43 protein-coding genes, 1 tRNA gene and 1 pseudogene (1 of these 45 running past the window's edge) are annotated in these 57,671 nt (G+C 39.2%); 19 read left to right on the forward strand and 26 right to left on the reverse strand.

Going from position 1 to position 57,671, the window contains the following annotated elements:
• The 5 genes and pseudogenes from QVC79_RS10720 to QVC79_RS10740 all read left to right on the forward strand — a co-directional run.
• Positions 1 to 760, forward strand: a pseudogene (locus tag QVC79_RS10720) (MobV family relaxase); the annotation flags it as partial.
• A 137-nt stretch (positions 761 to 897) separates the two neighbouring features.
• Positions 898 to 1,170, forward strand: coding sequence for a helix-turn-helix domain-containing protein (locus tag QVC79_RS10725; protein ID WP_333562711.1), 273 nt, complete (start codon positions 898 to 900; stop codon positions 1,168 to 1,170).
• Positions 1,171 to 1,172: 2 nt separating this feature from the next.
• Positions 1,173 to 2,039: an adenine-specific DNA-methyltransferase gene (gene yhdJ, locus QVC79_RS10730; RefSeq protein WP_270594686.1), complete on the forward strand. Its 867-nt coding sequence runs from the start codon at positions 1,173 to 1,175 to the stop codon at positions 2,037 to 2,039.
• 4 nt (positions 2,040 to 2,043) lie between these two features.
• The gene (locus tag QVC79_RS10735; RefSeq protein WP_270594684.1) at positions 2,044 to 3,153 is read left to right on the forward strand and encodes a restriction endonuclease; all 1,110 of its coding nucleotides are present in this window, start codon (positions 2,044 to 2,046) and stop codon (positions 3,151 to 3,153) included.
• A gap of 8 nt (positions 3,154 to 3,161) precedes the next feature.
• Positions 3,162 to 5,009: an ATP-binding protein gene (locus tag QVC79_RS10740; protein WP_270594682.1), complete on the forward strand. Its 1,848-nt coding sequence runs from the start codon at positions 3,162 to 3,164 to the stop codon at positions 5,007 to 5,009.
• 245 nt (positions 5,010 to 5,254) lie between these two features.
• Here QVC79_RS10740 and QVC79_RS10745 read toward each other — a convergent pair whose 3' ends face one another.
• Genes QVC79_RS10745 through QVC79_RS10755 form a run of 3 tightly spaced genes read right to left on the reverse strand, consistent with a single transcriptional unit; the run spans position 5,255 to position 9,200 of the window.
• Positions 5,255 to 6,832, reverse strand: coding sequence for an MFS transporter (locus QVC79_RS10745; RefSeq protein ID WP_270594681.1), 1,578 nt, complete (start codon positions 6,830 to 6,832; stop codon positions 5,255 to 5,257).
• A 5-nt stretch (positions 6,833 to 6,837) separates the two neighbouring features.
• Positions 6,838 to 7,872, reverse strand: a complete 1,035-nt coding sequence (locus QVC79_RS10750) for an HlyD family secretion protein (protein WP_270594679.1) — start codon at positions 7,870 to 7,872, stop codon at positions 6,838 to 6,840.
• Between the two features lie 23 nt (positions 7,873 to 7,895).
• Entirely contained in the window at positions 7,896 to 9,200 is a 1,305-nt protein-coding gene (locus QVC79_RS10755; protein WP_270594678.1) for a TolC family protein, read from the reverse strand.
• A 169-nt stretch (positions 9,201 to 9,369) separates the two neighbouring features.
• Here QVC79_RS10755 and QVC79_RS10760 point away from each other — a divergent pair, with 169 nt between their 5' ends.
• Together QVC79_RS10760 and QVC79_RS10765 are read left to right on the forward strand one after the other, a co-directional pair.
• Positions 9,370 to 10,038: a YczE/YyaS/YitT family protein gene (locus QVC79_RS10760; RefSeq protein WP_270594677.1), complete on the forward strand. Its 669-nt coding sequence runs from the start codon at positions 9,370 to 9,372 to the stop codon at positions 10,036 to 10,038.
• Positions 10,039 to 10,047: 9 nt separating this feature from the next.
• Positions 10,048 to 10,959 carry a helix-turn-helix domain-containing protein gene (locus tag QVC79_RS10765; protein ID WP_270594676.1) on the forward strand — a complete coding sequence of 304 codons (912 nt, stop codon included), beginning with the start codon at positions 10,048 to 10,050 and terminating at the stop codon, positions 10,957 to 10,959.
• Positions 10,960 to 11,027: 68 nt separating this feature from the next.
• Here the strand turns inward: QVC79_RS10765 and QVC79_RS10770 are convergent, their stop codons facing one another.
• The 8 genes from QVC79_RS10770 to polA all read right to left on the reverse strand — a co-directional run bounded on the left by QVC79_RS10770 (position 11,028) and on the right by polA (position 19,812).
• Positions 11,028 to 12,065, reverse strand: coding sequence for a PL29 family lyase N-terminal domain-containing protein (locus QVC79_RS10770; protein WP_270594675.1), 1,038 nt, complete (start codon positions 12,063 to 12,065; stop codon positions 11,028 to 11,030).
• A gap of 911 nt (positions 12,066 to 12,976) precedes the next feature.
• Positions 12,977 to 13,047, reverse strand: a tRNA-Gln gene (locus QVC79_RS10775).
• A gap of 69 nt (positions 13,048 to 13,116) precedes the next feature.
• Positions 13,117 to 14,766 carry a S41 family peptidase gene (locus QVC79_RS10780; RefSeq protein WP_270544937.1) on the reverse strand — a complete coding sequence of 550 codons (1,650 nt, stop codon included), beginning with the start codon at positions 14,764 to 14,766 and terminating at the stop codon, positions 13,117 to 13,119.
• A gap of 58 nt (positions 14,767 to 14,824) precedes the next feature.
• A complete protein-coding gene (gene yidD / locus QVC79_RS10785) occupies positions 14,825 to 15,046 on the reverse strand; it encodes a membrane protein insertion efficiency factor YidD (protein ID WP_124316743.1) in 222 nt (73 codons plus the stop codon).
• Positions 15,006 to 15,476, reverse strand: a complete 471-nt coding sequence (gene rnpA / locus QVC79_RS10790; protein ID WP_270594673.1) for a ribonuclease P protein component — start codon at positions 15,474 to 15,476, stop codon at positions 15,006 to 15,008. Before rnpA ends, yidD begins: the two co-directional genes overlap by 41 nt.
• A gap of 4 nt (positions 15,477 to 15,480) precedes the next feature.
• Positions 15,481 to 16,245, reverse strand: a complete 765-nt coding sequence (locus tag QVC79_RS10795; RefSeq protein WP_027202147.1) for a uroporphyrinogen-III synthase — start codon at positions 16,243 to 16,245, stop codon at positions 15,481 to 15,483.
• 36 nt (positions 16,246 to 16,281) lie between these two features.
• Positions 16,282 to 17,082 (reverse strand): DUF4271 domain-containing protein, encoded by an 801-nt coding sequence (locus tag QVC79_RS10800; protein WP_167513916.1) that lies wholly within the window; start codon positions 17,080 to 17,082, stop codon positions 16,282 to 16,284.
• Between the two features lie 27 nt (positions 17,083 to 17,109).
• Complete coding sequence (gene polA / locus QVC79_RS10805; RefSeq protein WP_333562710.1) at positions 17,110 to 19,812, reverse strand: DNA polymerase I; 2,703 nt, start codon at positions 19,810 to 19,812, stop codon at positions 17,110 to 17,112.
• Positions 19,813 to 20,463: 651 nt separating this feature from the next.
• On the opposite strand from polA, the gene QVC79_RS10810 reads away from it, so the two are divergent.
• The gene (locus QVC79_RS10810; protein ID WP_270594670.1) at positions 20,464 to 21,555 is read left to right on the forward strand and encodes a bifunctional 3-deoxy-7-phosphoheptulonate synthase/chorismate mutase type II; all 1,092 of its coding nucleotides are present in this window, start codon (positions 20,464 to 20,466) and stop codon (positions 21,553 to 21,555) included.
• Here the strand turns inward: QVC79_RS10810 and uvrC are convergent, their stop codons facing one another.
• The 14 genes from uvrC to QVC79_RS10880 all read right to left on the reverse strand — a co-directional run bounded on the left by uvrC (position 21,556) and on the right by QVC79_RS10880 (position 36,610).
• Positions 21,556 to 23,370 (reverse strand): excinuclease ABC subunit UvrC, encoded by a 1,815-nt coding sequence (gene uvrC, locus QVC79_RS10815; protein ID WP_270594668.1) that lies wholly within the window; start codon positions 23,368 to 23,370, stop codon positions 21,556 to 21,558.
• Between the two features lie 3 nt (positions 23,371 to 23,373).
• A complete protein-coding gene (gene ade, locus QVC79_RS10820; RefSeq protein ID WP_270594666.1) occupies positions 23,374 to 24,990 on the reverse strand; it encodes an adenine deaminase in 1,617 nt (538 codons plus the stop codon).
• A gap of 113 nt (positions 24,991 to 25,103) precedes the next feature.
• A complete protein-coding gene (mnmG, locus tag QVC79_RS10825; RefSeq protein ID WP_270594665.1) occupies positions 25,104 to 26,987 on the reverse strand; it encodes a tRNA uridine-5-carboxymethylaminomethyl(34) synthesis enzyme MnmG in 1,884 nt (627 codons plus the stop codon).
• Between the two features lie 2 nt (positions 26,988 to 26,989).
• Entirely contained in the window at positions 26,990 to 27,418 is a 429-nt protein-coding gene (gene ybeY / locus QVC79_RS10830) for an rRNA maturation RNase YbeY (RefSeq protein WP_124318316.1), read from the reverse strand.
• A gap of 7 nt (positions 27,419 to 27,425) precedes the next feature.
• Positions 27,426 to 27,824: an ATP-binding protein gene (locus QVC79_RS10835; protein ID WP_270594662.1), complete on the reverse strand. Its 399-nt coding sequence runs from the start codon at positions 27,822 to 27,824 to the stop codon at positions 27,426 to 27,428.
• A 191-nt stretch (positions 27,825 to 28,015) separates the two neighbouring features.
• Positions 28,016 to 29,206 (reverse strand): murein hydrolase activator EnvC family protein, encoded by a 1,191-nt coding sequence (locus QVC79_RS10840; RefSeq protein WP_270594661.1) that lies wholly within the window; start codon positions 29,204 to 29,206, stop codon positions 28,016 to 28,018.
• Between the two features lies 1 nt (position 29,207).
• Positions 29,208 to 30,062, reverse strand: a complete 855-nt coding sequence (gene lolB1 / locus QVC79_RS10845; RefSeq protein ID WP_124317994.1) for a lipoprotein insertase outer membrane protein LolB1 — start codon at positions 30,060 to 30,062, stop codon at positions 29,208 to 29,210.
• The gene (locus QVC79_RS10850) at positions 30,052 to 31,788 is read right to left on the reverse strand and encodes a tetratricopeptide repeat protein (RefSeq protein WP_270594660.1); all 1,737 of its coding nucleotides are present in this window, start codon (positions 31,786 to 31,788) and stop codon (positions 30,052 to 30,054) included. Before QVC79_RS10850 ends, lolB1 begins: the two co-directional genes overlap by 11 nt.
• Before the next feature lie 10 nt (positions 31,789 to 31,798).
• Positions 31,799 to 32,233 (reverse strand): dUTP diphosphatase, encoded by a 435-nt coding sequence (gene dut / locus QVC79_RS10855; protein WP_087419267.1) that lies wholly within the window; start codon positions 32,231 to 32,233, stop codon positions 31,799 to 31,801.
• 63 nt (positions 32,234 to 32,296) lie between these two features.
• Positions 32,297 to 33,778 carry a lipopolysaccharide biosynthesis protein gene (locus QVC79_RS10860; protein ID WP_087419268.1) on the reverse strand — a complete coding sequence of 494 codons (1,482 nt, stop codon included), beginning with the start codon at positions 33,776 to 33,778 and terminating at the stop codon, positions 32,297 to 32,299.
• A 566-nt stretch (positions 33,779 to 34,344) separates the two neighbouring features.
• Positions 34,345 to 34,842 carry a D-glycero-beta-D-manno-heptose 1-phosphate adenylyltransferase gene (rfaE2, locus tag QVC79_RS10865; RefSeq protein WP_270594659.1) on the reverse strand — a complete coding sequence of 166 codons (498 nt, stop codon included), beginning with the start codon at positions 34,840 to 34,842 and terminating at the stop codon, positions 34,345 to 34,347.
• A 1-nt stretch (position 34,843) separates the two neighbouring features.
• Positions 34,844 to 35,194, reverse strand: a complete 351-nt coding sequence (panD, locus tag QVC79_RS10870; RefSeq protein WP_117721181.1) for an aspartate 1-decarboxylase — start codon at positions 35,192 to 35,194, stop codon at positions 34,844 to 34,846.
• Between the two features lie 12 nt (positions 35,195 to 35,206).
• Positions 35,207 to 36,046 carry a pantoate--beta-alanine ligase gene (gene panC / locus QVC79_RS10875; RefSeq protein WP_270594656.1) on the reverse strand — a complete coding sequence of 280 codons (840 nt, stop codon included), beginning with the start codon at positions 36,044 to 36,046 and terminating at the stop codon, positions 35,207 to 35,209.
• A gap of 84 nt (positions 36,047 to 36,130) precedes the next feature.
• Entirely contained in the window at positions 36,131 to 36,610 is a 480-nt protein-coding gene (locus tag QVC79_RS10880) for an arginine repressor (protein ID WP_124318395.1), read from the reverse strand.
• 364 nt (positions 36,611 to 36,974) lie between these two features.
• On the opposite strand from QVC79_RS10880, the gene carA reads away from it, so the two are divergent.
• From carA to QVC79_RS10895, 3 genes are all read left to right on the forward strand, one after another.
• Complete coding sequence (gene carA, locus QVC79_RS10885) at positions 36,975 to 38,057, forward strand: glutamine-hydrolyzing carbamoyl-phosphate synthase small subunit (protein ID WP_270594655.1); 1,083 nt, start codon at positions 36,975 to 36,977, stop codon at positions 38,055 to 38,057.
• A gap of 29 nt (positions 38,058 to 38,086) precedes the next feature.
• Complete coding sequence (gene carB / locus QVC79_RS10890; protein WP_270594752.1) at positions 38,087 to 41,302, forward strand: carbamoyl-phosphate synthase (glutamine-hydrolyzing) large subunit; 3,216 nt, start codon at positions 38,087 to 38,089, stop codon at positions 41,300 to 41,302.
• 214 nt (positions 41,303 to 41,516) lie between these two features.
• Positions 41,517 to 41,924 (forward strand): hypothetical protein, encoded by a 408-nt coding sequence (locus QVC79_RS10895; RefSeq protein ID WP_124316036.1) that lies wholly within the window; start codon positions 41,517 to 41,519, stop codon positions 41,922 to 41,924.
• On the opposite strand, the gene QVC79_RS10900 is transcribed toward QVC79_RS10895, so the two are convergent.
• The gene (locus QVC79_RS10900; RefSeq protein ID WP_270594652.1) at positions 41,887 to 42,426 is read right to left on the reverse strand and encodes an RNA polymerase sigma factor; all 540 of its coding nucleotides are present in this window, start codon (positions 42,424 to 42,426) and stop codon (positions 41,887 to 41,889) included. The two genes, QVC79_RS10895 and QVC79_RS10900, sit on opposite strands and share 38 nt — an antisense overlap.
• 417 nt (positions 42,427 to 42,843) lie before the next feature.
• Here QVC79_RS10900 and QVC79_RS10905 point away from each other — a divergent pair, with 417 nt between their 5' ends.
• The 8 genes from QVC79_RS10905 to QVC79_RS10940 form a co-directional block, all read left to right on the forward strand.
• Positions 42,844 to 44,007, forward strand: a complete 1,164-nt coding sequence (locus QVC79_RS10905; protein WP_270594650.1) for a FecR family protein — start codon at positions 42,844 to 42,846, stop codon at positions 44,005 to 44,007.
• Positions 44,008 to 44,127: 120 nt separating this feature from the next.
• Positions 44,128 to 47,547, forward strand: a complete 3,420-nt coding sequence (locus tag QVC79_RS10910) for a TonB-dependent receptor (protein ID WP_270594648.1) — start codon at positions 44,128 to 44,130, stop codon at positions 47,545 to 47,547.
• A gap of 15 nt (positions 47,548 to 47,562) precedes the next feature.
• A complete protein-coding gene (locus QVC79_RS10915) occupies positions 47,563 to 49,548 on the forward strand; it encodes a RagB/SusD family nutrient uptake outer membrane protein (RefSeq protein ID WP_270594646.1) in 1,986 nt (661 codons plus the stop codon).
• A 21-nt stretch (positions 49,549 to 49,569) separates the two neighbouring features.
• A complete protein-coding gene (locus tag QVC79_RS10920) occupies positions 49,570 to 50,898 on the forward strand; it encodes a DUF4959 domain-containing protein (RefSeq protein WP_270594645.1) in 1,329 nt (442 codons plus the stop codon).
• A 2-nt stretch (positions 50,899 to 50,900) separates the two neighbouring features.
• The gene (locus QVC79_RS10925) at positions 50,901 to 52,406 is read left to right on the forward strand and encodes a DUF4998 domain-containing protein (protein WP_270594644.1); all 1,506 of its coding nucleotides are present in this window, start codon (positions 50,901 to 50,903) and stop codon (positions 52,404 to 52,406) included.
• A 56-nt stretch (positions 52,407 to 52,462) separates the two neighbouring features.
• Complete coding sequence (locus QVC79_RS10930) at positions 52,463 to 53,551, forward strand: TlpA disulfide reductase family protein (protein WP_270594642.1); 1,089 nt, start codon at positions 52,463 to 52,465, stop codon at positions 53,549 to 53,551.
• A 321-nt stretch (positions 53,552 to 53,872) separates the two neighbouring features.
• A complete protein-coding gene (locus tag QVC79_RS10935) occupies positions 53,873 to 55,012 on the forward strand; it encodes an ATP-binding protein (RefSeq protein WP_270594641.1) in 1,140 nt (379 codons plus the stop codon).
• A 410-nt stretch (positions 55,013 to 55,422) separates the two neighbouring features.
• Positions 55,423 to 57,671, forward strand: partial view of a transglycosylase domain-containing protein gene (locus QVC79_RS10940; protein ID WP_087419279.1) — the 5' portion only. 85 nt of this gene lie beyond the right edge of the window; only the first 2,249 of its 2,334 coding nucleotides appear in the window; its start codon is at positions 55,423 to 55,425; its stop codon lies beyond the right edge, outside the window.

Below are 57,671 nucleotides of genomic sequence, written 5' to 3' on the forward strand. Positions count from 1 at the left end.
GGCTCGCCACAAGTCCACGCAGCAGTATTATCGGGATATACAGAAACTCTCCGACAATCTGAAAGCGGAGGTGGTGGATTTGCAGCAGCAAAAAGAAACGGCGCAGGAGGAACTCAAACGGGCGAAAAAAGAAATACAGACCGAGAAGCTGAAAGGGGCGGCAACCGCCGCAGCCGCCAACATCGCCGAAAGCGTCGGTTCTCTTTTCGGCAGCAACAAGGTCAAGACATTGGAAAGGGAGAACACCGCCCTGCATAGAGAGATAGCCGACCACGAGGAAACCATCGAAGCCCTGCAAGACAGAATACAAACCATGCAGGCAGACCACAGCCGACAGATGGCAGAAGTAGAATGGAAGCACCGCAGGGAGATAGCGGACAAGGAAACGAAGCACAAGGAGGAAATATCTTTCTTGAAAACGGTAATCGCAAGGGCGGCGGCATGGTTTCCCTATTTCCGTGAAATGCTCCGTATCGAAAACCTCTGCCGCCTTATTGGGTTCGATGAAAGACAGACCGCAACGCTCGTCAAGGGAAAGCCGTTGGAGTATGCGGGGGAACTCTACTCGGAGGAACACGGACGGAAATTCACGACCGAAAAGGCTGGGTTTCAAGTAGTGAAAGACCCCACGGACGGGACGAGATTAGTTCTTGCCATCGACCGAAAGCCCATTGCCGAGTGGTTCAAGGAACAGTTCGAGAAGTTAAAGCAGAACATACGCCGACCTATACAACCGCAAAGGAAAGGCAAGGGAATTTAAGTGGAAATAGATAAATAATTAGCTGTACCACAATCGCTAAATTTAAGTCAACCAAATTATTGGCTTGCAATAGTGCTTAAACAAAATAAAAGTAGTAAATTTGCCAAATAATGTCAAGACAATAAAGAGTAAAACTGATGTTTTCAGAGCGCATAAAAGAACTTCGTATTCAAAACCAAATGCTGCAACGTCAATTGGCTGCGGCACTGGATATTGACACTGCAACATATTGCAAAATAGAGAAAGGTGAGAGGGAAGCAAGACGGGAGCAAGTTGAAGCAATTGCCCAAATATTGCAGATTGATAAAAATGAGCTTGTAACATTATGGCTTGCAGATAAAGTTTGCAGGCTTATTAAAAATGAGAATAATGCTACTCAGATATTGAAAGTGGCACAAAAAACTTTATAAGTATGAATAATATTGAAGTTATAGGGAATACCGAACATAAGATAATTCATTCAGATGCAATAATAGCTTTGAATGAAGAAATTGCGGATGAATCGATTGATTTAATATTCGCAGACCCTCCTTATAACATAGGAAAGGATTTCGCAGGTTGTAAAGATAAGTGGGAAACGGATGAAGCTTATTTAGAATGGTGTTATGAATGGCTGAATTTATGTGTTAAAAAGTTGAAGCCATCAGGGGCTTTTTATGTTATGACATCGACACAATTCATGCCGTATTTTGATATTTTTCTACGTAAGAAACTAACAATTCTATCTCGTCTTGTATGGGCTTATGATAGTTCGGGGGTACAAGCTAAACGCTACTTTGGCTCTATGTATGAACCGATTCTTTTTTGTGTAAAGGATAAAAACAACTATACCTTTAATGCTGAAGATATAAAGGTAGAGGCAAAGACTGGCGCAAAACGCAAATTGATAGACTATAGGAAAAATCCGCCACAGCCTTACAATACAGAAAAAGTTCCGGGCAATGTTTGGGATTTCGCACGAGTTAGGTATAGGATGGATGAATATGAAAATCATCCGACCCAAAAACCTATAGCCTTACTTGAAAGAATAATAAAAGCAAGTTCCAAAGTGGGAGATGTTGTATTAGACCCATTTTCTGGTACATTTACAACTTCTTATGTGGCAAAAACTTTAGGGAGGCAGTCGATTGGGATTGAGTTGCAAGAAGAGTATATTAAAATCGGACTTAGACGATTAGAATTAGCAACAGAATACAAAGGATTACCATTAGAAGCATTACAAAAAGTGTATAAACCAACAATATCTACAGATATTCAGCAACCATCATTGTTTTTTTAAACTTATGGAACACAGCTTTACACCTATCATTAAAGATATTTTATTCCGAATATACGGAGAAAATGGAACGGAGATTTACACAAAAAATCTTTTGATTCAATATATCAATGAAAAAACTAAATCTGCAAGTAAAGGTTCTAAATCCCGTTCCAGTTTTGCCAATCTTTATGCTATATATGTTATAATTGAAGATTATATAGCACATAATTTCGATACAAATTCCATGTATAAAAATTATGAAGGAGCGCAATTTTCTCGTTTATTTCAGAGACAACGAGAACTTCCTTTTGGAAGTAAATTGCAAAATCACGCATTGAATAATCGAATGAATGCGGAATTCCAAAAGTTCTTTCCCACATCAGAAATAACTCCTATTTTGCGAAACTTGGAAACTAACCGTTATTGGATAAATGAAAATTTATTAATAGTTGATGTCAATGGGAACCAATATAATATTGCTAAAGCTATTATCGCAATTATAGATGAATATGTGAAAGTTAAGCAAGATTCGTTTCAACGTTTCATCGCACAATGCGAAGAATTACAGGCTATCGAAGATAGCAATAGTGTAAATGTTCATGAGTTTATAATAGGGTTGCTTGCTCCAAATGTTGATGCAAGATTATTTGAGATAGTTAGTTATGCTATTCTCAAATATTACTATAAAGAGCAAACTATTATATGGGGGTATTCTTGGGAAAATTTGAACGAAGAAGCCTTAAAACTTTATAAGACAGGAAGAACAAATGCCAATGATGGAGGTATTGATTTTGTAATGAAACCTTTGGGGAGATTTTTCCAAGTAACAGAAACGTTGGATTTCAAAAAGTATTTTCTTGACATTGAGAAAATAGAAAAATATCCTATTACATTCGTGGTTAAATCGCTTGATGATGTGGGTATTTTGAAAGATAAATTGTATAAAGATGCTTCCAAAACTTATGTTGTAGAAGATATTGTTTGTAAGTATATGGAATGCATAGAGGAAATTATAAATATCCCAACACTGCTACATCATTTTCAAAGAGTAGAAGATGCAGGGCTGATTTCGAATGTACTCAAAGAGATAATACTTCAAAGTAGAGTTGAGTTTAACTATGAGGATGAATTATAAAAAATAATATGGAAGTTAATATCAAACAAGCATTGAAGATGTTTTTTTCTAAATCGTCATTTGAGATGATTTATTTTGAAGCGTTTGCAAATGCTTTAGATGCAAATGCTACCGAATTCAATATCAATATATCATTGAGTAATTATGGAGAATTGCATAATTTAATAGTTATACTTTCAGATAATGGTGTTGGATTCAATGATGTAAGATTTGGAAAATTTTCCAAATTATTTGATGTTGAAGAACAAAGCCACAAAGGTTTAGGACGCTTGGTCTATTTATGCTATTTTGATAAAGTTGAAGTTAAAAGCGTTTTCGATAATTCAAAACAACGAGTTTTTGAATTTAATGAAGCATTTGATAAAGATTGTACTATAACTGAAATCGAGCCAACACTCAATGGCTCAATTTTTAGAATGAGTGGCTTCACAGGAGAAAGACTTGGCAAAAATGATTATATAAATCCACATTATATAAAGAAAGCTTTATTAGAAAACTTTTATATGAAGTTCTATAAAGCTAAACTTGCTGGCAAACAAATAAGTGTTTATATCAAAACTACCATTGGAGGCTCTTGTGTTGAAGATACAATCAATACAGTTGAATTACCGAATTTTCAAATAAAGCCATTAGGTGCTCAAACAGACCTTTTTAACAAAATTGAATTATATTATAATGTTAGAGAAGTTGCTCCAAAAGATAGTAATGTCATTACTGCATTAGCAATAGACGAACGTAGCCATAAGATAGATATTATTGCAGGAGAAAATTTGCCAACAGGTTATGAAATGATATTTTTGCTTATGTCTGAATCTTTTCAAGGGAGTGTAGATGGAGCTCGTATAAACTTATCTATACCTGATTCAGACTTAAGTATTATTAAATTCATCTTTCGTAATGCTATTGCAGAGGTTGTAAAAGAACAGTTTCCTCAGATTGAAAGAAATAATAAAAGTAAGGAGAAATACCTAAATGATACATATCCTCATTTAAGTGGATATTTTGAAAATAATGACATTGGATATTCTTCGCAGTCTGATGTATTAAAGAAAGCGCAAGATAAATTTTTTAGAGACCAAAAAGAAATCTTGGGTGCAAAAGAGTTAAATGACGAGCAGTTTGAGAAATCACTTGATTTATCTGCACGAGCTTTAGCGGAATATATTCTGTTTAGACAAAATGTCATAAAAAGAATGCAAACATTAAATGCCAAAAATAAAGAAGCGGATATTCATAACCTTATTGCACCAAAATTTTCCGAGTTCAAGGATGAAAATATCATCACTGATTTGTACAACAATAATGTATGGATTTTTGATGATAAGTTTATGAGCTATTATATGGTATTAAGTGAAGCTGAAATGTCCAAAGTAATTAATGTAATTACGCAAGGTGAGGTTAAAGATAATGATGATGACAGACCTGATATAACATTATTTTTCTCGGAAAATCCTAACAATGAAAATGCCAAAGTTGATGTTGTTGTAGTTGAGCTTAAACGATTGGGTATTAGTGCAGAACAAAATTCGATAGTAGAATTTCAGTTAGATACAAGAACTCAACGTTTAGCCGAATATTATGGTAATCGAGTTCAAAGAATGTGGTTCTATGGAATTGTTGATTTTGACGATAGGTATAGGAAACATCTGATAAATAATGGGTTTAAACCACTATTCTCTAATGGTGAAATGTATTTCCGTTCGAAATCTGTATATTTAGATTTGGATATGAAGCAAAGTGTTATACAAAATGCGTATATTCTTGATTATAAAGCAATGGTAGAAGATGCGGATTCAAGAAATTCCACGTTCTTAAAAATCTTACGGGAACGATTTAAAACAAATCATACAAAATAGACTTGAATTCAAGTCTATTTTGTATCTTTGCATTTAGAAAGAGTTATTTGACAGCATAGCAACGCAAAACGCTGAAATTCGCACAGTTGCTAAATCGTTACCTCTATTTCTCAAATAATTCGCTAAAAGTTTATTTCTCAACCGGTTAAGTCAAATCGATAAAAATCTAAAATAAAAATAGCAAACCCGCAAATCGTCATTATAAATTGCAATCAACCTGACCACATTCCCTAAATCGCAGCCAACTAATAACTGACATCCCGTTTCATAACTCGCTTAATCTGCCTCATTCCGGGTAAACGTCCTACCGTGTTCCGGTTCAGATACCTGTAACTCAAAAGCATCAGCAAAAAGAAAATCCCGATAATACACGTCCAGCCATATACTTCCTTCACGCTGACCAGCATCACCTGCCTCATCGTCTCGCCATAGAGCTGTCCCGTCGGGATATGAGCGGCAACAGGATTCACTGCATCCAGATCGGCAGTCAACAACTGATAGTTCCCCGGCAGAACGTGTTGCATCGCCCGCCCATAAATCGCACTTCCTAATGCCGAACCGAACCCCGTCCGCACGAACCCCAGCAAAGACAACACTTGAAAGAAATGCTGGAACGGCACGAAGCCCGAGATGTAAACCGTCAACGATATATAAATCATCACGTACCCCGCCCCTCTTAACAACGTCGGCAAGTAAAGCCATTCAATATTCATCCGAGGATCGATCAGAAAATACATGAAACACTGGTACATCACGATCAGCGCAAACCCGGTAAACACGGCCCTTTTGTAGCCCCCATGCAAGCGGGCGTGCCAGTAATAAACTGCCAAAGCTCCCAAAACGATTCCCAACAAGTTCCACCAGTTCAGAGATACCGAGTTCAACACGTCATATTTCAAAATACTCCCGGTAAATATATTTTGCAGAATCGTCGGCGTCGTCTGCAAACAACACAGCACCAAAAAGGCAAGCAATATCGCCCCCATATTCCGATACCCCAATGCTTCCCGCGTGATATAAGGATGCCGCAACGTGTGCATCCGGTTAATATTCAACAACAACGCCACGACCGCCACCACAATCCCCGAACGGATATAAGGAGAATACAACCAATCATAAAACTTACCGTACTCAAAAACGAAAGCCAACGCCAAAAGAAAGATCGCCCACAAAATACCGCCCAACCAATCTATCCCGTACAACGGCAACGCCTTCATAAACCGGAAATGGCGGGTAAACAGAACCGCGCACAACCAAACGACAAGCAACAACCCGACAATCAACCCATGTATATATCGCCAGTCAGCCCAATAGCCTAAATAAACCGTCGCCAACCCCGACAACTGGATACTTCCCAACACGATAAGATACACGACCGGAAAGAACACCGCGAAATTACGAGTCGGCGTGATACTGAGCTGCACGTTCGACAAACACTCAAACGTCCCCCACATACGCAACATCCCGGCAATAAAGCAAACCCCGACCAGCACCGGGAGACTCCCCGTACTCATCGTGATCAAGTTACAAACAATCAATGCCGGGCAGACCATCAAGAAAATCGACCGGGACGTGAAACGAAACTTCAAGCGAAAAAGAATAGGAAAAACAACCGTTGTCCCCACGAACGAGGCATAACCGGCCATCATAATATCCTCCTGCATCAACGCCAGCGACCCAACCATCTGCGAAACGGATGCCAAATAAATCCCCCCGCAGAATTGAAAGGTCACGGCAAAAAACAAACAAAGAAACACACGCACCCGATCCGGGACAAAATCCCGGAACATCATGATGCGTGTCGGTATATTCGGTGCTGACATCTTCTCTAGTAATTAACCTTACATTCCACGTTCATCCCGGCACGCAAGCGGTTCATATCCTCCGGTCTATTCGTTCCCGTGAATTCAATACGAACCGGGATACGTTGTTCCACCTTCACGAAATTTCCCGCAGAATTATCCTGCGGGATCAGTGCAAAAGAAGCTCCCGTGGCCTCCGAAATGGACGCCACACGTCCCTCAAACCTTACTCCCGGAATAGCATCCACCTCGATCTCCACCATCTGTCCTTCCTCCATGCGAGTCGTCTGCGTCTCCTTGTAATTCGCGATCACCCATTTCTCGGTCACATCCACGAGATTAACCATCGTCTGCCCCGGTTGCACGAGTTCCCCCTCGTGTATATTCTTGCGCCCGGTCACCCCATCGGTCGTGGCCAGAATCACCGTGTACGAAAGATTCAGTCGAGCCAAATTCAATGCAGCCTCGGCAAGCTTGATATTCGCCTCGTTCTGTTCCAAACGCTGCGTTTGTTCCTGTTTCACCAGTGAAACCGCCTGTCTCTGACGAAGGATTTGCTCGTAACGGGCCTTTGTCGCCTCGAACTCCGTCTTCACCTGATCAAACTGTTGCACGGTAACTGCCTCCTGTTTCAACAACTCCTTGTAACGCTCGTAGTCTTTCTCCGCATTCGCCAATCTCACCCGTACTTCCTCGATCCCGGCATCCGTCACCAAAACATTACTCTGCGCCGCGTGAACCGTCGTGTGCATCGCCTCCATCCCGACCAACGCGTTCCGGTAATCCGCCTCCGCCTGTGCCAGCCGCAGGCAATACTCGGCATCCTCAATCACCACCAGCGTATCACCTTTACGCACACGCTCGTACTCTTCGAAATATATCTTCTTGATAAATCCCTGTACACGGGTATTTATCGGGGTAATATGTTGTTTCACCTGAGCATTATTCGTGTATTCCACCCGTCCCAAATGAATAAAACGACTGGCTACCCAACAAATTCCGACAACAATAACAAGGCTTAAAACCACGTTAGGAATCAATTTCTTTCTATTTGTACTCATAACTGAAATATCAATTAAAATAATTATAAACTACCGATTGTTCTCTTCAACAAATAATACTGATACAGAATACCGATCCGGGCATTCGTCAACTCCAACTCGCTACTTAACTGGATATTACTGGCATCCAACATATCCGTCACCAAGGACAACCCGTTCAGGTAACGGTAATGCACCACATCATAATTTTCGTGAGCCAATTGCACGCTCTTCTCCCGTGTACGTAACCGGAAATAAGCCTCGTCCAGTTCAACCCACGCGGCATGAATCCCGTTAGAGACCTGTTCATCCGCCAGTAACCGATCCTCTTCCGCCTTCCGGGTAGCAATCCGGGCTTGTTTCAACTTCTTATTATTCTTAAAAAGAGCATCAAACTTGTACGAGATACCGATCCCGACGTACCAGTAACTAAAATTCTTGTCAATCGGTGGTACCTCAATCAATATCGGTCCGTCAAAATTATTCGCGGCCACGAGCCCGATATTCGGCCTACGTCCGGCACGAACCAAATCCTGTTGTTTCTTACTCATCTCTACCCCCAAATCAGCCAGTTTCAAGCGTGGAGACTCATTTTTCATCCCCTGCCAAGACAACTCATCCCGTCTCTCGATATTCCTTGCCAACACGGTCGTATCGGGCAAAATAACCGTCTCCGGGGCCAAGCCGATCGTCGTGGTCAACTGACGGTTCAAAATCTTAATCCGGTTCCGGGTACTCGTCAATCCCAGCTCCAGATTCTGCAATTGAAGTTCATAACGGGTAATATCACTTTTCAAGGCTGTCCCCTGTTGAAAGGCAGCTTGAATCTCTTTCACCAACAAGCGGGTTTGCTCGATATTTTTCTCATAAACCTCTTGTTGGTTATACAACTGGTAAAGTTCCAAGTAATACCCCACCAACAGAAACCGCACCTCCTGACGGTTATCCTGTAATTCCAGTTCTGCCACCTGTTGTTGCAACTCGCTCAACTGAATACTACGGTTGATAGCTCCCCCGGCATACACCACCTGTGTAGCTTTAATCGCAAAATTATTCCCGTAATGCGGCATTGAGGCCTTCTGCCCGTCAGAAAAATCCCGATCCGTTATCCAGCCGTTCCCGATATAACTGAACGATAAATTTGCCTCGATAGAAGGCAGTTTATCACTTTTAGCCGTTTTCGTCCCCTGTTTTGCTTCATCAACAGCTAAACGATACGAGCGAATACTCCGACTATTCGTGTCGGCCAAACGAAACATTTCATCCACACTCAAAACCCTTTGTTGCGCACAAACCGGTAACAGACCGGCCATACACAATAGTCCTGTCACAATTTTCTTCCTATTCATCTTGCTTTCTCTTTCTTTAAGACGCTGCAAAATTCCTAAAAAAGCCACAACAATCGGATGTTCGAAAACCGAGAGAATTTGTTTTATTTGAAACTACCTACCCGCAATTATTCCTATTTCCATCGAAAAACAGTATCTTCGTGCGTTTTTTACAAAGGGAGAATTAACTATGAAGGAACTTTTAAAAAAGTATTTGATATTCGTTATCGGATTGTATTTTCTAGCCGCGGGAATCGTATTAATCATCCGTTCTGCACTAGGCACCACTCCTATTTCCAGCGTAAACTACGTGTTGAGCCTGAACAGCTCTCTATCCTTGGGTACCTGCACATTCATCATCAATATGCTATTGATCATCGGGCAATTCTGGCTAATCCGGAATAATAAAAGTAAACGGGACATCATCGAGATTCTACTCCAGTTACCTTTTTCTTTCATATTCTCGGCATTTATCGATCTGAATATGCTTTTGACAAGTGGTGTACACCCCTCGAATTACGGGATGTCCATCGCCTTGCTACTCGTTGGCTGCCTCGTGCAATCCATCGGTGTTGTCCTCGAAATAAAACCCCATGTTGCCATGATGAGTGCCGAGGGATTCGTAAAATATGCCTCCCGCAGTTGTAACAAAGAATTCGGAAAATTCAAAGTGTACTTCGACGTTACCCTAGTCACATCTGCCGTAATCCTTTCCCTCATCTTGAGCCAACGTGTAGAAGGTGTGCGGGAAGGTTCCATCATTGCGGCCTGCATAACGGGTTATCTGGTAAGCTTTCTAAACCAAAAAATCATGACACAAAAAACATTACACAAACTTCGCTCCATCATCATAAGATAACCCTTCAGCATGGAGTCTTACAATATTGTCAACATCCAAGAAATCGAGACCTTCAAAAAAGGTGAATCCTACAAGGGGGAGATCACCGTGTTCACCTCTGACATCGGCCCTAAATTTCTCCTGTTCGGAAATAAATCCGTTTACCTGAATGCCTTTTCCTATATGCTGGTGCTATCGGGAAGAGCCACGCTTTTGGTCGATAGCGTGGAATACCCAATTGACGCTCATTCATTGTGCATCCTGTCCCCACTGCACCTCACAAATTTTCGTCAAGTAAGCCGTGATTTTCAATGCCTGTGCCTCTGTTCCCGTAAGAATTTCATCGATCGCCTACCCATTCTCAACATCCAACACCGAATTACCCACGGGATGAACATGTACCACTACCCGATCGTGCAAATTTCCGAGGAAGAGAAACACCTACTAGCTTCCACCATGGAAGACCTCCGGACTCAACTTTTCCGGACGGAACATTCCTATCAGTTGGAAATGATCCAGAACGCCCTAACCCGCTATTATTTGGAAATAGACAATATACTGGATAATAAGAAGGTAAATGAAGCTATCGAAAGTGTTCCGCAAACCCGATACGCCAATATATTACGGAAGTTCATCTCGTTACTCATGCTCCATTACAAAACGGAACATTCCGTTCCTTTTTATGCCCGGCAAATGAGTATCACGCCCCAATACTTGACTTCTATCATCAAAGCACAAACCGGTCGCACCGTGAATAATTTCATTTGCGAAATGTTGTACAGCGAGGCTCGTAACCTTCTCGCCTTATCCGAATTTTCCATCCAACAAATCGCCACCGAGTTACATTTCTCAGATCAAGCCTCTTTCAGTAAGTTTTTCAAAAGATGGGCCGGCATTTCACCCCTAGAATTCAGAAACGTGATGGTGAAATCCAAAAAGTAACCCCTTACAGTATTAAAACGATAAGGGGTTTATTCTTTCTCTCCAAAAGAATCAAATACTACATTCCATTATTTTTTGACTTCATATTTTACTCCTTCAGGCACAGACCAATCACTATAATTCGTAACATCAAATCCTTCCCACACCCCTATTGTAGCCATCGTGTTACAACATCTAAAATCATACAAATTTGTCAATCCGCTAATATCAATAATTGTAAGCATTGTACTCGAAATATCTAAAATTTCCACTTTAGGACAATTCGTGAAATTTACTCCTTTCAATGGAGACTTCTCGGTATAAAAAGAACCTATGCGAACAGCTCGCAGATTGGGAAGATTTTCTAAATTCAATTCTGTTATATCATTATTACTATTACCTTCTATTTCAATAAGATTTTTTAAATTACGAAGTGTAACATTTCCCTCACAATAAGATAAGTCAAGGTATTTTATATTTGAACATTGGGAAATATCGATACTCTTTATTTTTTCTACATATTCCGGCTTTAGACCGTAAATCTGTTTTGCTTTAATTGTTACCGTATAGTTTCCCGCTTTTTTATATTTATGCCTGTAATTTCCTGTCATCCAACCATCACCCCAGTTAATTTCTAAATTTTCAGGAAATGAGAATAATGGACCATAACCAAAGTAATCGCTATCGGATATTGTAAATGAAAATTCAAATTGTCTATTTATTTCTGTAACTTCAATATCTAACGTGATCACATCATATTTCTCATTCTTAGGTAACGTGATTGTATTTCCATTGCTGAATATAAACTCCATAGCATCTTCCGTTTCTTTGATCTCCGTAATAGCCGGGGCATCTGTCCCATCCTCTCCTTTTTTCCCTTGTGTAACAGTAATTTTACTCCCATCGCTCATCTTCAAAGTATAGCCATCATCTGTTTTTTCGTACGAATCGATAAACAATTGATTTTGCAAGGCATTTGTCAAGTCCTGAAGTGTTTTAATAGATGCTTTTGTTTCTTCCAATTCTCTTTTTAAGGCATCGATGTCATCTGAATAGTCCTTATCATCACATCCAACCAAGTTTAGCATTAAAAATGACAATGCTAGAATAACAATTCTAAATCTCATAACAATTTATACAATCCTCCAATCCCCAAAAGGTCATTATACAAAGAAAGCATGGGAATTGAGATTATCCGCTCTAAAAAGTTCTGGTAAATTCAAGGTACATACAAAATATTCATGCTTAACCTAACATCTCATAAAGAATATATAGCAAGTAGAACACCTGTCACACATCCCCACGAAGTTTACAGACTTTCTAAAATCAGTATAAGCCGATGCTTCCTACACACACAAGCTGAAATGATTACTCACTTCAACTATGCAAAGTTAGATATATTCTTCAACAAAAACAATCCAATATTGGTTATTATAAAACAAATATTAATTATACATCCGAAATCTATTATCATCCGCATGAATCGTAACTATATGAAAATTAACAGCTAAATGATAAGGAATTCAGTCCTAATTACATTGTCATCAATTGAAGAATACTTGATTACTACCATCATAAACCTTATAGATACCTTATAGTAACCTTATATGAACCTTATATAAAATAAGGTTCATAAAATATTTATAAAATATAATGAAAATATTATATTCGATAGTAATCCGTTAGTCATTATCTATTAATTATGGATTCAGAATAAACCTTAGCACAAACAAATATAATCCTCACTTATTCCTTCCAAACATACATAAGCAAAATGAGGCACACTCGTTCATAATCATAATATTTACTCGTAAAACACTAACAATAAACACATTAACATGATACCTGAATTTATTGGCAAAACGGGGAAATGATACCTAAAATGATACTAGAACTACATCAAATTATCCCTTAATCCTAATATCACAAATCATTCAGACAAAATAGAAAAGAGATGTAACAGCACTGATAATCAACAATTTTCATTCAAAAAACAAACCCTCACAGTTTTCCAACTATAAGGGTTTTCTTCATGTTGTTGCCCCACTAGGATTCGAACCCAGACAGACAGAACCAGAATCTGTAGTGCTACCATTACACAATAGGGCAATTGTTTTATTGCGGTGCAAAGATAGTAGTTTTTTGGGATTTCAAAAAACTACTATCTATTTTTTCATGCTACTTCAATATTTTTTGATACTCTTCGTTGTTCGACAAAACCTCCAGCGCCTTAGCTATATCCTTGTCATTACGGATATGATACTCTATCACACCCTCTTGCATGTAATAACGTTCCATCAACTGGTCGGACAATATATCGGAAATCTCTTTCTTGAAAACATCCAAATCCCGATCAATAGAGTGTCCGAGACTATTCTTCAATTGCTCTACCTGACTGGACACCTGATCATAGTATTTCTCGTCTTGAGTTGCCTTTACCAATCTTTCCAGAACAAGCTGGGAGGCTGTCTCGTATTCAAATTCACGCTTTTTCAAGTATTCCTTGAACTCGTTGAACAATTCATCCGACAAAACAAATTCAGAAGGAGCTGCAATCGTGGGATGAGTTGCCGCATATTCATTAACAAAATCAAAGATCATATCCTGCAACACCAGTTCTTGGGTTACTTTAGCGTATTTCTCCGGTTCAATCTTCACGTCCGGCGTGATACCACCACCGTCATACACCGTTCTCCCAGCTTTCGTTTTAAAGGGTTTCATTAAAGAATCGGGAATCGTACCCACGCTACCATCCGGATTACGGTGGGAATAATCTACCGCTTGAATACAGCGTCCGCTAGGAATATAATATTTCGCCGTGGTTACCTTTAATTTCGTGTTATAGACCAGATCACGGGTAGTCTGCACCAATCCCTTGCCGAATGAACGTTCACCAATTACAACCGCCCGATCGTAATCCTGCAATGAACCGGAAAGAATCTCCGAGGCTGAGGCAGATGCCCGATCGATCAGCACGGCCAGTTTCATATCCGGCAACAAGGGATTTCTCGTCGTGCGATATTCCTTATCCCATTGTTTCATCTTTCCTTTCGTGCTTACAATCAAGGAACCTTTAGGCAGGAAGAAATTGGCAATCTCCACTGCCTGATCCAGCAATCCACCCCCGTTACCGCGAAGATCGAGAACAAGGGACTGCGCTCCCCGGTTTTTCAAATCCATGATCGCGCTTCTCACGTCGTCGGCAGCCTTATCCGTGAAACCGGTAAAATAGATGTACCCAATCTCGTTATTCAGCATCCCGTAGTAAGGAACACTGGGAACCTGTACGACTTCCCGAAGAACCCGCTTCTCCAAAGGCTTTTCTTCCCCGACACGTTGCAATTTAAGCACCACCTCTTTACCGGGTTGTCCTTTCAGACGGGAACTCACGTACTCGACATTCTTTCCCTTCATATTTTCCCCGTCAACAGCCAGAATCAAATCACCCGGAAGTAACCCGGCCTTGTAAGAAGGAGACCCCTTGTAGGGTTCGCGGATCACCACGTAATCATCCTTCATACCGATCACGGAACCGATCCCGGCGTATTCGCCCGTCGTCATCATCTTGAACTCGTCCAACTTAGTTTCCGGGTAATAAACCGTGTAGGGGTCCAGTTTCTTCAACATGGCGTCAATCCCGTCCTGCACCATTTTCTCCGGCTGCACGTCATCCACGTAAAAAAGATTCACGTCCCGGAAAAGCGTGGCAAAAATATCCAATCCCTTACTAATCTGGAATCTTTTATCGTCTTCCTTCAAGCCAAGCATCCCGAAAGCCAGTAACAAGACTCCCGAAATGAAGATAATTACACGTGTATTTTTTCTCATAATCTTATTTTAATAACAATCTAGCGAAAATAGTATATATCCAACAAAATAACAAATTTCACGGCACCGGATCGTAGCCCGAACCTCCCCATGGATGGCAAGAACATATCCGTTTTATCGCAAGGAATAATCCTTTTACCGGACCGTGTTTCCGTAACGCCTCCACCGCATATTGTGAACAGGTCGGGGTATAGCGGCAACTCGGGGGTGTCCAAGGGGAAATGCATAACTGATAAAATTTAATGGGTATCAGCAATATCCCCACCACTATCTTTTTCAATATAGCTCCTAATTTTTTTAATAGCACCGGTTATCGCTTTTTCGATTTTACCATATTCAAAAATTTCGTCATGCAAATATATGAACAATATATCCATCGTTTTATCCTCCGGGATATAAGAGTACAATATATTTTTATTCAGACGATAGGTCTCCCGAATCAAACGTTTTACCCGGTTACGTTTCACGGCTCGCTTGAAACGCCTTTTAGAAACGCTCACGGCTATCCGAGCCGGAAAATCTTTCTCTTCCCTCGGGTATAACCGGATGACCACTCGTAACGGATAAGACACGAAACTATAGCCCGAGGACAGAAGTTCCTCGAATCCCCCCTTCCGGCATAGCCGTTCTTCCTTGCAAAACGTGTATTTTATCGTTTCATCCATATACGAGTGCAAACATACAAAAAATGGACATCGTTTGATGTCCATTTTCCTATTTTGATTTATTTTCTTTGTTGTAAGCCTTAATGAACTGTTCCAGCGCCATGGTCATCGAAGGGGCTTTTTCCGTGGGAGCTTTTATATCAAGCCTCAACCCGGCCTCCTCAACCGCCTCGGCTGTCGCCTCCCCGAAGGCCGCAATAATTGTCGAACCCTGCTCAAAATTCGGGTAGTTGTGGAACAATGACTTGATACCGGCCGGAGTGTAGAATGCCAATATATCATACTCTTTCAAATCCGGAATCTCAGAGGCTACATCACTGGACACGGTTTTATAGAATACGGATTTCGTGTACTTCAGGTGTAGTTCATCCATCAAAGCGGGGATATTTTCTTTATGCACGTCGGAAACCGGAACTAGGAAGTTTTCGGTCTTGTGCTTTAACAGAATTTTCGTCATATCCTCGACTTTCTTGTCCCCGTAGAAAATTTTTCTCTTACGGTACACGATATATTTCTGAAGATAGAAAGCAATAGCCTCTGATATACAGAAATACTTCATCGTGTCGGGAACGGTTACCCTCATTTCGGTACAGATCCGGAAGAAATGGTCGATAGCCGTACGACTGGTGAAAACGATCCCGGTAAAATCAAGAATATTTATCCTTTCTTGACGAAATTCTTTTGCCGTGACACCTTCTACCTTTATAAATGATTTGAATTCTAATTTCAATCCAAATTCTTCTGCCAAATCAAAATACGGAGATTTCTCGGTTGTCGGCTTTGGCTGCGAAACTAGTATCTTCTTTATTTTCAACTTCTTCTGTTTTAAAATTACACTAACTTCTCTAACTTATTCCAATAGCTTGTACAAGACAAGAATCGGCAATATTTCAAGCCCACAAAGGTACAAAATCATATACAAAATTGAAACTCTATATCCATATAATATTTTAATCAATCTTATAAATCTGAAAACCAGAATAATGATACCAATTCCTGAAATGACATATAATAACATATTTATTGCCGAAGTTTGCACGTAAAACAAGGCCAGCACGAACGGGGATATGGATAATCCCAACACGATTGCGCTTGTGCGCAAATTCAAGATGATTTCCGATGCACAATGCCTTCTATTAAATGCCCACCCGAAAAGCCGCACAAGTCCCAAGACTAAAAAATAGTAACCGAAGATGATCAGAAAATAGATTAAGGCATTAAAGAATACAAAGGGAGGATCGATCAAAAAAGCCATCAACATGGACAAGATCGAGAAGGAAAGGCAAACCGACAAGAAAACGAAGAAATAGTTTGGCATCCCGCCTTCCGATTGCAAGCTAGCTCCTCTTTTCCGGTTGAAAAAATAGGTGTACACCGTTGGGAGAAAACCTCTTCCTCGCAGGCGCAACAAAGCGATAAAAACGAGATACACGACCGTGTAAATCAGAATACTGGAAATAAATTCAATATTCATTTTCTCCCCGCTCAAAGGAATTCCGTCTACTAATTCCACCTGATTCGTCAGCGTGTCAAACGGTAAGAAAGGTTTCCAAGAGACCGTTTCTCTTAACAAAGAGGCCGGAAACACCACAGAATCCGACACCGGCACGATACTATCCGTTATAACTGAATCTATTTGCTTGTCCAACATTCCCAACAACATCTTTATATTCTAACATTAATGTGCCTCGTACCAGCTTTTCCCGTAGCCCGTACCCACGGTTAAAGGCACCGCTAAGCTCACAACGTGTTCCATGCAATCCACCACAAGATTCTTCAATTCCTCGATTTCCTCGTGATGACATTTGAAATTCAACTCGTCATGCACCTGCAAAATCATCTTGGAACGTAATCCCCGTTCTTTTAATTTCTGATGAATACATATCATCGCTTTCTTAATAATATCGGCTGCCGATCCCTGTATAGGAGCGTTCACCGCGTTCCGCTCGGCAACACCCCGTACAACCGCATTCCGGGAATTTATATCTCTCAGATAACGACGGCGGCCCATGATCGTCTCCACGTACCCTTTTTTCCGGGCTTTCTCCACGGATTCTTCCATGTAACGTTTCACTCCGGGATAAAGGGCAAAATAGCCTTCAATCAGTTCCTTACCCTCTTTCCGGGAAATTTTCAGCCGTTCCGCCAATCCCCAAGCCGAAATACCGTAAATAATCCCGAAATTAGCCGTTTTCGCCCGTCGTCTCATCTCCGGGGTCACCTCGTCCAAAGGCACATGATAAATTTTAGATGCCGTTGCAGCATGGACGTCTTCCCCTTTCAGGAAAGCATTGATCAGCTCCGGCGTACCACTTAAATGTGCCATCAATCTTAACTCTACCTGTGAATAGTCGGCCGAGAAGAACCCATAATCCGGATCTCCCGTGATAAAAGCTTTCCGAATGTTCCGACCTTCGGCTGTCCGGATAGGTATATTTTGCAAGTTCGGATTCAAGCTACTCAATCTTCCGGTTGCCGCCTCCGCTTGGTTAAAATGCGTGTGAATCTTTCCGGTTGCCGGATCAATATACGTGGGTAAAGCCTCCGCATACGTGGTCAACAATTTCTTTAATCCTCGGTAATTAAGTATATGTCCTACAATCGGGTGAGCATCTTCTAATTTTGACAACACCTGTTCGGAAGTACTGTATTGGCCTGTTTTGGTTTTCTTGTTGCCGGGATCAATATTCATCTGGTCGAATAATATCTCGCCCAACTGCTTGGGAGAGCTAATATTGAATTCTTTACCGGCCATTTCATATATAATTTTCTCTGTCTCCGCGATTCTTATTTTCAAATTCTCGGATAGCTCATCCAGTGCCACCTTATCAATGGACACACCCTCGTACTCCATATCAGCCAAAACAGATACCAAAGGCATTTCAATTTCTTCGTACAACTTATAAAGTCCGACTTCCTGTAAAGCCTCTTCCAACTTTCCTTTCAAGCGGAATAATATATCCGTACGTTCGGCAAAATCCTTGTCTTTCTTGGCTCCTTCATCGGGAAATAAGGATAATTGAGGATTCTCGGTATTATCTCCTTTTATCAAGCGATAATTCAGCATTTCCAAAGCAACACGTTCCAGTTCGTGGGAACTATCCGGTTGTAGAACGTAATGTGCAATCTTGACATCAAATATTTTATTTAGAATCTCTACCCCGGCTCTTCTTAACCAAATAATATCGTCCTTCACGTCATTCGAGATCAAAACTTTGTTCTGATCTTCAAGAATAGGTTTAAATAAACGAATCACGTCCTCGGCCTTATCCTTTACTGAAGGTAACCGCAGATAACAGGCAGTATTAACGGCTGTTGAAAAACAGAGATAGTCCGGATAAGAGTTGTAAATCGTGCCATCTCCAAAGATCACGTTCAGCACGTATTCCGGGGCCTCCTTCAACTTCTGAAGTAATTCATCCCGTTCCGCCACAGTAGTGATTTTCCGGTAATCAACTTCTTCCGGGTGAATGGTCTCTACCAAATTTTCCTCGTGTTCTATCATGAACACTCGCTTTGCCAGAGAGAAAAGCTCCAATTCATTGAAGATCGGCTTTAACACATCGTCTTGAATCTCACCCAATGCCAAATCTTCAGCATTCACTTCTGTGGGTACTTCCGTGTTGATAGTCACCAGTTCCTTTGATAAAAAGACAGTATCCTGACAACACAACAAGCGCTCTTTTTGTTTGCCTTTCAGCTCATCTATATGTTGATATACCCCTTCTATACTTCCATATTTATAAATCAATGTGGCAGCACTTTTCGGTCCGACACCATCACATCCCGGCACGTTATCCGCCGTGTCACCCATCAAACCAAGAATATCGATCACCTGTTCCACCCGCTCGATCCCGAAATGATCCAATACTTCCGGAATACCCCACACTTCAGACTTATTTCCGGCACGCCCCGGTTTATACATGAACACTCGTTCGCTGACCAACTGGGCGTAATCTTTATCCGGCGTGATCATATATACCTGAAACCCTTCTTTCTCTCCCCGCTTAGCCAGCGTTCCGATCACGTCGTCCGCCTCGAACCCGCTGACAACAATTGATTTAATGCCTAATCCTTCAATAATACTTTTAATATAAGGAACCGACTTTCTCAGGTCCTCCGGCATCGGGGGACGCTGGGCCTTGTAGGGCGGGTACATTTCATGACGGAAAGTAGGACCTTCTGGGTCAAAAACTACTGCCAGATGAGTCGGTTTTTCCAATTCAAGCAATTCCAGTAAAAAATTAAAAAAACCGAAAGTGGCCGATGTATTTATTCCCGTTGTCGTGATCCGGGGATTATTGATAAACGCGTAATATGAACGGTAAATCAACGCGTAAGCATCCAGCAAGTACAATTTTTTCTCCTCGTTAGTCATCATCTTTCCTTTTCAAATTAATCCACACAAAGTTAGACTTTTTCTCCTAACTTTTCCGCTTACTTATTTGTTTTATATTTCAGAATACCTATATTTGTCCCGAACAATGAAAAGAAAATGAACATGATGTACACCTCATATTACTATTTCTATTATTACTTTCCGGAAAAGTAAAGGGGAATATTGTGATCATATAAAATATACAGGCCCCGAATTTCGGGGTCTTTTTTTATTTAAAACCATAGACATGAATACTATTTTTTCACATACAGGTCGTTATTATTACTACTATTATTATTACCTCAACAACAGCTGGGATGACCTTGTATTACCTGTAAAAATGTAAGTAACACGTATTATATTCATTCAACCCGGCTGATCCCAGCCGGGTTTTTTAGTCTTACTTAAAATCTAAAAATCATGAAAACACAGAAATCAAATCTTCAGAAAGGAAACAAGAACACGCAAAGTCATGTATCAGTTTCAAAACAAGCACGTAAAAAGACTTCCACTAAAAAAGTATCCAAATTCAATTTCAAACACGGAACGTTTTGTTGAAATACATCATCCGCCGGGAGCTATCCAAAAAGTAAAGGGATAGCTCCATTTTTAGAAAAGAAAAGAATATCTTTGAATTCTAATTTTGTAGTTAAAATGACCAAGCCATTAGAAATACAATCCTATTCCGAATGGAATCTGTTCACCCGTCAAGAACGTCCGTTAATGATAGCGGGTCCTTGCAGTGCTGAGAGTGAAGAGCAACTTTTTAACACGGCAACTCAACTGAAAAACAATGGAATAGAAGTTTTACGAGCCGGAATATGGAAACCTAGAACCCGTCCGAATTGTTTTGAAGGAGTCGGAGTAAAAGGATTGCCTTGGTTACAAAATATCCAAAAGGAATTGGGAATGAAAATTTCCACGGAAGTCGCCAATGCCCATCACGTGGAGGCTGCACTGAAATACGGGATGGATATGGTATGGATTGGCGCCCGTTCTACGGCAAACCCGTTTGCTGTTCAGGAAATTGCGGAATCTTTAAAAGGAGTTGATATTCCGGTTCTCGTCAAGAATCCGGTAAACCCGGACATAGAACTATGGATCGGTGCTTTTGAACGTCTCTATTTATGCGGTATTACAAAATTAGGAGCTATTCATCGCGGATTCTCGTCCTATAATAGCACTCGCTATCGTAATATGCCTCAATGGCAAATACCGATTGAATTAAAGCGACGCATCAAGAATCTACCGCTTTTCTGTGATCCCAGCCACATCAGTGGTCATAGAGAGTATATCCAAGAAATATCCCAGAAAGCAATGGACCTAGGATTCGACGGGCTAATCATCGAGTCTCACGTGAATCCGGATTGTGCATTAAGTGATGCTTTACAACAAATTACTCCCGATCAATTAAATCAAATTCTCGCCCATCTGATCATCCGGGAAGAACATCCTAACAACTCAAATAATACCTTAATCATCGAAGAACTCCGGGAAAAAATAGATACTCTGGATAACACGATCATGGAAGTCCTTACCAACCGGATGAAAATTATTGAAGAGATCGGAACGTATAAAAAACAAAATAATATTACTATTCTCCAACCGGATCGCTGGGAAAAAATCCTTACCCGTGTCCTTGAAGAGGCCCGCAAGAATAATTTGAGTGAAGAACTCGTGGAACGCGTGTTCAAAGCCATTCACCAAGCCTCTATCGATCGTCAAACGGATATTATGAACGAATAATTATTTATCATCTGCATCATTTAAATGAAAATAATCATACACGACATTTCCTTTAGCCGGGCCTATGGCTTTTGCTAACTCTTCACGAGATGCCTCTTTTATAGCATTTACAGATTTAAAATATTGTAATAAAGATACTTCTGTTTTCTCACCTATACCTTTAATTTCACTTAATACACTAATTGTCTGTTTTTTCTCTCGCAATTTACGATGAAAAGTGATACCAAAACGGTGAGCCTCGTCCCGGATGTGCATTAATGTCTTTAAAGCCACGGAAGTTTTCGCCAACAAATAAGGATCTTTATCTCCGGGATAATATATTTCTTCCATTTGCTTGGCCAAACCGATAATAGGCACTCTTTCCAACAAATCTAATTTACGCAATGTGGCCACGGCTGAACTTAATTGTCCTTTTCCACCATCCACCACAATCAAATCAGGCAACTCCCCACCCTCTTCAAGTACCCGGTGATAGCGACGGTACAATATCTCTTCCATCGAGGCAAAATCATTTGCCCCAATAACAGTTTTCACGTGGAAACGTCTGTATTCTCGCTTTGCCGGTTTACCGTCTATAAAAACAACACAAGAGGCTACAGGATTGGTTCCCTGTATATTAGAGTTATCGAAACATTCCATCCGGTGAGGTAATCGAGGCAATTTCAAATCATTTTTTATCGTATTTAGTAAATCTAATTTACTATCCTGCCGACGTAATCCCCGTTGACGTTCCCGATCCATTTTAAAGAATTTCACGTTCCGTTCGGATAACTCCAATAGCTGTTTTTTCTCCCCTCTTTGCGGGATAGCATAGTTCATTCCTTCCATCAATACATCCGGGTAGAAAGGTACTAGAACCTCCCTAGAGCGACTATTTACCAACTGGCGGATCTCAAAAATGGCAAAAGAAAACAAAGACTCCTTCGATTCATCCAATTTTTTCTCTAATTCAATAGTATGCACTTGATTCACAGCTCCATGAACAATTCTCAAGTAATTCACATAGGCATATTTTTCATCTTCCAAGTAAGAAAATACATCTATATCGTTTATCGAAGTACTTACTATCGTGGATTTTGTTTGATGAGTTTTCAATGCTTCTATGGCCTCCTTCATTTCCTGTGCCTTTTCGAATTGAAGGGAAATAGTATATTCCTTCATTTTTCGAGTCATAAAATCAATCACGGAAGAAATATTTCCTTTCAAAATATTCCGGATCTGTGCAATATATTCCATGTATTCCTCTTCCTGCACGTATCCGACACAAGGCCCCATACAATTTCCGATATGATATTCCAGACATACTTTATACTTTCCACTATAAATAGCTGATTTATTGAGAGATAAATTACAAGTTCTCAATTTATACAGCGATTTTATCAAGGAAATCAAGGTGTTAGCATATTTAGCCGAAGTATAAGGCCCAAAATATTCTGATCCGTTCCGGATAAATTTCCGAGTAGTAAAAACTCGTGGAAAAGCCTCTTTTGTAATACAAATCCAAGGGTACGTTTTATCATCTTTCAACAGAATATTATACCGGGGTTTGTATTTTTTGATCAAATTATTCTCTAGTAATAGCGCATCTTCCTCTGTATTAACTACAATGTACTTCAAATCCCGTATTTTACGGACCAAGACCATTGTTTTAGATGTCTGATTTGTCTTTACAAAATAAGATGAAACTCTGTTTTTCAGATTCTTAGCCTTACCTATATATATAATTACTCCATTTGCATCAAAGAATTGATACACGCCGGGAGTCGTAGGTAATTTACTGACTTTCTCTTTCAATCCAAATTCATCTTCTGTCATATACTATTTCACAAAATCAAACTTCTCAAAATCAAATATACCTTTTTCTCCTATTTTTAAAGTAGGTATAACAATTAATGCCATAAATGAAAGTGTCATAAAAGGAGACTTTAGCGGTGTTCCCATTTTTAAAAGCATTTCATTTAATTTCATGTAGCGATCTGCCACTTCTCTCCCACTTTTATCACTTATAATACCACCGATAGGAAGGGGTAAAGAGTGTAATTTGCCCTCTTCATTCACGGTTAAGCCACCTTTTTCCTTTATCAATTCATTTATAGCAAGCATTAAATCTTGATCGGTACAACCCACCGCAATAATATTATGCGAGTCATGTGATATAGAAGAAGCAAAAGCTCCCCGCTTTAAACCGATACCCGAAATAAAACCGACCTGCGGTTTAGAATTAAAGTAACGATTTAAATAAACTATTTTCAAAACATCTTTATCTAAATCCGATTGAAAATTTTCTATCTTTTCATCGAAATGAAGGGTTTTACGGTCTGTCAAAAGACTATCAGGTTTTACTTGAATACAGGTAACATCTCCAAAAACATTAGTATGGAGATCAGATAAACTTATTTCATCATGATGAAACTTATTTAATAAAGGTACATCACAAACCGGATTATTTTTATAACAGTTTTCACCATAGACTACCTCCCCACGAATATAAGTAGAACGTATATTCAAAGATTCTATATCATCCAGAATAATGAAATCCGCACTATCCCCAACATGCAAAGTTCCTATATTTAGATTATAAAAACGTACCGGATTAAGACATGCAATCTGCAAAATATCAAAAATACCAAAGCCATCAGCCAATGCTTTTTTGACAATTTTATTAATATGACCTTCATTTAATAAGTCGTCAGCATGTGAATCATCCGTGCAAAACATGACGCTATCCGTACGTGTAGCAATCAATGATTTTAACGCATCATAGTTTTTAGCAGCACTTCCCTCCCTGATCATAATGTGCATTCCTTTCGAAATTTTCTCTTCTGCCTCTTCTAGGGTCGAAGATTCATGATCGGTTTCTATACCATGAGCAATATATGAACTCAATAGATCACCCACGAGTTCCGGTGCATGACCATCTATTTTTAATCGGTATTTTTTGGCTATTTCTATTTTTCCAATGACATCCGGGTCATTATTTATAACCCCAAGTACATTCATGACTTCAGAAAGCATCGTAAACTTTCCGGTTTTTGCTAATTTATCCGTATCTTCTATAGATAAAATGGACCCCGGTTTATCGAATGAAGTTGCGGGAACACATGAAGGAATACCCCAAAAGAATTTTAAAGGTGCCTTTTCTCCATTATTCACCATCAATTCGACCCCTTCTACCCCTAAAACATTGGCAATTTCATGCGGATCGGCAACCACTCCCACTGTTCCATTCGGAATTACTAATTTGGAAAACTCGACAGGCATTAACATGGAACTTTCCACATGGACATGCGCATCTATAAATCCCGGCGAAATATATTGATCATACGAATTAGAATTCCTTTCTATATTTATGATCTTTCCTTCAGATATAGATATAGCGCAAGGATAAAATTCCCTGTTTTCTACATCAATTAAATTCCCTTCAATAATTTCCATTTTATACCTCGGTTTTTGTTTGTAATTTTTACCCTACAAATATACCTTTTTACCCGAATTTATTCAATAGTACCCTTCGCACTATTTTCAATGTTCCACGTGAAACATTTCTTTTATCTTCCCAATAAAATCAATAAAACATTGATGTCAGAAGGTGATACTCCTGTAATACGTGATGCCTGTCCAATAGTTTTCGGATTAATCTTTGTCAATTTTTGACGAGCTTCATAAGAGAGAGAAGTTATCTCCATATAATTAAATTTATTCGCAATAACTAAATTTTCTAACCGATTCAACTTATCAGCAATTAATTTTTCTCTCTCGATATATCCCGAATATTTAATTAAAACTTCGGCAGCCTCTATGATTTCTTCCCGCAAATTATTATCAAAAATAAATTCTTTTAAAGAAGGAATTGAATCTACAATTTTAGGAATGGTTACCTGTGGTCTCGAAATAATATCAATCAATTTTATTTTTTGGCGGATAGGCGAAGATTCTAAACTTTCTAAAGTCGGATTAATTTCTTCGGGTGAAATACTAAAATTAGTAACAAAATCCATCAACCGATCACGTTTCAAAATTTTATCTTCAAACACAGCAAAACGATCTTCTTTCACAAGACCTAGAGAATATCCTAAAGGAGTCAACCGGGCATCCGCATCATCCTGCCTCAATAAAATTCTATATTCCGCACGAGAAGTAAACATACGGTAAGGTTCATCTACCCCTTTTGTAACTAAATCATCAATCAGTACCCCAATGTAAGCCTGATCTCGATTCAGTACGAAATCTCTATTTTCATGAAGTGAAAGATGGGCATTTATTCCGGCCATCAATCCTTGAGCCGCTGCCTCCTCATATCCGGTAGTCCCGTTTATTTGTCCGGCAAAATAAAGTCCCTTGATTAATTTTGTTTCTAAAGTCGGATACAATTGAGTAGGTTGGAAAAAATCATACTCAATAGCATAACCCGGTCTGAAAATTTTTACATTCTCAAAACCCTCCACATTTCTCAATGCCCGCAATTGAATATCCCAAGGTAAAGAAGAAGAAAATCCATTCAAATAATATTCGGTTGTCTTCTCCCCTTCCGGCTCCAAAAACAAATGATGACTATCTCGATCTGAAAAAGTATCTAATTTAGTTTCTATACTCGGACAATAACGAGGACCTATACTTTTTATCGTACCATTAAATAAAGGACTATCATCAAATCCTTCCCGTAAAATATCATGTACGACTTTATTCGTATAGGCAATATAGCAAGGTCTCTTCTCAAGTGAATTCGTATACGCGAAACTCAGAAAAGAGAATTTATGGAAATCATTATCTCCATCTTGACGGGTTAATTTAGAAAAATCAATACTTCGACCATCTATACGAACCGGAGTACCCGTTTTCATCCGCCCGACTGCAAAACCATATTCTTTCAACTGATCGGATAAACCATAAGTAGCCGGTTCTGAAATTCGACCACCGGGAAAGCTAACCCGTCCGATATGCATCAGACCGTTTAAAAAGGTACCATTAGTCAAAATCACTCGACGGGAACTAAAAGAAATCCCTAATCTAGTTTTGACCCCGGTAACCTGCCCTTTATCCAAAAGAAGTTCGATCACGTCATCCTGCCACAAATCCAGATTATCAGTATGCTCTACCCTATCTCTCCATTCGGCAGAAAAAATCATTCGATCACACTGAGCCCTTGGACTCCACATAGCAGGTCCCTTAGACAGGTTCAGCATACGAAATTGGATTGTACTTTTATCTGTTACAATGCCAGATCCACCACCTAAAGCGTCTATCTCTCTAACAATCTGACCTTTAGCAATACCACCCATAGCCGGATTACAAGACATTTGCGCTATCTTATTCATATCCAACGTAATAAGTAGTGTCTTTGATCCTAAATTAGCTGCAGCACAAGCTGCCTCACAACCAGCGTGTCCGGCCCCTACTACAATAACATCATATACGGGCAGTAATTGTGACATAATTATATCATTTTAAGCAATTCTAAGCAATGATTTTCATTTTGACGCATCTCTTTCGCGTCAGCATCTGATTTATCTTTAAAACCTATTAAATGAAGTACAGAGTGTACGACAACCCTATGTAATTCATCTTCATAAGTTGTATTGAATTCTAAAGCATTGGATTGAACTGTATCAAGACTGATAAAAACATCACCTGACAATATTTTTCTCTCGGAGTAGTCAAAAGTAATAACGTCGGTGTAATAATCATGATTCAAATATTTCCTGTTTACATCTAGGATATAATCATCATTACAAAAAATAAAAGAGATCGTTCCTAATTGAAACGAATAATCATCAGCAACAGCTTGTAGCCATTGTTTCACTCTCTCTTCATTAAAAAAAGAAGGAATATCACATTCCTCATTAAAAAAAAGAAGTTCACTCATCTATATATTATAAATTGAAAACCATGGTCACCTTTGATCCACCATCTTCAAAAATCAAATCATCAGAAAGCGTTTTCATCAGGTAAAGACCACGTCCTGCATCTTTTTCTATATTATCCGGTAAAGTAGGGTCCGGGATATAAGAATAATCAAAACCTTCTCCCTCGTCTTTCACGGCCACGAATAAACGCTTTTCTTCTTCATAAACCAAAAACTTAACATGCTTTGAAGAATCCAGTTTATTTCCGTAAAGAATTGCATTATTAACAGCTTCAATAACACACAAACTTATCTTGCCGAACACATCCGGTTCGACATTATAAACATCCGAGAAATAATCGATAAAGTTCTCAACTTTAACGATATTACCAATTTCAGAGGCAATCGAAAACTCTAATTTGTCCATCGCAATTTCAAATAATTAATAACGATCATCGCAATCATAACCAAGCCTTTTTTACTCACCATTTTACTCATATTCCGCAGCTATAAAAAGCAGTATTCTCACTATCTACCGTCTAGCGAATGTAAGTAAAATATTTTTAAATACCAACCACCAATAAAGTATATTATTAATCTTTCAAACATACTCCTACTCTACCAAGGCGTTAACCATAATTGTGGATCTAAATTGTCTTTATCTCTCCAAACTTGAAAATTTAACGTACTGTTATTACCACTACTCACAGCCAGCTTGCCAATTTTTTGTTTCACATTGACGGTGTCCCCCTTCTTAATAAATATCTCCACCAAGTTCGAATACACCGTCAGATAATTTCCATGCCGCACAATCACAACGTTATTATCCCCCGGGATAAACATTATTTCCGTCACCACACCCTTAAATACCGCTCTAACATCAGCATTCCGGGATGTCGTAATAGTAATTCCTGCATTATTTAACTTCACCTGTTTAAAAACAGGGTGTACATTCACCCCGAATTTCTCCGACACAAATCCCTGTTCAACAGGCCAAGGTAACTTTCCTCTATTTTTAGCGAAATCGTCGGAAATAAGTTTCTCTTCTGGTGTTAATTTATATGTAGAATTTTTACTCCCCGACTTTTTAGCCTGAGCAGCAATGAGTTTCTCCAATTCTTTTTTAAAACGTTCTCTGTTCTTAATCTCAATATTCAGCTTTCGTAGAAGTTCTTTTTCCTTTTTCTTCAAATCCGCTATATACGTGTTCGCCTCATTTTGTTCCCGGATCAATTGATTATTTTGAGAGGTAATTTTAGACTGTGTTTCACTTTTCAGAGTCATCAATTTACTCAATTCTTTATTAATGGCGGTCAATGAATCGTTTGTCTGTTCAATTAACTGAATCTGCCGCTTGGAATAATCCTGAACCTGTTCAAAATATTTATACCGGGCATAAGCCTGGGCAAAACTCGAAGAAGAAAATATATAAATTAATTTATCCGATTCATTCCTCTTCTTCCAAGTCTCGTACACCATCTTAGAATAGAATTCCAGCATCCGTTGTTTATCGGATTCCAAACCAGATTTAACAGACTCATTCTTTTTAATCTGACCATCAAGGTAATTCACCTCGTTCGTGAGAGATTGAATCATCTCTTTTCCCTTACTGATTTTTTGGTTGATGATCGATACTTTCTGTATAGTGGAAGATTTATCTTTACGGGCATTTTCCAGTAACTTATTCAAATACGCAATTTCCTTCTCCGTCTTTTCATTTTTCTTTTTAATCGCGTCAATCGACTGCGAGTAAGAAAAAGTGAAAGAAAACAAGAAAATCACGATTAATATGTTACGACAAATATCCATGCTAATACATTCTTTTATACTTACTAGGTATTTTAAAATTAGGTGACACTTCCACGTCAAATTCCAACCGGTCAAAATTCAATATAACTTCCCAATTATCATTATCCGAAAATACATTAAAAGTTATTTTTCCGGGAAACAATTTCCCACCAAAATCCTTTATATACTTGTATTTCACGCTCATTCCGACACCCTCTTCCAAATCCTCGATAGAAACAGCATTAGGTCTGAAACAATCCGGATCAATATGTATTTTCTGTAACACTAAAGAAAATTCTTTATTCTTTCTCCTCTTCTTGTATAATTTCTTCAATTTTCTCCCCAATGCTTTCTCTTCCAAACTATACAATACATAATCGTTACCCGACTTATCAAATTTATAACGCTTTCCCCGTACAGCCTCCGTGGTACAAGATTCAAAATCAAAGAATTGATTTGTCAGTATCCGTTGAAAACAATCAAATGTCAAACCCACGTCAAAACGTTCTGCGAAATAACTATAATCAGAAACAAAATATTTTTTCTCTCTAGGGCTGATAAATTTCACGCTGTCCGGGGTTAATAGTAGTCTAGCCACATCAACTCCTAAAGAGGCACTAACTGAAACCCATATAAAACTATCTCTTTGTATTCTTAAAATAGCTTTAAGACTATGGGAATTCTTGTTATCTTTCAAAGATAAATCAACTTTTTTTGCGTATATCGTATTATAATCTAACTCGTTAGAAATAATATTTTTAAACAATTTTCCTTCGGTAATATTCGGTAAATCTCTACGACTTTCCGTAATCTCCTTTACGGATCTACACGACACGAAACATAATAAAATCAATAATAAAACACAACTACTTCTCATGATCTACCGGTAAACCATTCTCTATCTTATATTTTAAATCACCACATTCTTCATCTCTAAATTCCAATGCTTTCTGCCACATTTTCACAGCCTCCTCCTTTTCTCCGTTCATGAATAAAATATCTCCATAGTGTTCGTATAAAACTCCACTTGGGTTCTTCTCGTTCTCAATAGCTGAACGCATATAAAATTTAGCCAAAGAATAATTTTTACTTTTAAACAAAACCCATGCATAAGTATCCAAAAAAGTCGAATTATTCGGATCAGCACTCAATGCCGTTGAAATCATTTTTTCAGCTTTATCCAAATGCTCATTTCGTAATGAAAGATAATAGCTGTAATTATTTAATGTCATTATATCACCCGGATTTATCAACAAAGTACTGTCAAACATGGCAAAAGCCTGTTCAACACGATCCTGTTTATAATATACCTCACCAAGATAGGCAAAAAACTGAGCCTTAATAGGAGAATTATCCGGAGACAAGGCAAGTCCTTGTTCCAAATATCCCTTTGCTCGCTCTAAATCTTTCCGAATCAGTAAAGGCAAACTGACCATCACGTAGGGTAACGGCTCATTCGGGAAATATTTCAAACATTCCAACCCTCCACGATACATGGCAGCCGTGTCTTCCAATTGATTATATAACATCAACAACTCTTCCCAAACCAAATAATTATTCTTTTCCTTAGAAATAAGAAATTCCAGTTCACCCTTACATTCCTCCAGTTTATTATACCGTTTCAGAAAATCAGCATTCAAAGTCCTAACGGCTATATCTTCAGGATATTTCTCTAACAATAATTGCACGTAGGAATAGATATGATCCAAAGAAATATTCGCATCGTTTTGGTTAACTAATAACTTCAGCAAATATTGAACCTTCAATCCATTTTCAACCTTATCATTCAATAAGGCCGAACGAATATATTTTTCCGTGTTTAAAGTATCATTCTTTGTACGATAATAATCAGCTAGATAAAGCCGCACAAAACCATTATCCGGATCATTTTTTACGATTTTATTCAATAACTGAAGACCTTTCTTCTCTTGATCATGTGACAAATACAGTTCGGCTAATAAACCCAAATAATCTGTTTTTTCAGGATATTTTTTCACCAACTTCATGATTTCCGCCGAAGCATTCTTTACATCATCCATCTTGGAATATAATTTAGCCTTTTCAATAATAGCCGGCTCACTTATTCCAAACTGTTTCTCGTAACGGTCCAACACGTTTATAGCCTTATCCCACTTCTCAACAGAAGAATACAAATCAGTCTCCACGATGTAAAAATCCTCTCTCTCGGGATGTAATAATATCAATTTATCATATACCTTACACGCCTCTTCAATCATTGATTTTCTCTGCAAAATATTAGCCAACAACAAATTATACCAAATATTTGTCGGCTCCAATTCCACGGCCTCCCGCATCAGTTGTAAAGGCAACGTATAATCCTCTCCTAATACCAATATACTGGATAATTCATAACGTACCGCAGCACTTTTGTTATAAATTTTCATACACTGATCGAAATAGGCAATAGCAGATTTCAAGTCACCTAAAACCTTACAACGTACCCCTTCCATGAAAGCATAATCGAACTGTACTTTAGCCTCACCTTCTAAAGTAGGTTCTACCACTTTCTTTTTATCAGCAAAAAGCTGAGTAGTACACAAAAGCAATAAAAAAACAAATAATAATCGACCTAGTTTAGTCATTATAAATGATTTATTGTTTACCCGTGTGACCGAAACCTCCTCTCCCTCTCTCCGTCTCGCCCAATTCCTCCACTTCAATTAATTCAGCCTGTTCAACCTTATTAATCACCATCTGGCAAATTCTGTCCCCGTCATTAATCTGTGTTACTTCATGAGACAAATTCACTAAAATAACTCCGATTTCCCCTCTATAATCAGCGTCAATCGTTCCCGGGGTATTCAGTAAAGTAATTCCTTCGTTTAAAGCCAATCCACTCCTTGGTCGCATCTGAGCCTCGTAGCCATCAGGTAATTCGATAAACAAACCCGTCGGAACAAGTTTCCTTTCCAACGATTTCAACATGATAGGTTCATCAATATTAGCCCGTATATCTAAACCGGCAGATGATTTTGTCTTGTATTCCGGAAGCGGATGCTTCGATTTATTCACTATTTTAATCTTCATTCTCTCTGTAACTTTGGATGTTAATCACATTTTTAACTACTCCCATAAATTGCGCTAAGATAGCTATTTTTTATGAATTAACTTGTACATAAAATCTTTTGTCAGCAAAAAACTCATCTCTTTTTTTATAAAAATATATACGAAGAGTACGAATAACGGTAAACGAGCCAAACAAGTTACCAAGTTATTGTCAAATTTTATATATCCACCGACAAAATAGAACAATAAACAAATCGCAAAATAGAAAATAATCTTAGGTATATCATAATTGATCTTGTAAAAATGTCTTCCTAGGATAAAGGATAAAATCGTCATAACCAAAAAACACGTGAAAACGGAATAGGCAGAAGCCATAAAACCTATTTTCGGCAAGAAAATCACGTTTCCTCCTATCGTGATCACGCAACCGATAATCGCCATGTAAGCCCCGTATATCGTTTTATCCGTCAATTTATACCACAATGACAACGAATAGTAAATTCCTTGGAACAAATTAGCCATCAATACCCAAGGTAATATCGTCAACCCGCTGAAATATTCTGATCCCAAGAAATATTTTAATACATCCAAAAAGTACATAACCCCTAAAAAGATCATTAAACCGAATCCGGTAAAATAGAGCAATACATCCTGATATATTTTCTTCGAATCGTTATGCTTGGCGTAATTGAAAAAGAAAGGTTCGAAAGCGAAACGGAAACCTTGCGTGAAAATATACATCACTAAAGCCAATTTATAACTTGCCCCGTATATCCCGGTTATAGCCAAAGCCTCTTCCCCATCTCCTAAAATTTTAGGCATCAAAATCTTATCTCCCTGTAAATTAATCATCCCGGCAACACTCACGATCAAGATCGGGTATGAATATTTCAAAATATCTTTCAGCAAAGAGAACGAGAAAACAAATTTGAACCGGAAAATATAAGGAAACAACATTACCAACGTGCAAACAGAAGAAACCAAATAGGAAATGAAAATATAAACTACCCCACCATCAGCTTGATAGAAAGGAACAGAAATCCCTTTCTTCTCCAAAAACGGACAGAGCAAATAGAAAAACAAGTTCAACCCCACGTTAATGAGTATATTCACGAATTTAATAACCCCGAAACGAAGGGCTTTCCCTTCCATTCTCAATAGAGCGAAAGGCAAAGTACTCACCACATCAATTGCGATCGTTACAATCAATAAAACGAAGTAAATCGGATGATTCCCCACCTCAAGAAAACTAACAATTTGCGGGAGAAACGAAAAACAGAGTAATAAAAACAAAGTCGAAGTAAAGAGTAAAGAGGTCAACAAAGTCGAAAACACCCGGTCTTTATTGTCTTTAGTTGCAAAGCGGAAGAACCCTGTTTCCGTACCATAAGTCAACAACACAACTAACAAAGCAACATACCCCATCAAATTCGTGAATATACCATTATCAACCGGAGAAAGTACCCTAGTATATAGTGGAACCAGCAACCAATTTATAAACCGTCCGAGTATTGTCGAGAAACCATAAATCACAGTTTCCCCCATTAGTTTCTTTAAAGGATTCATAATAACTTTGTCTTTATCAAATATGATTCAACAGACAAAAGTAACAAGTTCCCAACAACAATATCATATATATATTATCTTTTATTTTTTTTAAAAAGAAATATGAGTATTATGATAGGCTGTGAGTTTTTGGTATAAAAAATAAGCGATTCTTTTGTTTTAATCGTTATTATTTATGGAGTGAAGAGTTATTCACAGGTTATAATTTTATTAATCATTGATAATGAGATTTATTTTTGAGTTATCCACAATTGTTAGTAAAACAGGCTTTGGAAAAGTATTCGATGAAATTCCCGTGAATTGATGTTAGTATTTTGTAGAAAGGAATTGGAATAATTTGAATAACTATTCTTGCATTTTTTAATTCTATTATTACTTGAATTCGAAATTGAGAAATCAAAATAAAGTTATTCTTTTTAGTTCTTTTTTATTCCACCATCAATACACGAGATACTAACAGTTACTAACAGGTAGAATATAAAAAAAATTGGAAATAGAAATTCATTATATTCTATTTCCAATTTTTTATGACAGAACGTGTTACTTCCTATAAGAGAAATACACGATTATTTGTTCATCTTTTCGATTGTAGCGGTAGTTGAATATCCTTCGATAAAATCAATAGTAATCACTTCTCCCCCTTTGGCCTTTACTATATCGTAACCTACAATCTCTTCAGGTTTATAGTCTCCTCCTTTTACTAACACGTCCGGTTGAACGAAATCAATCAGATCACGGGGTGTATCTGTATTGAAAAATATCACTTTATCAACGAATGTGAGGGAAGCTAATAATAATGCCCGGGCATTCTCGTCGTTTACGGGTCTGGAATCACCTTTTAACCGTTTTACAGAATCATCCGTGTTCAATCCAATCACTAATTTAGTTCCCAGAGAGGCCGCTTTGGCTAGATATTCTATATGTCCTTTATGGAGAATATCAAAACAACCGTTTGTGAAAACGATCTTGTCATCTTTGAATCTCCACAGACTCAATATATTTTCAGCCTCTTTCGCCGTGTGTGCGATTTTTTTCTCGATAAGTGGTAAATAATCCATGATCATGTCAAATAAGTTTATTTGTTGCGGTGTCCGGGAAAACCAATGTAGGTTTGTGTGATTTAGCCTCTTCAAAATCCATTGAAGCATATGAAATAATAATGATCACGTCACCCACGGCACATTTACGTGCTGCCGGGCCATTTAGGCAAATAATACCCGAATCGCGTTCTCCTTTGATGATATAGGTATCGAATCTTTCACCATTGTTAATATTCACGATCTGAACTTTTTCATTTTCGATCATGTTAGCTGCCTCTAACAGAGCTTCATCAATAGTGATACTGCCCACGTACTGAAGGTTAGCATCAGTAACGGTAACCTTATGAAGTTTAGATTTTACTACTTCTATAAACATCTTCGTGTTAGTTTAAAATACAATATTATCAATTAATCGGATTTTACCGGCATAAACCGCTATACATCCAACTTTTACATTGTTTTCGTTCCAGTCCTGAATAGGTTTTAATTCCGTGTCATCCACGATTTCAAAATATTCAGTTTCCAGATAAGGGTTTTTATTGATTTCATCTACTACCCATTTTTTTAATTCTTCCACGTTCATTTGAGAAGTTAAATGAGTAGCCTCTTCGAGTACTTTGTGAATATGCGGGGCATTTTTCCTGTATTCCGGTTCCAATAAAGTATTTCTAGAACTCATGGCTAGTCCGTCTGTTTCCCGGATGATAGGGCATGGAACAATTTCCAAATCATAATGTAATTGTTTCACCATGTTTTTGATTACCGCAATTTGTTGGAAATCCTTCATCCCGAAATATGCCCGGTGTGGTCGCACGATGTCAAATAACTTGCTTACAATTTGTCCCACGCCGTTAAAATGTCCCGGACGTCTTGCTCCTTCCATGACGCTTTCCACGTATCCGAAGTCAAATACACGGGTATCTTCTTCCGGGTACATCTCTTCCACGCTGGGAGCGAACACGTAATCACATCCGTTCTTTTCCAATAAAGTGACATCTTTGTCCAAAGTACGGGGATAACGTTTCAGATCTTCTTTATCATTAAACTGCGTCGGGTTCACGAACACGCTGACCACGGCAATATCATTTCCTTTTTTACATGCTTTCACGAGGGATATGTGACCTTCATGAAGTGCACCCATCGTTGGTACTAAACCCACCGTTTTCCCTTCACTTTTCAACTTCTCGATAACGGTGCTTAATTCCGTTTTCTTAGTTATAATATTCATGCTTATATTCTTGAAAATACGGGGTGCAAGTTTACAAACTATTTTCGATATAATGCAAAATTGAAAGTTGAAAATTCAAAATGATTATTTAAATAGTGAATGAATATTAGCGTGTATAGACGAGAGAGCATCCAGCAACTCGTTATGGGTAACGCCTTCCCGCATGACAATAAGAACTGTATCGTCACCACCGATAGTTCCCAGTACCTCAAAATAATTTTCATTATCAATCAGAACGGTCACGGCTTTCGCATATCCGGGAAGAGTTTTCATCACGGCAATATTTCCTGAAAAATCAATGCTTGAAATAGAATCCGTCACGATGGCGGAGGCTTTTTCATCGGCTTGTTCATTCTGAATACTGTCCGGGATAATATATATGTAACCTTTATCTTTATGAGGTATTTTAGCTACTCTCATGAATTTAAGATCGCGTGATAATGTACTTTGCGTTGCTTCCACGTTTAGCTCTTTCAGTCTGAACAATAGTTCTTCCTGCGAGCAGATCTGTTCGTTCTCAATAAGCTTTCGAATGGCCAACAGGCGTTTCGTTTTATTTCTCATAGGTGTTTATATTACGCCTCACAAAGTTAGGGAAATTTGTTTTATATTCAATACGAGGATATAAAATAAAGAAAGGGTATTACAACCTTAATAACAGGGTATATTACGCGGATGCGAGGCATTTGGAAGTGGTATGATGGGAATAAAGTCGATGCCTGTCATCTTTGTCTCGGCTTTAAGTCGGCTTTATCTTGTCTTTATGTACTTATCTGGGGAGTATAATGGTTTGATAAGTTTTAGAATACGGTGTGTTGATGTCCTCGTAATCTAAAAAATATTTATTTTCATAAATATGCTTTGTAAATTCATACATTCGCCATATTTTTGCATAAAATTTAATTTATAGTTGATTGATTGAATAAATATGCATGAATTAAAGAAAGCCCGTCTCGTTTTAGAAGACGGGACAGTTTATGAGGGAACTTCCTTTGGTTACGAGAAATCGGTGTCCGGGGAAGTTGTTTTTTATACGGCAATGACCGGGTATCCGGAGAGCTTAACAGACCCTTCTTATAAGGGGCAAATTCTGGTTCCGACTTATCCCATGATCGGAAATTACGGGGTTCCGGTCGATGACGAGCGAGACGGAATATCCAAGTTCTTCGAGTCGGATAAGATTCATTGTAAAGCTTTGGTTATTTCGGATTACTCTTCCCGGTATAGTCATTGGAATTCACAAAAAAGTCTCGGAGATTGGTTAAAAGAACAACAGATTCCGGGGCTTTTTGGTATAGATACCCGGGCATTGACTCAAAAGTTAAGGGATCATGGAGCAATGTTGGGTAAAATACTGTTTGACAATGAAGACATACCCTATTATGATCCGAATAAAGATAACATCGTTGCCGAGGTTTCCACGAAAAAGATCATGGAATACGGAAACGGGAAATATAAAGTGGTTCTGGTGGATTGCGGGGTAAAAAATAATATATTGCGATGCTTGTTAAAACGGGATGTTACGGTGAAACGAGTTCCGTGGAATTATGATTTCACGAGGGAAAAATTCGATGGTATTTTTCTTTCTAACGGGCCGGGAGACCCCTCTCGTTGTGAGGAAACGATAGAGCATATACGGAAAGCATTGAAAGGAAATACTCCTATCATGGGTATTTGTCTGGGAAATCAACTCATGGCAAGGGCTGCCGGGGCCTCTACCTATAAATTAAAATATGGACATAGAAGTCACAATCAACCGGTCATGAACCCCGGTGGAACCCGTTGTTATATTACTTCCCAGAATCATGGGTTTGCGATAGATGAGACAACACTTCCCGCTGACTGGGAACCGTTGTTCGTGAACGTAAATGACGGTACAAACGAGGGAATTCAGCACAAGAAAAAACCTTTTTTCTCGGCTCAATTCCATCCGGAGGCATCAAGTGGCCCCGTGGACACGGAGTTTCTTTTTGACAATTTCATTGCTGCAATGAAAACATTGAAGAAATAATTGAAAGGAATGTTAATGATAACACTAAAATAAGAATGGGTATAGCAAAGGTATTGCTTCTGGGATCGGGAGCGTTGAAAATAGGAGAGGCCGGAGAGTTTGATTATTCCGGATCACAGGCTTTGAAAGCACTTCGGGAAGAAGGTATTTACAGCGTGTTGATAAATCCGAATATAGCCACGGTACAAACATCGGAAGGGGTGGCTGACAAGATATACTATTTACCCGTGACACCGGAATTCGTGGAACAGGTGATCGAGAAGGAACGTCCGGATGGTATTCTTCTCTCTTTCGGGGGACAAACTGCATTGAATTGCGGAGTGGCTCTTTATAAATCGGGTGTTTTAGAAAAGTATAACGTGCAAGTACTCGGAACGCCTGTACAAGCCATCATAGATACCGAAGACCGGGAAATCTTTGCCGGGAAATTGGCAGAAATTAACGTGAAAACACCGAAAAGTATTGCTGCCAGTAACATGGAAGAGGCGTTTGCCGCGGTGGATAAATTAGGTTTTCCGGTGATTATCCGGGCAGCTTACACGCTGGGGGGATTGGGTTCCGGTTTTTGTTCGAATAAAGAAGAGTTGGAACGTTTGGCTGCCAGTGCCTTTTCTTATTCTCCTCAGGTTTTAGTGGAAGAATCTTTGAAGGGATGGAAAGAAGTAGAATACGAAGTGGTACGTGATAAATATGATAATTGTATCACGGTCTGTAACATGGAAAACTTCGATCCGCTGGGAATTCATACCGGAGAGAGTATAGTAGTTGCTCCATCACAGACTTTAAGTAATAGCGAATACCACAAATTGAGATCGATAGCTATAAAAATAATCCGGCATATAGGCATCGTGGGTGAATGTAACGTGCAGTATGCCCTTGATCCGAATTCGGAAGATTATCGGGTAATCGAGGTAAACGCTCGTCTTTCACGCTCCAGTGCATTGGCATCCAAGGCAACCGGGTACCCTTTGGCTTTTGTTGCCGCGAAATTGGGTATGGGATACGGGTTACAAGAGATCAAAAACTCGGTAACCAAAGTCACCACGGCATGTTTCGAGTCGGCATTGGATTACGTGGTTTGTAAAATACCTCGCTGGGATTTGAATAAATTCGAGGGAGTTTCCAAAGTGATCGGTTCTTCCATGAAAAGCGTGGGAGAAATCATGGCTATTGGACGATCTTTCGAAGAGGCAATTCAAAAAGGAATCCGGATGATCGGGCAGGGAATGCATGGTTTTGTCGGTAACGTGTTGAAAGCGAAAGATATTGATGAAGAGTTAGTGAACCCGACAGATTCTCGGATATTTGCCATTGCCGGGGCTTTCGACAAGGGATATAACGTGGAGAAAATTCATGAATTGACGAAAATCGATCATTGGTTTTTACAACGTTTGGAAAACATTCACTTGCTAAAAGAAGAGTTAAGCAAACTTGATAAGGAAACGGATATTCGTGAAGGTCTGTTGCGAAAGGCAAAACAATACGGTTTCTCTGATTTTCAGATCGGGCGATTGACCGTGAAGAATACCTCGTTGTCTCACCACGAGAAAATGTTGAAGGTTCGGGATTACCGGAAGAAATTGGGAGTATTACCCTGTGTGAAACAGATTGACACGCTGGCGGGTGAATATCCGGCAATGACAAATTACTTGTATGTCACCTACAACGGGTCCGAAAATGACGTGAAATACGAGCATGACTGGCGTTCCGTGATCGTGTTGGGGTCGGGAGCTTATCGTATCGGTAGTAGCGTGGAATTTGATTGGTGTGGTGTGAGTGCTTTGAATACAATCCGGAAAGCCGGCTATCGTTCGGTGATGATTAACTATAACCCGGAGACGGTCAGCACGGATTATGACACCTGTGATCGTCTCTATTTCGACGAGTTGTCATTCGAACGGGTGATGGATATTATCGAATTGGAAGAACCGAAAGGCGTGATTGTTTCCACGGGTGGCCAGATTCCGAATAACTTGGCTATGCGATTGCATGGTCAACACGTGAAGATTTTGGGAACTTCTCCCGAATCTATCGACCGGGCAGAAGATCGTCAGAAATTCTCTACCATGTGTGACGAGTTGGGTATTGATCAGCCCCGGTGGAGCGAATTAACGAGTATAGAGGACATTTATCATTTCGTGGATAAAGTGGGTTTCCCCGTGTTGATTCGTCCTTCTTACGTGCTATCCGGGGCCGCTATGAACGTGGTGTCGAATAAGGATGAGTTGTTACATTTCTTGGAGTTAGCAGCAGAGGTATCGAAAGATCATCCTGTCGTGGTATCCGAGTTTATCGAACAGGCGAAAGAGGTCGAGATTGACGCCGTGGCACAGGAAGGAGAGGTAAAGGCTTACGCTATCAGTGAACATGTTGAATTTGCCGGAGTACATTCCGGTGATGCGACTATCGTTTTCCCGGCACAGAAACTTTACGTGGAGACAATCCGTCGAATCAAAAAGATTGCCCGTTCCATTGCTAAAGAACTGAACATATCCGGTCCGTTTAACATGCAGTTTTTGGCGAAGGATAATGATATAAAGGTCATCGAGTGTAATTTGCGGGCATCGAGAAGTTTCCCCTTCGTGTCGAAAGTATTGAAATATAACTTTATCGATATGGCTACCCGGATCATGTTGGGAGAGAAGGTTGAATCCTTGAATAAATCGGTATTCGATCTGGATTACGTGGGAGTGAAAGCCTCACAATTCTCTTTTGCCCGGCTTTTAAAGGCCGATCCCGTGTTGGGAGTGGATATGGCATCCACGGGAGAGGTGGGGTGTATCGGTGAGAATTACTACGAGGCAATATTGAAAAGTATGCTTTCTGTTGGGCATCGTATTCCGAAGAAAAATATACTGATCTCTTCCGGTCCGACTCGTTCCAAGGTGGAGTTACTGAATTCTACCCGGATGTTGATTGAAAAAGGGTATAATATTTACAGTACGGCAGGAACGGCTAAATTCTTTAAGGAGAATGGAATTGATACTCAAATTCTTTATTGGCCGGATGAAGATAAGGAGCCGAATATTATGGAATACTTGCATGATCGAAGGATAGACTTGGTAATCAATATCCCGAAAAATCACACGAAACGAGAGCTGGATAATGGCTATAAAATCCGACGTGCAGCCGTGGATTACAACATTCCGTTGATCACGAATGCCCGTTTGGCGAGTGCCTTCATCTATGCTATTTGTAAGGTAGATCCTTCCGAGATCGCGATTAAGAGTTGGGACGAATACTAGAAAGGTAAAAGATAAAAACTAAAAGATAAAAGTTGAAAGGGGCTGTTCATTTTTTTGGACAGCCCCTTTTTTATATTTTGCAGGATGTAACCAGCAATAATTTAATAAAACTGCAAGATACATCTTGCAGTTTTACGGGATGATAATAATTTTTTGGGTATTTGACCTTAAATTGCTAGCTTTGTAATAATCATTATAACAAAAATAGGTACTTATGACGAGTAAGAAATTGAAAAGAATTCTATATGTTTTTGCGGTTTTAATCATGTTGATACTGGGAATCGTCGTGTGGATGCAATCATCTGGTGGAGTTGTTGAGGAACAGACGTTTACTATTAATAATAAGCAATTGGCCACTTTTGTCTATAACACTGAAACAGAAACTCCCCAAAGGTTACATATCACGGTGAAAGGTACCTTGGATTGTGATGCTATTTTGACCATAAGAGAGGACGGAGAGACTAGTGGAATTCGTTCCCGTCGCTCGTTTCCTTTAAAAGCAGGAGAACTGAAAGATCGGGATTTCCAGACGATGTGGACTCATACCGGGATGATCATAGAATTCAAGACGGATGGATGTACCGTTAATGATGTAAAAGTGAAAATAGAGGTGATAGAATAAGCATGATAGCCTCACTTTTTTCAACATAATGTCTGATCTTATCGTAAGCTTTTTTGATGTTCTTATGGATTTGGGAGTGGGTTACGCCTAGTTCTTCTGACATTTCCGAATAATCTTTCCCGGCTAATTTCATTTGCACGATTTGTTTTTGCAGGTCGGAAAGTTTGTCCATGGCAATATTTAATTTTAAAAACAAATCATCATACGTGGTGTCGTACTCTGAGGTGGCACTGAATAACAAGGTTTCAAAGTATTTGAGGTTATTCCGGTCAATGACATTCTTGTGGCGTAGGAAACTAATACATCGATTTTTGGCGATAGATAAAAGGTATTGTTTCGAATTGATCCCTTCCGGCAGTGATTTATATTTTTCAAAAAAACAAATAAAAACATCCTGTGCTAGATCTTCTGCATCATCTCCATCCATGATATAGTGATAGATAAAATTATATATATCACTATAATAGCATTTGAAAATATGTTCAAATTCTTTCTCTTGCATAGTAAGGATTAAAGATACATCTCACAAATATATAAGATAAAATTTTTATTACAAGTATTAAAACTCGTTTTATTTTTTGATTTGATCCCGCCTTTCCCTATCTTTTCTCTATCCTTTTTCTATGGTTCCTCTACCACATAAAGTCATCTCGAACATACCGCGTACAGAACATGAACACAAATCTATGTTGTTGTTATGTTGTTACTATGTTCATGCTATGTTTATGGTATAGGGAAAGGATAGCCTAACTGCGAGCCAAGTATTGTGTATTGTCCTGAAAAAAGTTTACCGTAAACTTAGTAAACCAATTTTAGGAAACTACAGGTTGGATCAATGAAATTTTTTTCAAAAAAAATATTGGAAATGGGGGTCCCATTTTTTTCATTGTGCGTTTATTGTATAAAAGATTGAAAATTTATGCAGATTGATTGGGGTAAAATATTTTCATATATCAATGGACAGACTGATAAAAAAACGGTCGAAGAGGTAGAATTTTGGCGGAAAGAAGATCCCCGGAATGAAGAATTTTATCAACGGGCATCTGATTACTATGCAAATCAGCCGACTCGTAACGAATCTTTTTCTGAAGAAAAGCTGGATCAGTTCTATTCAAAATTGCAAAAGACGAGAAGACGGAAACATCAACGGGTATTGTGGCAACGAATGACCGTGGCGGCATCTGTTATTTTATTGCTCTCGCTGGGAACTTGGTGGTATTATGACATGAATCCGGATAAGATGGACGGGATGCAGATTGCCATGAAAAGCGAGAATGCGGGAGAATCGGTTTTTATAATCACGGAAACCGGGGATAAACTGACTGCCGAGGAATTAAATTCGAAAATGGATCAGCAAACTAATGATAACCAGTTGAATTACACCAAATCCGATAGTATTTATCGTGTGGATACGGTGCAAGAAAAAGAAATTATCCCGGTGCATACCGTTGTTGTTCCAAGAGGAAAAACCTTTGAACTTGTATTATCGGATGGAACTTTCGTGTTGCTTAACCCGCAGAGTGAATTAACTTACCCGGTGAAATTTGATTCAACTTCTACCCGAGAAGTGACTCTTCGTGGGGAAGGATATTTTGAGGTGACAAAATCTTCGAATCGTTTCGTGGTAAACACGGATAATATGAAATTGCAGGTGTATGGGACAACGTTTAATGTTATTTCACGGGACAATTTGCCGGATGAGGCCGTGTTGGTAGAGGGTGTTGTCAGTATTACCCCGAAAAATTCATCAGATGGAAAGGAAACTGTACTTCATCCCGGTGACAAATCATTCGTGGATAAATTAGGACAGTTGACAGTTACACAAACAAATCTGGCAGAATATGCCGCTAAACGTAACGGTTATATTCTCTTCAACGGGAAAACCATAAAACAAGTAATTTCCAGTCTTGAACTGTACTATGATGTTCAGTTTATAGTCAAAAATGATGCAATTTTGAAGAAAAAAGAATACGTATTTTCCATAAAACAACATGCGTCACTCCGAGAGGCCTTGGATATGATCGAATTTGTTTCGGATGTTAAATTCTTAATCGAAGGGAAGGAGGTGAAGATTGTAGAATAAGATGTCCTGAAAAAATTAACAGGATGCCCTTTTGCCTTGAACATCCTGTGTAATAAATTAATGGTTCCTCGGTGAGAAATTGGAGCCGATTAATTATTGATAAATATTAAAAACAAAGTTATGAAAAAAAGTTTACTATTTCGCAATGGAGATAGCTCTTTTTGCAAAATATACCTTTTGGTATGCTTACTTTTAGTAGGATTTATAAATCTTAATGCGCAAGAGGCCCCAAATAAAAAGGTTTCTCTTGATTTAAAAAATGTTCCTTTAATAGATGTATTGCTAGATATTCAAAAACAAACTGGCGTCAATTTCGCTTATGAAAAAACACAAGTAGAACAATTTAAACCAGTGACGATTAGCATTAAAGGTGCAACGGTAGAGGAGGTATTAAAAATAATACTTAAAGATACGGGGTTCACGTATAAAATTACAGGTAATAATATTGCTATCGTAAAGCAACAAGAAACCTCTACGGTAAAATTGATTCAGGTGAGTGGTAAAGTTACGGATGAGAAAGGAAATTCGATTCCCGGAGCAACTGTAATCATTCATGGAACCACACAAGGAGTTGCTACGGATGTGGATGGTCGTTATACTTTGGCCGTGAAACCGGATGACGTGTTACGGGTATCTTTCGTGGGATACAAACCGGAAGTTGTGCCAATAAAAGGGAAAACAAAAGTAAATGTAGCCCTGAACCCAACAGCTGAAAATATTGAAGAAGTACAGGTTGTGGCTTTCGGCACACAGAAAAAAGAAAGTGTTGTATCTGCCATCACGACAGTACGTCCGATGGATCTGAAATCTTCCAGTTCCGATTTAACTTCTAGTTTAGCCGGTCGTGTTGCCGGTATTATCGGTTGGCAAACGGGGGGTATGCCGGGAGCCTTGACCGAGGAAGAGATGAATACCAAATTTTATGTACGAGGAATTACTTCTTTTAACCAAAATGCGAGTTCTGAACCATTGATTTTGATTGATGGGGTAGAATCTTCCAAATTGGATTTGTCCCGGATGGCTCCGGAAGATATTGAGACTTTCAGTGTTTTGAAAGATGCATCTGCAACAGCAATGTACGGTGCTCGTGGTGCGAACGGTATTATTGTGGTGACAACTAAGAAAGGACAAGAGGGTAGTGTTTATGCAACAGCACGTTATGAAGCTGTATTCTCTATGCCAACGAAAGAAATCGAAGTCGTAGATCCTATTACTTGGATGAAAATGTATAACCAAGCATTATTAACACGTAATCCGAATGCGACACCAAAATATAGCGTGGAGCAAATTAACCGGACAGCTTCAGGCAAATATCCGGATTGGTTGTATCCGGCTAATGATTGGTATGACATGATGATTAAAGACTATACGTTAAATCATCGTTTCGGTTTAAATATCCGGGGTGGTTCAAAAATATTACAATATTACGCTTCTGTGAATTACAATAGAGATTTGGGGCAACAAAAAACGGATAAGTTGAACGATTTCGAGGTAGGAATCAAGAGTAATTCAACGACTTTCCGTGCGAACTTGACGATCAATTTGAAAGCAGGTATCCAATTATTAATTAATAGTGCCACGACCTTCGATAAATATCATGGTCCGATGGTAGGGGCTAGTAGTGTGTACGGTATGGCATTCTCAGCCTCTCCGGTAGACTTTGCAGCTGTTTATCCGGCAGATGAAACTTATAATTGGCCGCATATCCGTTTTGGTACTACTACTGCCAAACAGACGAATCCTTACATGCAGTTGCATCAAGGATATCAAGAACGTTCTCGTTACTCTACTTCAAACCGGTTTGAGTATATCCAGAACTTTTCTTCATTAGTAAAAGGATTAGAGCTTCGTGCCGGTGTTTCTATCAGTTCAGAGGGGTACAATGCAACAATGTTTAAAACAACACCTTTTTTGTATTCATTGGCAGGTTATAGCGAAGAAACAGGAGAGCATACCCTGCAAGCTATTAATCCGACCGAAGCGGTGAGAACCTTGTCTGTAGGGCAAAAGACAAATACGGCTTCTACTCAAGTTGTTTATGATGTTAGTTTGTATCATACGGCAGCTTGGAAAAATCACCAGACTTCTTTAATTGGGGTATTCCAAATGATGGAAAAGAAAAATGATCCGGTACAGAGCGTGTTGAATGGTCAACCTCAGCGTAATATGACGTTCTCTATGCGTGGAACTTACGGATTTAAAGATCGTTATTTTATCGAGGGTAACTTTGGATATAACGGTTCTGAACGTTTCGCTGATGGTGAAAGATGGGGATTTTTCCCTGCAGGGGGTGTATCTTGGATTGTTTCTAACGAACCCTTTATGCAAAAGGCTTCAAATTGGTTATCTTATTTGAAAGTAAGAGCTTCTTATGGACAAGTAGGTAATGACGCTATTGGTAATGAACCGCGTTTCGCTTATTTACCATCACTTGGAAAAAGAGGATCTTACCGTGATCCGGAACCTTACGGGGGAATGCTTGAGCAATATCATGTTTACTATTATGCTAATGATAACATTAAATGGGAGATTGCCGAGACCGTAAACTTCGGTTTGGAAGGTCGTTTGTATAATGGATTGGTAGAATTTAATTTAGATGCTTTCCAAGAAATTCGTCATAATGTACTCGGTTATCGTCAAACCATTCCTTCTGTTGCCGGTGTTGAATATGCACCGTTGGATAATATCGGTAAAGGGCGTACTCGCGGTATTGAATTTTCAGGTAAGGTACAGCATGCCTTTAATAACAATTTTTGGATGATTTTGAACGGAAATATCACATATAGCCGTTCTTCTTATTTGGAAATTGATGAGGCTGTTAATAAGCCGGAATACCAACGTATGAAGGGTCAGGAGTCTTCCCAAGCTATTGGTTACATTGCCGAAGGATTATTTCGTGATCAGGCGGAGATTGATAATTCACCGACACAGGGTGGTAACGTGATGCCGGGTGATATCCGTTATCGTGACTTGAATGGTGATGGAACGATCACGGTGGAGGATGCTACTTACATCGGATTCCCGGAAACTCCGCGTATGATATATGGTTTTATGGGTATGTTTAATTATAAGAACTGGGAATTTAGTTTTGCTTTCCAGGGAAGTGGTCAACGTTCTTTCTTTATGAACCCGCAGAGTATTTCTCCTTTTGTACAGGATAGAGCGATGTTGAAAGCTATTTATGAAGACCACTGGTCGGAAAACAACATGAGTGACCGTCCTTTCTGGCCGCGCTTGTCAACCTTTAATATTACGGAGCATAATCCACAGGAAAATTGGACTAGTGGAACAGAAGTAAGAAAGAGTACTTATTTTATGCGTGAATGTCGTTTCTTGCGTTGTACTTCTTTAGAGTTGGCATACAATCTTCCGAAAGAGTTGATGAATAGATGGAAATTGCAGAATGTGAAGTGTTTCTTCCGTGCGAACAATCCGTTTATGTTCAGTAGTTTCGATGTATGGGATGTAGAGATGGGTTCCAACGGATTTAACTATCCGATCCAGAAAACATTCACAGTTGGCTTGAATTTGAGTTTCTAATTTTAAATATTGATTATGAAATATATAGTTTCTATTTTGATGATATGTTCTCTCTTTTTGACGGGATGTGATTATTTGGATATGGTCCCCGAAAATGATATAGAGACGATTGAAACCATTTTCGAGAAGCGAGAACAAGCAGAGGAGTGGTTTAAAAGTTGTCATTCTTATCTGATAAAAGAGATTGCTTCTGTAGTAATGAATCCTGCCTATGCCGGGACTGATGAGATTGTGACGGGACAATATGTTCGCCAAACTTACCCTTTGAGTAATGTGTATTGTTGGGACGGTTTGTTTATTGGTGATGGTTTACAGATGTCTCAGTCTCCTTATGGGGATATTTGGCAGACTTCCCAATTTTATACGGCTATCCGTTATTGTAATATCTTTTTCGAACAAATCGAAAAAGTGTATAACATGAAACAAGAGGAGAAGGATTTGTGGGTAGCTGAATTAAAAGCTTTGAAAGCACATTATTATTTTGAATTAATGCGTCGTTACGGTCCGATCGTGTTGATTGACAAAAATGTAGATGCGAATGCTGATGTGGAAGAGATGCAATTTGTTCGTCGTCCTATCGAAGAATGCGTGGATACGATTGTTTCTCTTTGTGACCAAGCTATGAAGGTGTTGCCTCATTGGGCAAGTAAAGAGATTTCTCGTCAGGGGTATTATAGTTTGGAGGCCGCTGCCGCTTTAAAAGCAAAAACCTTGTTTTATGCAGCTTCACCGATCTTTAATGGTAACCCCATGTACAATGATTTCAAAAACAGAAAAGGTGAATTATTGTTTCCTGCCGCTGCGGATAAAGAAAAGTGGAGAATTGCAGCAGAAGCTGTTGAGGAAGCTATCAAGATTTGTAAAGATGGTGGGATGGACTTGGTAGAAGGTAATAAGGCCTATGCTTCTAATTTGCGTAATACGATGCTGGATATTGAGTACTCTGTGCTGGGACAAGATTGGAAAAATCAGGAGGCAGTCTTTATGATTCGTCCGGAATATACAAGTATGAATTTCTGGCACAATTGGACATTACCGTATTTTAAAAGTTCTGATTTGGATGATTACAATGCTGATTGTATGGGTTGTGTTTCTCCAAGTATTAAAATGGTGGAAATGTACTATACGGAAAATGGTTTGCCGATAAACGCTGATAAAACTTGGAATTATGACAAGCGCTATCAGTTGAGTCAAGAAACGAATGGAAAGTATAAAGATGTGGTAATGATGGTTGGGGAAGAGTATAATTTTAGAAATCCATACGTTAGCGGTACGAATAACACGAAAGGTATTTTAGCTTTGCATTTGCGTCGTGAGCCTCGTTTCTATGCCCATATTGCAGCGGATCGTTGTTATTGGATGCGTGGTAAAAATATGGCTGTAACAGCTTATCAAGGTGAAAAATTCGGAACACAATCCACGAGTATCACGACTCTTCCCCAGAACTTGACGGGGTATTGGATTAAAAAGGGAAGTTATTCTAATGTTAGTACTAAAGAATACACTACGGTTGATAATCGTGAGGAAGCTTTTATTGAAACTCGTTTGGCTGAACTTTACTTGATGAAAGCGGAAGCATGGAATGAATATTTAACGGCTCCGGACAAAGAACATGTATATAATCCTTTGAATGAGGTACGTCGGCGTGCGGGAATTCCGGATGTAGAGGTTGCATGGGCTGATTTTTCTAACTCACCTGAGAAAGTGACCAATCAAGCCGGTATGAGGGAAATCATCCGTCAAGAATGGAATATTGAATTTGCTTTTGAAGGACGTCGTTTCTGGAATTTGCGTCGTTGGTTAATTGCGGCCGAAGAATTGAATAGTTCTCTCTTGGGATGGAATATTTTAGGAAAAGATGCAGATTCGTTCTATAATAATTATGCAGGACCGGTAGTTGTTTGGTCTCAACGTAAGTTTGTGGCTCCGAGAGATTATTTGTTCCCATTGGAGAGCGAGGAAGTTATGATTTCCGGTTGTGTACAGAATCCAGGTTGGTAATAATAATTAATGATAAAGAATATGGTAAAGAGATTTATATATGTTCTGTTGATGGTTTGTACATTTTGTTGTTGCAAGGATGATGAATCAACAACTTTTAATGTAGAAATTTCAGATTCTTTTTCTTTTACCCCGGTATCAGGTGGTGCTATTATGCACTACCAGTTACCTAAAGACGGGGATGTTATGGGTGTTAAGGTTCGCTATCGGAACGCCCAAGGAGAAGATGTGTTAAGAACGGCTAGTTATGCTTGTGATTCCATAGAATTAATTGGTTTTAACGAGGCTCAACAAAATGTGGAAGCTTTCGTGACGTTGTGTGATCGGAATAATGTGGAATCGGACCCGGTAAAAGTAACTTTTAGTACAAAAGATTCAGGTCCTGTTGCCTTCTTTGATAAATTGCAGATAAAACCCAGTTGGAAAGGGTTTGATATGACATGGGATGTACCGGCCGGAGCAAAAGGATTAGTACACGTATTTTATATGGGAGTAAGTCCTTTTACTTCAGAATTGGATACTTTGCTTGTTGGTACTTACGTGTTTAGTGGTGGCGCAGGACGTATGCAGTTGAGCCCGAAACAAGATATGGAGTCGTATGATGTTATTATTCGGACAGAGGATTTTGCAGGGTATGCCGTGAAGCAAAAAGTGTGGGAAAATGTTGCTGCCTATAAAGTGGAGAAATTGGCTCCGGAGAACTTTACTTTTACATCTACGGCTGAAGTGCAGGTACATACGCAGGCTAAAACAGGCATAGAGTACTTGTTTGATGGTAATGTAAAGGGTGTTTATCCTCCGAAGGAAGGGGTGTATAATACATTTTTGGCAGGCCCTCATGCTTTTGATAAACCTTTTATTGTAGATTTCGGAACACCGAAACAGGTTGCACAGGTGAGGTTATATGCCATGTTGAATGGTTGTGTTATTATGCCGGATGGAACGTCACAGACTTCTACGCTTCCGCAAAAGAAGATTTGGGATAGGGAGTATCAGAATAAATTACCGAGTAGCGTGACGATTTATGGTACGAATAGTGATCCTAATGATCAATCGGCATGGGTGAAATTGGGGAATTATGAGGAAGCTCCCAATGGACCGAATGAAAACCGTTGGTGCCGTTATTGTGCAACTAATGCGGGGAATGAAGCTAGAATACAAAGTCTTGAAGAACTTACTGCGGCAGAACCTGAATTTATGACAGTCAGTGTTCCTGCAGAAGCGGAGACGTATCGGTATTTGATATTAATGGTTCATGATTCTTATGATGTGAAATTTGCTCATCAGGATCAGAATTTGAATGAATATGTAACATTCCATGAATTAGAGATTTATACTAAAGCAGAATGATTATGACAGCAAAAAGATATTTATGGATTTTATTTGTATTTTTTGCCTTGGCAGGGTGTGATGACTTAGAGGATACGTATAGCGATTATGCTGGCGATGGACAGATCCGTTACCTGACAAAGTGCAGTGATGTGAAAATTGTTCCTGGTTGGGAAAAATTGAATATGACATGGAAAAATAGTACTGATCCCGTGGTGGATAGTATTAGAATTACTTGGACATTGGATAAAAATACCAAAAAAGTAATGTTACCTCCGACGTCAACAGCATACACGATTGAAGGGTTGAAAGAAGAAGGTTCTTACGAAGTAACCATTTGTGGAGTTGATAATGCAGGAAATACTTCATTGGTAATCACTAATTATGTCCGTCCTTACACGGCTAATCATGAAACAATATTGAACTTTCCACGTTTGGTGCAGAAACATTTCTTTGTGGAGGATAATTTGATTATCTATTTTTCAACTTGGACTGATATGATCGAGTCCGCATATCTCACCTATACCCGGAAATCTGACAATACGGAACAGAAGCTTCTTTTGAGTTCTGATTTTGTGACAGCGAACAAGTACTATCGTTTGGAAGATGTCAAAGAGGATGGAGTTGTTCTTTTATATAGAAATGGTAATATAGAGGGGGAAGTAGTTCCCTTGGCAGGTATCGAGTTGGATAAGAAACACAGTTTCTCTGTAGATTTTAAGACGTTATTCAGAGAAAAATTTGGAGTGGAGAATCCGACGGTTGAACAGCTGAATTCAATTTCTGAACTTGATATTAATTATTCATTGAATTCGTTGGAAGATATTTTGTATCTCCCGAACTTGAAGCGGTTGAATCTTGCAGGAAATCGCTATCAGTATGAACCGGAATTATCGAATTATTATAATACAACCAGTGTGCTGTATGATGACATAAATCGTAGTATTTTTGCATTGGAAATTGCACACGAGGTGTATGGATTGGAAGTGTACAGGTATAATAAACATTTCTTACCGGATATGGCGGAGAATGCTTATTTCCACCATGCAGGAAATCCTGTAGAGCCGACATTGAACTATTTATCGACAGAAGATTGGAATATTACCGAAGAGCCGGGTGAAGAAGAAGGAATTCCTTCTACGATAAAGAATATGTTTGATATGAATTTTTCGACGAATTGGGCTCCTACTACTCAAGCTGCTTGGCGTGAACATATCATTACATTGAGTCGGTCTGAAAAGAAAACGGTTCATGGAATTCGATTGGTGCAACCGAGTTTTGCCACGAATGGATTTGTAAATAGTAAATTATCTCCAACGGTAGTTAAAATTCAAGTTTCTGAAAATGGATATGATTGGGAAAATGCTACTTATTTAGAAGAAAACACGTTGGGTACTACAAGCCGGGAGGCGACGATTATCCATTTCCCTGAACCTAAGGATATTTTGATGATTAGATTTATCTTTAACGATCAGGCGCAAAGTAGTTCTAATATGGGTGTAGTTGTTTCTGAAATCAGTTTATTTTAATGTATACTGAGGGTATATCAATTTTGATATATCCTCAGCTATAAAACAAACAAAACATGGGAAAAATTATATTGTATTTATTCTTGTTGTTATCAGTGTGTACTGAAGCTTTGTCCCAAACAGGAAGTCAGGATGGCGGGTATAGGATCACGGGTCGGATTGTTGGGTTGCCTGATGGTGATTTATTCTTGGTGACGGACAATGAAGTGAAAATAGATACATTAGCTCGTACTAAATCTGTGAATGGTAATTTTTTCTTTTCCGGGCAAGTAAACGAGGTAATAATAGCACATGTGGTAACGACGAAACAAGAAGTGTTGGCTTCCATGATGTTGGAAAATACGGAATTTACAGTCATGGGACAGAATTCTGTTATAGGCGGAGGGCCTTCACAGGAATTGTTGGCACAATTTAATCGGTTAGATGTTGATATGGTGCAGGAACGGGATCGTCTGCAACAATTTTATGTAGAAGCGGAAAAGAAAAAGGACCGGAAGAAAATGGCGGAAATTGATGCTAAATTTCAAAGTTTTTTGGAAGATGCACAAGCAAAGGAGTTAGATTTATTGAAGCGGAATGCTGATACTTACGTTGCCGCTTATATTGTTTCCTCTACGATGCGTGACATCGGTTTGGAAAAACTGACCATGCGCTATAATATCTTGGGGAAAGTGGCTAAAGAGACTTCTTATGGCAAAGCCATTGCGGCTCAAATAGAACGCTATGAGCAGGTGGAAATCGGTAGAGTTGCTCCGAATTTTAATTTGGAGAATACAACATTACATGAGATAAAAGGGAATTTGAAGATTATTAATTTTTGGGCAGCTTGGAGCGCTCCTTGCCGTGTCGAAAATGTGAATCTACTTCGTATTTACGAACAATATCATTTAAAAGGAGTGGAGATTATCAGTGTGTCTTTGGACGAAAACCAACAGATGTGGAGAAAAGCTATTCTGGAAGATGGTATAACGGAATGGAGGCATATCGCTGATTTTGATGGGAAATATTCTGAAATGATACAATCTTATTGTTTACAAACAGTTCCTTATACTTATATTTTGGATGAGGATAATGTGATTGTAGACAAAGGTTTGAGTGGGGATGCGTTAAGAAAGAAAATAGGAGAATTACTGAAAAAGAAATAAAAAGAATTTAGCGAGATATTCGTTAGATTAGGTGCGTGTTTTAAAAGGGTGTGTCAAATTTGGTTTTGATACACCCTTTACAAGCTTTAATATTTAATAGATATTCTATTTTCCGGAATAATGTAAAGCGTGATTTCCAACGGGGAATAGTTTCCAGTGCAAATGGAAAATAGTTTCCATTTGCACTGGAAGCTATTTTGTTTTACCCACACAAAACTCTATATTTGTGTTATTAAAATACAAAAAATCATAATGCAAAAGGATTTTTTAAGTGAGATTATATGGTAGCAAGGGGAAACGTTACAAGCAAAAGGAGAGGGAATGCTTCGGGATAAATTGGCTTTTTTACCAGATGCAAGTAATCATACTTTAATCGTTTCCGGGGTTCGAAGATGTGGAAAAAGTACACTTTTGCATCAACTATTGAAAAGACAACGTATTGATACTCTTTACGTGAATTTTGATGACCCTCGATTATTTGATTTCGAGATTTCGGATTTTCAAAAATTGGATCAGATTATATCGGATTTTGGGCAAAAGATATTGATGTTCGATGAGATACAGATCGTTCGGGGTTGGGAAAGATACGTGCGTCAAAAATTAGACGAAGGTTTTAGAGTGTTTGTTACCGGTTCTAACGCATCGTTACTAAGTAAAGAGCTTGGAACGAGTCTAACCGGTAGGCATATCACGATGGAGTTGTTCCCTTTTTCTTATAAAGAATTTTGCCGGTTCAAAGGATTGGAACTGAACAGGGAGACCGTACTGGAGTATATGCAGACGGGAGGTTTTCCTGAATATTTAAAAACACCCTTCGAAGAGGTATTGGCTAATTTGCTGGATGATATTTTAATCCGGGATATTGCCGTGCGTTATGGGATAAAAGATACTCGCGGGTTGATGCGTTTGACGAAATATTTGCTTTCTAACGTGGGGAATCTGATTTCTGCGAATCAATTGAAAGAACCTTCCGGAATTGCTTCTGCGACAACAATATTAGAATATCTTTCTCATTTGGAATTGAGCTATCTTGTTAGTCTTGTTCCTTTGTTTGACTATTCTTTAAAAAAGCAAAGTATTAATCCTAAAAAGATTTATGCCATTGATACGGGATTAGTTACAGCTAACGTGAGTAAAGTGAAAGGGGATGAAGGACATAAGTTGGAAAATTTAATATATAATGCTTTACGGTTGAAATATAAAGAAATATACTATCACCGGGGTGGAGGGGAATGTGATTTTGTCGTTGTGGAGAAAGGGACTATAACTCAAGCGATTCAAGTTTGTCTGGATTTGAACGCAGATAATCGGGAACGAGAATTTAATGGATTGGTGGATGCCCTGAAAGCGTATAAATTGCATGAAGGTTATATTGTTACATTGGATCAGGAAGATGTTTTCTACGTGGAGGATTTCGTGATCAAAGTCATACCGAGTTATAAATTTATGAATGAAGTGTAGATTAGTTCGTTATCCGTGTAGAATCCGTACATTACCCGTTGAATACAGGGTGTAGTTAGGGATTAAAGACGTATCACTTTCGAATCAAAGACGTTTCAAAAACGTTCAGCGGGTGTCTTTGATTCGAGGGTGAAGGGAAAATGCACCTTGTGTGATAGTGTATTTCATATGTTTTTTAGGCTTTGTATTTCGTGAAAGATATGTTATCTTTTTCTCGTCAATTGTTCAAGATTGGCATTAACTTCGACAACAAGACACGAAATATTGAGAAGTGGATTGTGGAATAAAATTCTTAAGGTTTCAAGAAGTTTTAATCGTTTTTATGAAAGAGCAGGGAGAGATTCTTCTTGATCGGTAGAGATATAAATTTAATTTTCTAACTTTGTATGCTAAAATAAAAACGAGAAGTGATGTTTAAAAGATATTGGAAAGACTTTGCCATTTTCTGGGGGTTATTTATTGTTTTTGTTGCGGGTGTGTTTTTCTTTTTCTACCTCGTTTCAGCGGGTAAATTAGGTTTTATGCCCACGTTCGAGGAGTTGGAGAACCCCAAGAATAAATTTGCCACGGAGATTTATTCCGAGGACGGGAAGATTTTAGGAAAGTATTTCGAGGGGAGTGAGAACCGTCGGTACATGGATTATAAGGATATTCCTCAGAGTGTTATCGATGCGTTGATTGCCACGGAGGATGTGCGTTTCTATGATCATAGTGGTATTGACGTGCGGGGATTGTTCCGGGTAGCACAGGGTATGTTGACCGGAAATTCTTCTGCTGGAGGTGGTAGTACGATCACGCAACAGTTGGCAAAGATGTTGTTCCCTCGGGAGGCAAATCAGAATTTCATGGAGTTAGCCGTGCGTAAATTCCGGGAGTGGGTGATTGCGGTGAAATTGGAGAAGAGCTATACGAAGGAAGAGATTATCACGATGTATCTCAATAAGTTTGACTTTTTGAACTTGGCTGTTGGTATTAACTCTGCCGCAAACATATATTTTTCGACAACACCCGATTCTTTGAAGGTGGAACAAGCTGCCATGTTGGTGGGAATGGCTAAAAATCCTTCACTTTTTAACCCGGTACGCAGAGAAGAGAAGACGTTGGGACGCCGGAACGTGGTGTTGGGACAGATGTTGAAATATGACAAGATTTCACGGGCTGAATTTGATTCTTTGAAGGTTCTGCCTTTGGGATTGGACTTCCACAAGGAGGATCATAAAGAGGGAATTGCGACTTATTTCCGGGAATATTTACGGTTATACATGACAGCATCCAAACCGGATAAAAAGAATTACAGCAAGTGGAGTAAAGACCAGTATGCGGTAGATTCTTTGGCTTGGGAGACGAATCCGCTTTACGGGTGGTGCAACAAGAATTTGAAATCAGACGGTTCGCATTATAATATCTACACGGATGGGTTAAAGATTTATACAACATTGGATTCCCGGATGCAGAAGTATGCGGAAGAGGCCGTGACGGAACATCTGGGAGGAACGTTGCAGCCGGCATTTATGGCCGAGAGAAGTAGAAAAGCTCATCCGCCTTTTTCGAACGATTTGACGGTTTCCGAGATCAATGATATTTTGAATACTTCTATCCGTCGTACCGAGCGCTATCGGTCAATGAATAAGGCAGGTAAGAGTTTTCAAGAGATAAAGAAATCCTTTGATAAAGCGATTCCGATGTCTGTTTTCACGTGGAAAGGTGTACGGGATACCGTGATGAGTCCGTTGGATTCATTGAAACATTACAAGTCATTCTTCCGGGCCGGATTCATGGCGATGGAACCTTCTTCGGGCCGAATCAAGGCGTACGTGGGAGGACCGGATTATCGTTATTTCCAGTATGATATGGTGAGTACCGGAAAACGGCAGATCGGTTCAACGATCAAGCCGATTCTTTACACGTTGGCGATGCAGGAAGGGTTGGGACCTTGTGATCAGGTACTGAACGTGCAACAGACATTTGTCTTGCCGGACGGGACGACTTGGACGCCTCGTAATTCCACGGATAAGCGGGAAGGTGAGATGGTGACTTTGAAATGGGGATTGGCAAATTCGGTGAATAATATTTCCGGTTGGGTACTAAAACAATTCACCCCGGAGGCTGTCGTGCAGATGGCTCACCGGATGGGAATCACGAGTTTTATAGACCCGGTTCCCGCAATTTTCTTAGGGTCTTCCGAGGTTTCCGTGAAAGAGATGGTCGGGGCATTCTCGATATACGCGAATAAAGGGGTATATAATGCACCGATGATGGTGACGAAAATAGAAGATAAGTATGGTAACGTGCTGGCGAATTTCTACCCGGAATCCAGAGAAGTGATTACTGAAAACACGGCATTCCTGATGGCGAATTTGTTGCAGGGGGTTGTGGATGAAGGAACGGGTCGCCGTTTGCGTTTTCGGTATGGTTTTAAGAACCAGATCGGGGGAAAGACCGGAACGACACAAAATCACTCAGACGGTTGGTTTATCGGAATTACACCTGATCTTGCCGGAGGGGTTTGGGTAGGTGCGGAAGATCGTTCTATCCATTTCCAGAATCTGGCGAATGGACAGGGAGCCAGTATGGCACTTCCGATTTGGGCTTTGTTTATGCAGAAAGTATATGCGGATAAATCTCTTGCCGTGCCGCAAAGTGATTTCCAAAAACCGAA

It is taken from the genome of Butyricimonas sp. (assembly GCF_019423355.1).
Lineage (GTDB): Bacteria > Bacteroidota > Bacteroidia > Bacteroidales > Marinifilaceae > Butyricimonas > Butyricimonas faecihominis.

Bases quoted from the DNA above. Each gene is read 5' to 3' on its own strand.
- QVC79_RS10935 (WP_270594641.1), top strand. From the start codon at position 53,873: ATGCTTCGGGATAAATTGGCTTTTTTACCAGATGCAAGTAATCATACT.
- QVC79_RS10860 (WP_087419268.1), bottom strand. From the start codon at position 33,778: ATGAATCCTTTAAAGAAACTAATGGGGGAAACTGTGATTTATGGTTTC.
- QVC79_RS10760 (WP_270594677.1), top strand. From the start codon at position 9,370: ATGAAGGAACTTTTAAAAAAGTATTTGATATTCGTTATCGGATTGTAT.
- QVC79_RS10920 (WP_270594645.1), top strand. From the start codon at position 49,570: ATGGTAAAGAGATTTATATATGTTCTGTTGATGGTTTGTACATTTTGT.
- panC (WP_270594656.1), bottom strand. From the start codon at position 36,046: ATGAATATTATAACTAAGAAAACGGAATTAAGCACCGTTATCGAGAAG.
- mnmG (WP_270594665.1), bottom strand. From the start codon at position 26,987: ATGTCACAATTACTGCCCGTATATGATGTTATTGTAGTAGGGGCCGGA.
- QVC79_RS10750 (WP_270594679.1), bottom strand. From the start codon at position 7,872: ATGAGTACAAATAGAAAGAAATTGATTCCTAACGTGGTTTTAAGCCTT.
- rnpA (WP_270594673.1), bottom strand. From the start codon at position 15,476: ATGGACATCAAACGATGTCCATTTTTTGTATGTTTGCACTCGTATATG.
- QVC79_RS10880 (WP_124318395.1), bottom strand. From the start codon at position 36,610: ATGAGAAATAAAACGAAACGCCTGTTGGCCATTCGAAAGCTTATTGAG.
- uvrC (WP_270594668.1), bottom strand. From the start codon at position 23,370: ATGACAGAAGATGAATTTGGATTGAAAGAGAAAGTCAGTAAATTACCT.
- QVC79_RS10915 (WP_270594646.1), top strand. From the start codon at position 47,563: ATGAAATATATAGTTTCTATTTTGATGATATGTTCTCTCTTTTTGACG.
- QVC79_RS10835 (WP_270594662.1), bottom strand. From the start codon at position 27,824: ATGGACAAATTAGAGTTTTCGATTGCCTCTGAAATTGGTAATATCGTT.
- QVC79_RS10925 (WP_270594644.1), top strand. From the start codon at position 50,901: ATGACAGCAAAAAGATATTTATGGATTTTATTTGTATTTTTTGCCTTG.
- yhdJ (WP_270594686.1), top strand. From the start codon at position 1,173: ATGAATAATATTGAAGTTATAGGGAATACCGAACATAAGATAATTCAT.
- QVC79_RS10735 (WP_270594684.1), top strand. From the start codon at position 2,044: ATGGAACACAGCTTTACACCTATCATTAAAGATATTTTATTCCGAATA.
- QVC79_RS10740 (WP_270594682.1), top strand. From the start codon at position 3,162: ATGGAAGTTAATATCAAACAAGCATTGAAGATGTTTTTTTCTAAATCG.
- QVC79_RS10895 (WP_124316036.1), top strand. From the start codon at position 41,517: ATGACGAGTAAGAAATTGAAAAGAATTCTATATGTTTTTGCGGTTTTA.
- lolB1 (WP_124317994.1), bottom strand. From the start codon at position 30,062: ATGAGAAGTAGTTGTGTTTTATTATTGATTTTATTATGTTTCGTGTCG.
- QVC79_RS10770 (WP_270594675.1), bottom strand. From the start codon at position 12,065: ATGAGATTTAGAATTGTTATTCTAGCATTGTCATTTTTAATGCTAAAC.
- carA (WP_270594655.1), top strand. From the start codon at position 36,975: ATGCATGAATTAAAGAAAGCCCGTCTCGTTTTAGAAGACGGGACAGTT.
- QVC79_RS10900 (WP_270594652.1), bottom strand. From the start codon at position 42,426: ATGCAAGAGAAAGAATTTGAACATATTTTCAAATGCTATTATAGTGAT.
- QVC79_RS10910 (WP_270594648.1), top strand. From the start codon at position 44,128: ATGAAAAAAAGTTTACTATTTCGCAATGGAGATAGCTCTTTTTGCAAA.
- QVC79_RS10800 (WP_167513916.1), bottom strand. From the start codon at position 17,082: ATGTTGGACAAGCAAATAGATTCAGTTATAACGGATAGTATCGTGCCG.
- QVC79_RS10840 (WP_270594661.1), bottom strand. From the start codon at position 29,206: ATGGATATTTGTCGTAACATATTAATCGTGATTTTCTTGTTTTCTTTC.
- rfaE2 (WP_270594659.1), bottom strand. From the start codon at position 34,842: ATGATCATGGATTATTTACCACTTATCGAGAAAAAAATCGCACACACG.
- QVC79_RS10905 (WP_270594650.1), top strand. From the start codon at position 42,844: ATGCAGATTGATTGGGGTAAAATATTTTCATATATCAATGGACAGACT.
- QVC79_RS10745 (WP_270594681.1), bottom strand. From the start codon at position 6,832: ATGTCAGCACCGAATATACCGACACGCATCATGATGTTCCGGGATTTT.
- QVC79_RS10930 (WP_270594642.1), top strand. From the start codon at position 52,463: ATGGGAAAAATTATATTGTATTTATTCTTGTTGTTATCAGTGTGTACT.
- QVC79_RS10765 (WP_270594676.1), top strand. From the start codon at position 10,048: ATGGAGTCTTACAATATTGTCAACATCCAAGAAATCGAGACCTTCAAA.
- QVC79_RS10810 (WP_270594670.1), top strand. From the start codon at position 20,464: ATGACCAAGCCATTAGAAATACAATCCTATTCCGAATGGAATCTGTTC.
- QVC79_RS10725 (WP_333562711.1), top strand. From the start codon at position 898: ATGTTTTCAGAGCGCATAAAAGAACTTCGTATTCAAAACCAAATGCTG.
- ybeY (WP_124318316.1), bottom strand. From the start codon at position 27,418: ATGAGTGAACTTCTTTTTTTTAATGAGGAATGTGATATTCCTTCTTTT.
- polA (WP_333562710.1), bottom strand. From the start codon at position 19,812: ATGATGACTAACGAGGAGAAAAAATTGTACTTGCTGGATGCTTACGCG.
- QVC79_RS10780 (WP_270544937.1), bottom strand. From the start codon at position 14,766: ATGAGAAAAAATACACGTGTAATTATCTTCATTTCGGGAGTCTTGTTA.
- dut (WP_087419267.1), bottom strand. From the start codon at position 32,233: ATGAAGATTAAAATAGTGAATAAATCGAAGCATCCGCTTCCGGAATAC.
- QVC79_RS10850 (WP_270594660.1), bottom strand. From the start codon at position 31,788: ATGACTAAACTAGGTCGATTATTATTTGTTTTTTTATTGCTTTTGTGT.
- panD (WP_117721181.1), bottom strand. From the start codon at position 35,194: ATGTTTATAGAAGTAGTAAAATCTAAACTTCATAAGGTTACCGTTACT.
- ade (WP_270594666.1), bottom strand. From the start codon at position 24,990: ATGGAAATTATTGAAGGGAATTTAATTGATGTAGAAAACAGGGAATTT.
- QVC79_RS10755 (WP_270594678.1), bottom strand. From the start codon at position 9,200: ATGAATAGGAAGAAAATTGTGACAGGACTATTGTGTATGGCCGGTCTG.